The organism is Streptomyces sp. NPDC016640, assembly GCF_043076215.1.
In the GTDB taxonomy this organism is placed as follows: Bacteria; Actinomycetota; Actinomycetes; order Streptomycetales; family Streptomycetaceae; genus Streptomyces.
The window spans coordinates 55,545-113,215 of record NZ_JBIBRG010000015.1 but is presented as its reverse complement, the minus strand read 5'-3'; the positions used below and the strand labels follow the sequence as shown (position 1 = coordinate 113,215).

General features: G+C 73.9%; 41 protein-coding genes and 4 pseudogenes (2 of these 45 cut by a window edge). 17 read left to right on the top strand and 28 right to left on the bottom strand.

Annotation, left to right across the window (positions count from 1 at the left end):
• The 3 genes in view from ACF07S_RS27075 to ACF07S_RS27065 are tightly spaced (at most 30 nt apart) and all read left to right on the top strand, a layout consistent with a single transcriptional unit that may run on beyond the window.
• Positions 1-51, top strand: partial view of an amino acid adenylation domain-containing protein gene (locus ACF07S_RS27075; protein WP_391975349.1) — the end only. The gene continues 7,281 nt to the left of window position 1, outside the view; the window shows 51 of its 7,332 coding nt (coding positions 7,282-7,332); its start codon lies off the left edge, out of view; its stop codon occupies positions 49-51.
• Positions 48-1,277 (top strand): cytochrome P450, encoded by a 1,230-nt coding sequence (locus ACF07S_RS27070; RefSeq protein WP_391975348.1) that lies wholly within the window; start codon positions 48-50, stop codon positions 1,275-1,277. Before ACF07S_RS27075 ends, ACF07S_RS27070 begins: the two co-directional genes overlap by 4 nt.
• A 30-nt stretch (positions 1,278-1,307) precedes the next feature.
• Positions 1,308-2,558, top strand: coding sequence for an MFS transporter (locus ACF07S_RS27065; RefSeq protein WP_391966724.1), 1,251 nt, complete (start codon positions 1,308-1,310; stop codon positions 2,556-2,558).
• Between the two features lie 22 nt (positions 2,559-2,580).
• Here the strand turns inward: ACF07S_RS27065 and ACF07S_RS27060 are convergent, their stop codons facing one another.
• The 3 genes from ACF07S_RS27060 to lanM form a co-directional block, all read right to left on the bottom strand.
• Positions 2,581-5,493, bottom strand: a complete 2,913-nt coding sequence (locus ACF07S_RS27060; RefSeq protein WP_391975347.1) for an AAA family ATPase — start codon at positions 5,491-5,493, stop codon at positions 2,581-2,583.
• A gap of 194 nt (positions 5,494-5,687) precedes the next feature.
• Positions 5,688-5,882 carry a hypothetical protein gene (locus ACF07S_RS27055; protein WP_391966722.1) on the bottom strand — a complete coding sequence of 65 codons (195 nt, stop codon included), beginning with the start codon at positions 5,880-5,882 and terminating at the stop codon, positions 5,688-5,690.
• A 77-nt stretch (positions 5,883-5,959) separates the two neighbouring features.
• Entirely contained in the window at positions 5,960-9,076 is a 3,117-nt protein-coding gene (lanM, locus tag ACF07S_RS27050) for a type 2 lanthipeptide synthetase LanM (RefSeq protein ID WP_391975346.1), read from the bottom strand.
• A gap of 532 nt (positions 9,077-9,608) precedes the next feature.
• Here lanM and ACF07S_RS27045 point away from each other — a divergent pair.
• Both ACF07S_RS27045 and ACF07S_RS27040 read left to right on the top strand, forming a co-directional pair.
• Positions 9,609-10,220: a LuxR C-terminal-related transcriptional regulator gene (locus tag ACF07S_RS27045; protein ID WP_391966720.1), complete on the top strand. Its 612-nt coding sequence runs from the start codon at positions 9,609-9,611 to the stop codon at positions 10,218-10,220.
• Entirely contained in the window at positions 10,217-10,855 is a 639-nt protein-coding gene (locus ACF07S_RS27040; RefSeq protein WP_391975345.1) for a response regulator transcription factor, read from the top strand. Before ACF07S_RS27045 ends, ACF07S_RS27040 begins: the two co-directional genes overlap by 4 nt.
• A gap of 150 nt (positions 10,856-11,005) precedes the next feature.
• Here the strand turns inward: ACF07S_RS27040 and ACF07S_RS27035 are convergent, their stop codons facing one another.
• Together ACF07S_RS27035 and ACF07S_RS27030 are read right to left on the bottom strand one after the other, a co-directional pair.
• The gene (locus tag ACF07S_RS27035) at positions 11,006-11,746 is read right to left on the bottom strand and encodes a Type 1 glutamine amidotransferase-like domain-containing protein (RefSeq protein WP_391975344.1); all 741 of its coding nucleotides are present in this window, start codon (positions 11,744-11,746) and stop codon (positions 11,006-11,008) included.
• Positions 11,747-12,097: 351 nt separating this feature from the next.
• Positions 12,098-12,349 (bottom strand): MbtH family NRPS accessory protein, encoded by a 252-nt coding sequence (locus tag ACF07S_RS27030; RefSeq protein ID WP_184765747.1) that lies wholly within the window; start codon positions 12,347-12,349, stop codon positions 12,098-12,100.
• A 258-nt stretch (positions 12,350-12,607) separates the two neighbouring features.
• On the opposite strand from ACF07S_RS27030, the gene ACF07S_RS27025 reads away from it, so the two are divergent.
• The 5 genes from ACF07S_RS27025 to ACF07S_RS27005 all read left to right on the top strand — a co-directional run bounded on the left by ACF07S_RS27025 (position 12,608) and on the right by ACF07S_RS27005 (position 20,208).
• Positions 12,608-14,932, top strand: coding sequence for a lantibiotic dehydratase (locus tag ACF07S_RS27025; protein WP_391975343.1), 2,325 nt, complete (start codon positions 12,608-12,610; stop codon positions 14,930-14,932).
• Positions 14,932-16,425 carry an amino acid adenylation domain-containing protein gene (locus ACF07S_RS27020; protein ID WP_391975342.1) on the top strand — a complete coding sequence of 498 codons (1,494 nt, stop codon included), beginning with the start codon at positions 14,932-14,934 and terminating at the stop codon, positions 16,423-16,425. The genes ACF07S_RS27025 and ACF07S_RS27020 overlap by 1 nt, the downstream gene beginning before the upstream one ends.
• A complete protein-coding gene (locus ACF07S_RS27015) occupies positions 16,422-17,432 on the top strand; it encodes a threonine/serine dehydratase (RefSeq protein ID WP_391975341.1) in 1,011 nt (336 codons plus the stop codon). Before ACF07S_RS27020 ends, ACF07S_RS27015 begins: the two co-directional genes overlap by 4 nt.
• Positions 17,429-17,683 (top strand): acyl carrier protein, encoded by a 255-nt coding sequence (locus ACF07S_RS27010; RefSeq protein ID WP_391966714.1) that lies wholly within the window; start codon positions 17,429-17,431, stop codon positions 17,681-17,683. Before ACF07S_RS27015 ends, ACF07S_RS27010 begins: the two co-directional genes overlap by 4 nt.
• A 242-nt stretch (positions 17,684-17,925) precedes the next feature.
• Entirely contained in the window at positions 17,926-20,208 is a 2,283-nt protein-coding gene (locus tag ACF07S_RS27005; RefSeq protein ID WP_391975340.1) for a lantibiotic dehydratase, read from the top strand.
• Positions 20,209-20,469: 261 nt separating this feature from the next.
• Here ACF07S_RS27005 and ACF07S_RS27000 read toward each other — a convergent pair whose 3' ends face one another.
• From ACF07S_RS27000 to ACF07S_RS26990, 3 genes are all read right to left on the bottom strand, one after another.
• Positions 20,470-21,849: an APC family permease gene (locus ACF07S_RS27000; RefSeq protein ID WP_391975339.1), complete on the bottom strand. Its 1,380-nt coding sequence runs from the start codon at positions 21,847-21,849 to the stop codon at positions 20,470-20,472.
• 277 nt (positions 21,850-22,126) lie between these two features.
• The gene (locus tag ACF07S_RS26995) at positions 22,127-23,545 is read right to left on the bottom strand and encodes a DEAD/DEAH box helicase (RefSeq protein WP_391975338.1); all 1,419 of its coding nucleotides are present in this window, start codon (positions 23,543-23,545) and stop codon (positions 22,127-22,129) included.
• Between the two features lie 626 nt (positions 23,546-24,171).
• Positions 24,172-25,242, bottom strand: coding sequence for a LacI family DNA-binding transcriptional regulator (locus tag ACF07S_RS26990; protein ID WP_391975337.1), 1,071 nt, complete (start codon positions 25,240-25,242; stop codon positions 24,172-24,174).
• Positions 25,243-25,357: 115 nt separating this feature from the next.
• Here ACF07S_RS26990 and ACF07S_RS26985 point away from each other — a divergent pair, with 115 nt between their 5' ends.
• Entirely contained in the window at positions 25,358-26,209 is an 852-nt protein-coding gene (locus ACF07S_RS26985; RefSeq protein WP_391975336.1) for a phytanoyl-CoA dioxygenase family protein, read from the top strand.
• Positions 26,210-26,452: 243 nt separating this feature from the next.
• Here ACF07S_RS26985 and ACF07S_RS26980 read toward each other — a convergent pair whose 3' ends face one another.
• From ACF07S_RS26980 to ACF07S_RS26950, 7 genes and pseudogenes are all read right to left on the bottom strand, one after another.
• On the bottom strand, positions 26,453-26,791 hold the full coding sequence (locus ACF07S_RS26980; RefSeq protein ID WP_391975335.1) for a MerR family transcriptional regulator: 339 nt from the start codon (positions 26,789-26,791) through the stop codon (positions 26,453-26,455).
• A gap of 1,432 nt (positions 26,792-28,223) precedes the next feature.
• Positions 28,224-28,556: an SCO5918 family protein gene (locus ACF07S_RS26975; RefSeq protein WP_391967523.1), complete on the bottom strand. Its 333-nt coding sequence runs from the start codon at positions 28,554-28,556 to the stop codon at positions 28,224-28,226.
• A 200-nt stretch (positions 28,557-28,756) separates the two neighbouring features.
• Positions 28,757-28,939, bottom strand: a complete 183-nt coding sequence (locus ACF07S_RS26970) for a hypothetical protein (protein ID WP_391975334.1) — start codon at positions 28,937-28,939, stop codon at positions 28,757-28,759.
• A 69-nt stretch (positions 28,940-29,008) separates the two neighbouring features.
• Positions 29,009-29,401 (bottom strand): annotated as a pseudogene (locus ACF07S_RS26965) (ATP-dependent helicase); the annotation flags it as partial.
• 346 nt (positions 29,402-29,747) lie between these two features.
• Positions 29,748-29,951, bottom strand: coding sequence for a cold-shock protein (locus ACF07S_RS26960; protein WP_003973099.1), 204 nt, complete (start codon positions 29,949-29,951; stop codon positions 29,748-29,750).
• Between the two features lie 683 nt (positions 29,952-30,634).
• Positions 30,635-31,282: a response regulator gene (locus ACF07S_RS26955; RefSeq protein ID WP_391975333.1), complete on the bottom strand. Its 648-nt coding sequence runs from the start codon at positions 31,280-31,282 to the stop codon at positions 30,635-30,637.
• Entirely contained in the window at positions 31,279-32,460 is a 1,182-nt protein-coding gene (locus ACF07S_RS26950) for a sensor histidine kinase (protein WP_391975332.1), read from the bottom strand. Before ACF07S_RS26950 ends, ACF07S_RS26955 begins: the two co-directional genes overlap by 4 nt.
• Positions 32,461-32,617: 157 nt before the next feature.
• On the opposite strand from ACF07S_RS26950, the gene ACF07S_RS26945 reads away from it, so the two are divergent.
• Both ACF07S_RS26945 and ACF07S_RS26940 read left to right on the top strand, forming a co-directional pair.
• Positions 32,618-33,253 (top strand): VanZ family protein, encoded by a 636-nt coding sequence (locus ACF07S_RS26945; RefSeq protein ID WP_391975331.1) that lies wholly within the window; start codon positions 32,618-32,620, stop codon positions 33,251-33,253.
• Between the two features lie 376 nt (positions 33,254-33,629).
• Positions 33,630-33,813, top strand: a pseudogene (locus ACF07S_RS26940) (ISL3 family transposase); the annotation flags it as partial.
• Between the two features lie 159 nt (positions 33,814-33,972).
• On the opposite strand, the gene ACF07S_RS26935 reads toward ACF07S_RS26940, so the two are convergent.
• Both ACF07S_RS26935 and ACF07S_RS26930 read right to left on the bottom strand, forming a co-directional pair.
• Positions 33,973-34,998: an RICIN domain-containing protein gene (locus tag ACF07S_RS26935; RefSeq protein ID WP_391975330.1), complete on the bottom strand. Its 1,026-nt coding sequence runs from the start codon at positions 34,996-34,998 to the stop codon at positions 33,973-33,975.
• Between the two features lie 338 nt (positions 34,999-35,336).
• Positions 35,337-36,488 carry a glutathione-independent formaldehyde dehydrogenase gene (locus ACF07S_RS26930; RefSeq protein WP_391975329.1) on the bottom strand — a complete coding sequence of 384 codons (1,152 nt, stop codon included), beginning with the start codon at positions 36,486-36,488 and terminating at the stop codon, positions 35,337-35,339.
• Between the two features lie 203 nt (positions 36,489-36,691).
• Here ACF07S_RS26930 and ACF07S_RS26925 point away from each other — a divergent pair, with 203 nt between their 5' ends.
• Positions 36,692-36,883: a hypothetical protein gene (locus ACF07S_RS26925; protein WP_391966925.1), complete on the top strand. Its 192-nt coding sequence runs from the start codon at positions 36,692-36,694 to the stop codon at positions 36,881-36,883.
• A gap of 261 nt (positions 36,884-37,144) precedes the next feature.
• On the opposite strand, the pseudogene ACF07S_RS26920 reads toward ACF07S_RS26925, so the two are convergent.
• Positions 37,145-37,259: pseudogene (locus ACF07S_RS26920) on the bottom strand (antibiotic acetyltransferase); the annotation flags it as partial.
• Between the two features lie 57 nt (positions 37,260-37,316).
• Between ACF07S_RS26920 and ACF07S_RS26915 the strand changes: the two are divergent.
• Positions 37,317-37,811: an RNA polymerase sigma factor gene (locus ACF07S_RS26915; RefSeq protein ID WP_391975328.1), complete on the top strand. Its 495-nt coding sequence runs from the start codon at positions 37,317-37,319 to the stop codon at positions 37,809-37,811.
• Here ACF07S_RS26915 and ACF07S_RS26910 read toward each other — a convergent pair.
• Together ACF07S_RS26910 and ACF07S_RS26905 are read right to left on the bottom strand one after the other, a co-directional pair.
• Positions 37,717-37,959, bottom strand: a pseudogene (locus ACF07S_RS26910) (phosphotransferase); the annotation flags it as partial. The gene ACF07S_RS26915 and the pseudogene ACF07S_RS26910 overlap by 95 nt on opposite strands.
• A gap of 197 nt (positions 37,960-38,156) precedes the next feature.
• The gene (locus ACF07S_RS26905) at positions 38,157-39,671 is read right to left on the bottom strand and encodes an alpha/beta hydrolase (protein WP_391975327.1); all 1,515 of its coding nucleotides are present in this window, start codon (positions 39,669-39,671) and stop codon (positions 38,157-38,159) included.
• 119 nt (positions 39,672-39,790) lie between these two features.
• Between ACF07S_RS26905 and ACF07S_RS26900 the strand changes: the two genes are divergently transcribed.
• On the top strand, positions 39,791-40,735 hold the full coding sequence (locus ACF07S_RS26900; RefSeq protein WP_391966976.1) for a MerR family transcriptional regulator: 945 nt from the start codon (positions 39,791-39,793) through the stop codon (positions 40,733-40,735).
• A gap of 381 nt (positions 40,736-41,116) precedes the next feature.
• On the opposite strand, the gene ACF07S_RS26895 is transcribed toward ACF07S_RS26900, so the two are convergent.
• From ACF07S_RS26895 to ACF07S_RS26860, 8 genes are all read right to left on the bottom strand, one after another.
• Positions 41,117-41,833 (bottom strand): lysophospholipid acyltransferase family protein, encoded by a 717-nt coding sequence (locus ACF07S_RS26895; RefSeq protein WP_391975326.1) that lies wholly within the window; start codon positions 41,831-41,833, stop codon positions 41,117-41,119.
• Complete coding sequence (locus ACF07S_RS26890; protein WP_391966928.1) at positions 41,830-43,407, bottom strand: lactate racemase domain-containing protein; 1,578 nt, start codon at positions 43,405-43,407, stop codon at positions 41,830-41,832. The genes ACF07S_RS26895 and ACF07S_RS26890 overlap by 4 nt, the downstream gene beginning before the upstream one ends.
• The gene (locus tag ACF07S_RS26885; RefSeq protein WP_391966929.1) at positions 43,404-45,563 is read right to left on the bottom strand and encodes an HAD-IB family phosphatase; all 2,160 of its coding nucleotides are present in this window, start codon (positions 45,561-45,563) and stop codon (positions 43,404-43,406) included. The genes ACF07S_RS26890 and ACF07S_RS26885 overlap by 4 nt, the downstream gene beginning before the upstream one ends.
• A 52-nt stretch (positions 45,564-45,615) precedes the next feature.
• Positions 45,616-46,893 (bottom strand): nickel pincer cofactor biosynthesis protein LarC, encoded by a 1,278-nt coding sequence (larC, locus tag ACF07S_RS26880; protein ID WP_391975325.1) that lies wholly within the window; start codon positions 46,891-46,893, stop codon positions 45,616-45,618.
• Entirely contained in the window at positions 46,890-47,666 is a 777-nt protein-coding gene (gene larB, locus ACF07S_RS26875; protein ID WP_391966931.1) for a nickel pincer cofactor biosynthesis protein LarB, read from the bottom strand. The genes larC and larB overlap by 4 nt, the downstream gene beginning before the upstream one ends.
• Positions 47,663-48,532, bottom strand: coding sequence for a TIGR00268 family protein (locus ACF07S_RS26870; protein ID WP_391966932.1), 870 nt, complete (start codon positions 48,530-48,532; stop codon positions 47,663-47,665). The genes larB and ACF07S_RS26870 overlap by 4 nt, the downstream gene beginning before the upstream one ends.
• A 5-nt stretch (positions 48,533-48,537) precedes the next feature.
• Positions 48,538-55,944 carry an SDR family NAD(P)-dependent oxidoreductase gene (locus ACF07S_RS26865; RefSeq protein WP_391975324.1) on the bottom strand — a complete coding sequence of 2,469 codons (7,407 nt, stop codon included), beginning with the start codon at positions 55,942-55,944 and terminating at the stop codon, positions 48,538-48,540.
• Between the two features lie 68 nt (positions 55,945-56,012).
• On the bottom strand, positions 56,013-57,173 hold the full coding sequence (locus ACF07S_RS26860; RefSeq protein WP_391966934.1) for an SDR family oxidoreductase: 1,161 nt from the start codon (positions 57,171-57,173) through the stop codon (positions 56,013-56,015).
• A 277-nt stretch (positions 57,174-57,450) separates the two neighbouring features.
• On the opposite strand from ACF07S_RS26860, the gene ACF07S_RS26855 reads away from it, so the two are divergent.
• Positions 57,451-57,671: the beginning of an SDR family NAD(P)-dependent oxidoreductase gene (locus ACF07S_RS26855; RefSeq protein WP_391975323.1), read on the top strand. Its footprint extends 598 nt past the window's final position; the window shows 221 of its 819 coding nt (coding positions 1-221); its start codon is at positions 57,451-57,453; its stop codon lies beyond the right edge, outside the window.

The following is a 57,671-nucleotide window of genomic DNA, read 5'->3' as shown; positions in this document are numbered from 1 at the left end:
GCCGGGCCCGGCGCCACCACCGGGCTCACCGGGACGGGAGAGAGCCGATGACCACCCACGCCCCCGTCCTCACCGAGCGCTACCTGCTCTCCCCGGACATGATCGCCGACCCCTACGGCCACCTCGACGCCCTGCGCGACCGCGCGCCCGTCCACTGGAGCCCCCTGCACCACGCCTGGCTCGTCACCGGGTACGACCAGGTGATGCGCTGCCTGCGCGACCCCGCGGTCTCCGCGGACCGGGTACGGCCCCTGATGGACGCCGTCCCGCAGGGCGCCCGCGAGGACGCCGAGCGGGCCTTCGGGATCCTCTCGCGCTGGATGGTCTTCAACGATCCGCCCCAGCACCGCAGGCTCCGCCAGGTCTTCCAGGAGGCGTTCGCCGCCCGCGCCGTGGCCCGCTACCGCGCCTTCACCGAGAAGGCGACCCGGGCCGTCCTCGCCCGCAAGGCGACGCCCGGCCGCACCGGCGACCTCCTGGCCGACGTCGCCAAACCGCTGCCCGCCCTGGTGTTCGCCCGCTGGCTCGGCATCCCGCCCACCGACGGGCCCTCCTTCTGGTACTGGAACACCCGCGTCGCCGACCTCGTCCTGGGCACCGCCCAGGAGGAGAGCGAGTACCGGGCCTCCCTCCAGGCGCTGGTGAGCCTCGACGACTACCTCGGCGCCCTCGTCGCCCGGCGCCGCGCCGAACCGGGCGACGACCTGATCAGCCAGGTGCTCCGGGAGGGCCGGGTCGGTGACTCGGTCACCGAGGAGGAGTTCGTCGGGATGCTCACCCAGATGGCGTTCGCCGGCGGGGAGACCACCAGCAACCTCATCGCCAACACCGTCCTGGCCCTGCACACCCGCCCCGACCAGCTGGCCGCCGTCCGGGCCGAACCCGAGCTGGCCCAGGGGGCGGTGGAGGAGACCCTGCGCCTGGACGGCCCGTCCAAGATGTCCATCCGCACCGCCGCCCGCGACCTCGACCTCGACGGCCACACCCTGCGGGCCGGGGACCGCATCTTCCTCGTCACCGCCGCCGCCAACCGAGACCCGGCCCGCTTCCCCGACCCCGGCCGGTTCGACCTCCGCCGCTCCGGCGCCACTCATCTCGGATTCGGCTTCGGCGCCCACTTCTGCATCGGCGCCGCCCTGGCCCGGCTGGTGGCCGTGGCCGCCGTCCGCACGCTGGTGTGCGACCACCCCGGCCTGACCCTCGCCGACCCCGGCCGGCCGGCCTGGCAGCCCTCCCTGCTCAACCGCGGCCTCACCGCCCTGCCCGTCCACTACTGACCGGATCCCGCATCCGACGAAAGGCACCCCATGGCCACCACCCTCGCCGGCGCCGGCCCACGTCTGTGGGCCCCCGTCCGGCACCGGTCCTTCCGGCTCCTGTGGACGGGGCAGGCGCTGTCCCTGCTGGGCGACGGCTTCAGTGTCGTCGCGTTCTCCTGGATCACCCTCGACCTGACCGGCTCCACCCTCACCCTCGGCTACGTCCTGGCCTTCCAGGCCGTCACCCGTGCCCTGTTCACCCTGGTCGGCGGCAGCCTCGGCGACTCGATGTCCCCGCGCGCCCTCATGGTCGCCTCCAGCTGGACACGAGCCGTCCTGATGGCGGCCGTCGGACTGGCCGGGCTGAGCGGGAACCTGACGGTGTGGATGCTGTGCGCCGCGGCCGCCGCCTTCGGCACCGTCGACGCCTTCTTCCAGCCCGCGCGCGTCTCCATCCTGCCCTCGGTGGTCGACGACGAACTGCTCACCCCGGCCAACGCGCTGATGGGAGCCGGCGCGCGGACCGCCGCCGTCGTCGGCCCGGCCATCGGCGGCCTGGCCATCGCACTCACCCAGGCGCCTGTCGCCTTCCTCGTCGACGCCGTCTGCTTCGCCCTGTGCGGCCTGTGCGTGGCCCGCGTCCGCACCCGCCCCGGGGCGGCCCGCACCGGCACGGACGGCACGCCCGAGAAGCAGGCGTCCCTCGTCGCCCGCATCCGCGAGGGCATCACGTACACCGCCCGCGACCCGCGGCTGCGGACCATCGTCGCCCTCGACACGGCCGTCAACTTCTGCTACGCCGGGCCGTTCACGGTCGGCTTCGTCACCCTCGCCGACCAGGTGCTGCGCGGCGGCTCGGCCACGCTCGGCGTGCTCAACGGCTCCCTCGCCGCGGGGGCCGTGCTCGGCACGCTCGCCGGCGGCGCCCTCGGCGGGCGGCCCAGGGTCGGCCTGCTGGTGGCCGCCCTGGCCGGCTGGCTCGGCGCGGGAATGGCGGTCCTCGGCCTGGTGCACAGCACCCCGGTCGTCGTGGCGACCGTCCTCGCCATGGGCTTCGCCATCGGATTCCAGGGCGTGTTCGGGCTGAGCTGGATCCAGCGGAACATCCCGCAGGACGTGCTCGGCCGTGTCGTCTCCGTCGACATGGTCCTCGGTTACGCCGTCGCCCCGCTGTCGCTGATCGTGTGCGGGGCGCTGGCCGGCAGGGACGTCTCCGCCCTGTTCGGGGTGGCGGCCGCGGTGCTCGCCGCGACCGGCCTGGCGGTGCTGGCGTCCAGGGCGGTGCGCGAGATGCGGTAGACGGCTCCTCGCCGGCCGGGACCTACTCCCGGGAGGCGGCCGACCGCGCGCACAGGTCCGCGCGGTTGGCCGCCCCCGTCTTGGTGATCAGGCTCGCGATGTGCTTCTCCGCCGTGCGGGGCGAGATGAACAGCCGGTCGGCGATGTCCTTGTTGCTGAGCCGCTCCGCGAGCAGCCGGAACACGTCGAACTCCCGCACGGTCACACCCTGGGCGCGCAGCTCCCGCGGGATCGAGCGGGTGCCGGAGCGGTGCTGGTGCACCGGGGCGCCGAAGCGGCGCAGTGCCGCCCGGCAGGCGCCGGTGACGGCCGCGACGTCCCGCTCGTGGAAGTAGTGCTCGGCCTGCCGCAGCCAGCCCACCGCATCGCCCCAGCCGTCCTGGTGCGCCGCCTCCGCGATCAGCCGCAGCCCCAGGTGCCGGGCGAGCGGATACGGTTCCGCTGCCGCCAGTGCCGACTCCACCGCGGCGACCGCGCGCGGCCCCGCGCCTTCCCGGCCCAGCAGCACGGCGTCGGCGAGCAGGACGAACTGGCGGTTCCACCGCATCCGGGCCATCGCGGAGGCGGTGATCTCCTCGTGCCGGGTCCGGTCCGCGTCACCGGCGAGCACGTCCAGCAGCAGGACCAGGCCGTGGATGCCGCCGAGGTGGTACGTGGAGGGGTTGTCCGCCTCCAGCGCCTGCACCGCTCGCAGTTCGGCGCGCGCCAGGTCGCGGTCCTCCTCCAGCAGCGCGCAGAAGGCCCGGGCCAGACCGAGGCTCAGCGGCTCCTCCTGCGAACCCGCGCCGTCCCATTCGGTGAACGCCGCCAGCGCCGCCTCCATCGCCGCCCGGTCCGCGCGGTGCGCCTCCAGGGCGGCCCGCGCCATCAGGACGTACCGCACGACGGGCGCCAGGCGCAGCCGTCGCGCCACCGCCAGGCAGTCCGCCGCGGCCGACCGCGCGGTCTCGTGGTCACCGCGCAGTACCGCGTCCAGGACGAGGATGCCGTCCACCGTGTGCACGATGTTCACCGAGCCGAGCCGCAGCGCCTCCTCGCGGGCCGCCAGCAGGCCGGAGGTGTCGCCCTCGGCGAGCCAGGCGTTGCCGCTCATGCGGGTGGCCGCGTACATGCGCTGCAGGGGCAGCCGGTGCCGCTCCGCCGTCTCCAGGGCCTGCCGGAGCATGTCCGCGGACTCCTCGGGGTCCCGCTCGCGGGCGACGGTGGCCAGCAGCTCCCGCGCCTGGCAGGCGACGACCGGCAGGCCGTGCCGCTCGGCGGCGTCGGCCGCCGAGCGGGCCAGCTTCTCCGCGTGCTGGGTGCGGTCCGGACCGGGGGTGTCCAGGGCGAGGTAGGCGGCCGTGACGTCGACGGCGGCGGCCGTCGCCTCGTCCGGGGCCGTCGCCAGGACCTCGCGGGCCCGGGCGACCTGCCGGTTGCCGTCGCTCCACCGGCCCGCCGTGTGGGCCACCTTGGCCAGCCGGGTGTGCAGCGTGGCCAGCCGTACGGCGTTCAGCCCGGCCCCGCCCAGCGCGTGCAGGTCCTCGGCAAGGTCGAAGGCGCGGGCGAAGTCACCGGCCTCCGCGAGCGCCGGCAGCAGGTCCTCCAGCACCGAGGCCCGGGCCTGCGGATCACCGGCCTCGGCCAGCAGCTCCTCGGCCCGGCTGAGCAGTGTCACCGCCGAACCCAGGGCGCCCGCCGCCAGGGCCCGCCCGCCGGCGTCCGCGTAGAGCAGCCCCGCCTCCACCCGGTCCCCGGCCGCGCAGTGCAGCCCGGCCGCCAGCGCGCACCAGTCGCCGTCGAGACCCGGGTGCAGTTCCTCGACGGCCCGCGCGCCGCGCCGTGCCAGTTCCGCGCGCTGCCCCGGCGTCATCTGCGTGAACAGCGCCTCGACGGTGGGGGAGTGGCGGAAGGAGTACCAGTCGGGGGCGGGCTCGTCGGGAATGACCAGCCGGGCGGCGACGCCCGCGTGCAGATGGCTCAGCAGGGTCCGGTCCTCGACGCCGGTCATGTGCTGGAGCACGGTGAGCGAGAAGCGGCGGCCCAGCACCGCGGCGGCCGACAGCAGCGTCAGGCCCTGCGCGCCCAGCCGGTCGATGCGGCGCAGGATGCCCCGGGCCAGCGTGGAGGGGACGTCGCGCCGCAGATCGCCGACCGTGCGCCAGCCGTCGCCGCCCTGCACCAGGGTGCCCGCCCCGATCATGGACTGCAGCAGTTCCTCGACCAGGTAGGGACTGCCCGCGCTGTCCTCCCACAGGCGGTCCGGGACCGCCGGCGGCACCTCCCGCGGGCCGTCCACCCCCAGAAGCGCCGCAGTCATCTCCTCCACCTGGGGCCGGGTCAGCGGCGGGAGTTCGGCGAGGGTGGCGACGCCCCGGCGGCGGGCGGACTGCGCCAGGTCCAGCGCGTCGCTGAGATCGGTCCGCACGGTGGCCAGCAGCAGGACCGGCGTGTACTCCAGGTTGTCCACCAGGTACTCGAGGACGCCGAGGGTCTCGGGGTCGGCGTCGTGCAGGTCCTCCAGCAGCAACAGCTGTCCCTGCCCGCGTCCTGCGGCCAGCAGCAGCCGCAGCACCGCCTCGCCCAGGATCACCATGGAGCTGCTCTCGCGCTCGCCGGTGTCCCACTCGGGTATCAGCCGTCCCAGAACCGGCCGGTACGGGCCGAGGGCCGCGTCGTCCAGGGGATCACCGCCGCGGAACAGCGGCATCAGCGCCTCGGTCAGCGGACGGAACGGCACCGCGGGCCCGGTGGTGCTGCTGCGGCCGCGCAGCACCCGCATCCCGGAGCCGAGCGCGCCGCCCACGGCCTCCGCCGCGAGCCGCGACTTGCCCACCCCGGCCTCACCGACCAGGAAGACGACGCCGCCCCGTCCCTGTCGCGCCTCGGCCAAGGCGTTGTCGAGCAGGCTGAGTTGGGGGTTCCGCCCGACGAGGGAAGGCGCATGGGAACGCATGAACGCAGATGATAAATCAGGATGTCGGGATCCGGGGCGGTCCGCATCGGCGGGGCCACGCACCGTGAACCCGCCCGGCCCCGGCGCGAAGCGGCCGTACACCGGGGCGGGAACGGGAGGTCCTGCCGGACGCACCGCGGCGCGGGCCCGCCCGGCGGGCCCGCGCCATCACGCGAAGTGAGGACCGCGCGGGGTCAGTTCGGCACGGAGACCGAGGTGTCCACCGAGGTCAGCGTGATGACGATGCCGCTGGTCAGCACCATCCCGGCCAGGACGCGGGCGCGGGCGCAGGCACGGTTGCGGCCGGTGAGCGTGATCCCGCCCGCCGCGTCCTGCTCCCCGGCGGCGTTCGCGGCGGCGTCGGCGGCGCTGTTCAGGTGCTGGTCCATCGGTGATCCCCTTCTGATGTCCGTACGAGGGTACGGGGGTGGAGGTGGAAGTGCCTCGGTTCGACGTGACGTGCCGGTCAGTGACCGGGGTGGGACAGGAGCAGGACGGACGGGACGGTGCCGGGGTGGGCGAGGCGCAGCAGCCCGTACCCGATGCCGGACAGCCCGTCGAGCAGTCCGGGGGAGGGAACGTGGTCGGGGGTGGCGCAGCGGTGGTTCTGCGCCTCGACGAGGGCGAGCGCCCGGCCTGCGTGCCGGGCGAGCGTTCCGGCGGCGGCCGGGTCGCCCCGTCCGGCGCGTACGGCCAGGGCTTCCAGCACGCCGAGCGTGCCCTGCCCGAGGCTGAGGTCGGGGCCCACGTCGGGGTCCACCGGCCGGGCCGCGGCGGGCCGGCCGGGTACGGGGGGCAGGTGGGCGGCGACGGCCGCCGCCCCGGAGAGCCCGTGGGACCAGGACGCCTCCGAGGGGGCCGCCCCGGTGCCCCGCAGCGCGGTGTCCAGCAGCGTCCGGGCGGCGGCCGTGTGCGCGGCGGCCTCCCGGGGGCGGCGGCCGGCGTACCGCAGCAGGGCCCACGCGATGCCCGCGGCACCGTCGGCGAAACCGGCGGGGAGGCCGTTCGCGGCGGCGGTCCCCGACGCCGGGGCCCTTCCGGGGCCGGACACCGCGCCGAGCAGCCGGTCCGCCAGGGCGGTCGCCAGCCGCAGCGCCGCCGGGTCGCCGGTCGCCTCGTGCACGGCGACGGCGGCGGTCAGGGCTCCGGCCGTGCCGCCGGCGAACCCCGGACCGGGTGAGGCGGACGCGGCGTGTCCGAGGGCGGTGAGCGCGTCGGGCAGGCAGTCCGCCGGCTCCGGGCCCAGCAGCGCCGACAGCCGCAGCACCGCGTACACGATGCCGCCGAGACCGTCGTACGCGCCCGGCCCGGCCGCCGCGCTCAGCTCGGGATCGTCCGCCAGGGCCTTCAGCAGGGCCGGCAGCGGGCGGACCGCCTCCCGGGCGAGCGCGGCGTACCGGCCCGCCCCGGCCAGCGCGTCCGTGTGCGCCAGGAACAGCGCCACCCCGCAGTAGCCCTGCGCGAGTCCGGCGCCCATCGGCAGCACCGCCCAGTGCGGGCCGGACACCCGCTCCAGGCCGAGCCAGTTGGTCCGGCCCCCGTCCCGCACCGCGCGGGCGGCGATCTCGTCGGCGATCCCGCACGCGGCGGCGAGCAGCCGGGACGCGTCGGGCGCGACGGCCGGCACCGGCTCCACCGCCAGTTCGGACCGGGGCCGGTCCAGCGGGGACCCCGCACCCCGTGCCGCGATCGTGGCCGCGATGATCCACTCCTGGTCGTGGCAGTCGACCTCGTCCATCCGGGCGATCTTCTCCCGGACCGAGGCCAGGCCCGCGACCGGCAGCAGGCCGGGCAGCCACGTGCCGTCGTCGGCCCGCACCGCGGTCCCCGACGGCCGGTGCGTGAACAGCGGGACGTCACCGCGCCACAGCGCCGCCGTCTCGTGCTCGACCAGCCGACGGCGCGCCTCGTCGTGCTCGGACTCCGTCCACAGCACCGCGAAGACCCCCTCCCGGGCGAGCGCGTCGCCGAGCAGCGACGGGTGGGCGGACTCCTCGAGGAGTGTCGCGTACAGGCGGGTGGCGCGGGCGACGAGCCGGGCGGGACGGTCCGCGCCGGACACCAACGGGCCGTCCTCGCGGAGCAGTTCGTGCCCGTCGGCGGCGAGCGCCGTGTACGCGGCACGGAAGCCCTCCAGCAGCGCGGCCCGGTGGTCGGCGCCCTCCAGGAGACGGCCGGCGGGCAGCGGCTGGTTGTGCGCCGCGGGGCTGGGCAGCGGTCCGCGCACGGCCCGCATGGTGTCCAGACCGCTGTCCCGCCAGCGCAGGCCCTCGCTCGGGTAGGTGCCGTCGGTGGACCGGCCGAGCGCGGAGACGTCCAGCGCCCCGTGCTCGCCGATCAGCAGGTGCGGCAGCAGACAGGTGCGGTGCACGGATGCCTGCAGCGCGTCCGCCGCCGGATCGGCGCCCGCCGTCATGGACTGCGCGAGCCCGGTGTGCAGCAGCGTCTCGGCGTCCACCAGGACCGGCTGGTCGCCGCAGGCGATGACGTTCTCGTAGTGCATGTCGGCGCCGTCCACCGCGTACAGCAGGGCCAGCAGCGCGCCCTGGCGCCGGTAGAAGGCGTCGGTCTCGGTCACCGACCGGCACCAGCGGTGCTCGACGAACTCCAGCCAGCCGTACGCCTCGCGGCGCAGACTGCGCGGGGTGCGCAGGTCCAGCCCGGGTACCTTGGCGTTGAGCCAGCCCACCAGGTCGTCGAGGAGGGCGTGCTGGCCGAGCGGACGCGGCTTGTAGACCAGCCGCTCGCCGGCGAGGTGCAGGACCGCGACGGACCGGTTCCCCTCGTGGGCGTCCCCGCGGCCGAGATCCACGCCGGTGAGCTCGCCCGGGTCGCGTCCGCCGAGGAGCCCGGCGGTCAGGTCCTCCCGGTCGGCCGCGAAACGGGCCGCCAGCTCGGCGGTGGCCGCGGTCGCGTCCAGTGCGGTCTGCGCGAGCATCCGGGCCAGTACCGGGCGGGAGGCGAACAGCGCGCCGAGGCCCTGCCGGGTTCCCGTGGCGGCGGTGAAGGCGTCGAACCGCTCACGGGGGCCTGCCCCGGCCAGCCGTCCGCCGCGCCGTGCCGTGTCGAGTTCGTGGACCAGGGTCCGTGCCGCCTGACGGACCAGCTGGTGCGTCAGGCGGCACGCGAGCGCCTCCCGCCACACGGCCGGTTCGGCGTCCGCGGGCAGCAGTTCGGCCAGCCGCGCGGTGGCGGCGGCGACGAGCGGCCGTACGACCGGGGCGAAGGCGTCGGGCCCCTCGCCCCTCCGGCCGACCGGCTCCGCCGGCTCCCGGGAGGCGCCGGCCAGGACGGCTTCGGCATACCGCGCCCAGCCGGGCTTGACGGCGCGGGCGGCCAGCCGCTCGGCGGGCTCGGCGGCCAGCGCCGCGGCCGTGGCCCGGTCCACACCGAGGTGGGCCAGCCGCAGGGCGAAGCCCCCGGCGTCCCCGACGGCCCACGGGGCGGGGCCGGCGGCGGCTTCGGCGGGCGTCCCGGGAAGGCCGGGTGCGGCGAGCCGTTCCGTGAGGGACAGCGCCGGTGCCCACCACGAGGGCGGGAGGTCGGCGCTCCGGGGAGTCGGGAGGCTGGCGGTCTCGGTCACGTGAAAGAAGGTCGCAGACCCCTGCGCCCCCCACATGGGTAAGCGTCCCCCATATTCTGCGCGGCCCCCGCCGCACCCGGTGCGCCGACCCGCCACCGGTCCGCGGAAGCCGCAGGTCGGCGGCCTGGGTACCGGCTCGGTGCGCATGGGTGAGGGGACGCCGCGGGGAAACGCGGTTCTGCGTGTTCGGCCCTTGTGCCCGCCCCCGGCGGGTGCGTCGGCACCCCCCGCGCCCCCGCTCCTCGGGGTACGGACCCCCAGGGGCCGCTCCACCCGCTCCCGCACCGGCCCCCGGGCCCCCGCCCGCAGATCACCGCCGCCGCGCCGGCCCGCCGGCGGCCGCGGTGCGACGGGCGGCGCGGTGGTCGCGGGGGAGCCGGTACCGACGGGGGCGGTCCCGGTGGCCGGAAAGGTGGGGGCCGGTTACCGATGCCGACGCACCCCCGCCCACGGCACGGTGATGCGCAGTCCCCACCGCAGAACCGGCCCGGAGCGCGTACGACCGGGCGGACGAACTTCCTAGGAGTAGCAGATGGGAGCACCCGTGACCGTCGGCGTGGTCGCCCTCGACCCGGTGCTGGAGGCCGGAACGCGCACCACCCTGCTGGCCTGCCCGGACCTGACCGTGTGCGAGCCCGCGGACGCGCGGGTCGCCGTCCTCACCGTGGACCGTCCCGGACCGGCCGAACTCGACATGGTGCGCGCCACCCGCGCCCTGCGGCACAGCCCCGCCGTCGTCCTGGTGGCGGGCGCCCTCGCCTCCGGTGACGCCCTGCACGCCCTCGCCGCCGGTGCCCGTGGCCTGCTGCCGCGCCGGGACGCCGACGCGCCCCGCCTCGCCCACGCGGTGCTGGCCGCCTCCCGCGACGACTGCACCCTGCCACCCCGTCTGCTCGAACAGCTCCTGGACCGCCCGGCCGACGCCCGGCACGGTACCGGGGGATGGACCGACGGCATGCTGTCCGACCGGGAACGCTCGGTGCTGCGGCTGCTCGCCGACGGCCACGAGACGGCCGAGATCGCCCAGCGGCTCGCCTACTCGCCGCGCACCGTGACCACCGTGGTCCACGACATCACCCAGCGGTTCCGGCTGCGCAACCGCGCCCACGCGGTCGCCTACGCGCTCCGGGCGGGCCTGCTGTGACCGCGACCCTGACCGCCGCGCCCCCCGTGCCCGGTGCCGGCACGACGTCCGCGCCCCTCGTCCTGCGCATCACGCCCTCGCCCGGCGCGGACCGCGTCCGCTGCGTGGCCCGCCGCGCCGGGCTGGCCTGTGCGCCGCCGCCGGCGCCGCCCGGGACCGTCACCGTGGTCACCGTGGTCGCCGCCGCCGGCGCCGCCCGGGCCCTGCGCGACCGGCGGGACACCGGTCCACTGGTCCTCGTGTGCGACACCGCCGACCGGACGGACCTGCGGCTCGCGCTGCGGGCCGGGGCGGTCGTCCTGCGGGCCGCCGACCTCACCGAGGAGAACCTGGTGGCCGCGGTGCGCCGCGCGGCCCACCCGCACCCGAGCATCCCCTACCCGGACCTCTCCCACCTGCTGAGCAGTGGTCCACGCCCCGGGGACCCGGCCGGCGGCGGCCGGCCCGCCCTGACCGCGCGTCAGGCCTCGGTACTGCGCCTCATGGCCGAGGGCCACGGCAACGCGGACATCGCCCTGCTGCTGCGCTGTTCCGAACACACCGTCAAAAACGTCATCTACGAGATCATGGCCCGGCTGCAGGCCCGCAACAGGGCCCACGCCGTCGCCCACGCCGTGCGCCACGGCCTGGTGTGACCCGGTGGGACCCGAGGACCCGAGGACCCGAGGACCCGAGGAGGGGGACGCGCGAACGGCGGCGGAGGACGAGGGGCCGCACGGGCCGCAGGCGCGCTCCCGCCCCCGCGGCCGGCCGTCCGCGGTTCCCGGCGGTCGCCGGACCGGCCGTCAGCCGGGGGGCGCGGGCAGCAGCCGCGGCTCGATCCGCTCCTCCACGGCCCGGTCGCCGTCCCGGAACACCACGTAGGCGCCCTTGTCCCGCTGCTCCGCCACCGCCTCGACCAGCTCGGTGCCGCGGTAGATCAGCCCCACACCGTCGTCGGTGCAGTGCGCCGTCGCGAAGACGCCCTCGGCGACCAGCCGGTGGGTCAGCGGACGCCGGCCTGCGTCGCTGTCGTAGTGCACCCCGTTGCCGTACGGCAGCAGCCCCAGCCCGTTGGTGACCGGACGGAGTTCGGGACCGAAGGAGTCCGTGGTGCCGCCCTGGTACCAGCAGAGGGAACCCGCGCTCACCCCGGCGAGCACCACACCGGCGCGCCAGGCGCGCCGCAGGATCTCGTCCAGCCGGTGCGCCCGCCACACGGCGAGCAGGTTGACCACCGAGCCGCCCATCACCCAGACCACGTCGTGGCCGAGCACGGTGCCCTCGACGTCGTCCACGTTCGGCATCGGGAAGAGGTGGAGCGGGGTGAGGTCGAAGCCCGCCACCCGGGCGGCCTCGCCCACCCGTGCCGTGACGTGTTCGGCGTCGCCCACCGCCGTACCCAGGTAGAGGACGCGGGGGCGTCTGCCGTGCACACCGGAGAGATCGACCGCGTGGTGGACCAGGGCGTCGAAGAGGACCCGGGTGCGTGCGCCGACGCGATGACCTCCGGAGGTGGCGACGATGGTCGGTTCCGGAGCGGTCACGCCGACGATCGTAGCGTGCCAACTCCCTTGTGTCGGTGAGTCATTGGTGAAGGCATCGCGCCCCAGGGCCGCGCGGGGCCCCGGACGGCGCGGGGGCGCCGGACCGCGCGAGGACGCCGCGACACCACGGCGGGGACCGGCCCGGTGGACCGGTCCCCGCCGTGGTCGCCCGTACGCCACCGTCAGGGCGTCCGCAGCCGCCGCCGCGTACCCCGCCGGGACCGGGACGTCCCGCACGCCCCACCCCGGTGCCGCGGCCCGGACGGGTCCAGCACGTCCGCGGACGGCGGACCGGACGGCGCCGGCGCCGGGGCGTGCGCGGGTGGGGCCAGGAGCCGGCCCGCCCGTGGATCAGACATCCGCCCCGGCCAGCCGGCGGCGCAGGCTGAGCGGGCGCATGTCCGTCCAGACCACGTCGATGTGGTCCAGGCACTCCTGCCGGCTGCCCCGCGTGCCCTCCGGGTGCCAGCCGGCGGGCACCTCGCGGTCCGCCCGCCAGATCGAGTACTGCTCCTCGTCGTTGCGCACCACGAGGTACACCTCGTCGGTGTCCGGACGGGCCTCGTCGGCGCCCGCGCCGGTCGTGGAGTCGGGTTGCGTCATGCTGAACCTCCCGCAGGTGGTGGGGCCGGCCGCAGGTCGGGGCCGACGCCGACAGCGTGCCGGGCGTCCGCCCGCCCGGGGCAGGGACGAACGCGCCGAGCCCGCGGCGCGCGTTGCTGCCGGATCTTCTCTGGTGCCGCGCCGCCCCGGCGCGGGACGGTGCTGCCCTGCCGGGGAGCCCGGCGTCCCGGCGGCGGCCACCGCCCGGCCGAGCGCCGTGGGCCTCCCCGCGCACCCCCTTTCCGGAAGGAGCACGTGATGTCGGACGAGCACGCACCGGTCCTGCTGCCGGGCGGAGGCTGGCGGCTCTGGGAGGAGTTCGCGCTGCGCGGCCCCGGCTTCCCCGCCGACGGCGTGCTGCGCCTGGCCCCGCCCGGCCTGGCCGAGGCCGCCGACAAGTTCGGCCCCGGCACCGATCTGTCCGGACCCGAGTGGCAGGCCTTCGCCGGGGAGCTGTCGGCGGCAGCCGTGGACACCGCCCGCCACCTCCAGGAAATCGCCGGCCGGCCCCGCTTCCAGGCGGCCCTCGCCTGGCAGAACCCGGCCGTGCTGCGCACCGGCATCGCGCCGTTCCTGCGCTGGACGCCGGGTGTGGACAAGCGCAGCAGCATGCCCCGCCAGCGCGAGGAGCTGGTCGCCCACTACTGGCAGCGGTTCTGCGTGAAGAACGACACCATCGGCTTCTTCGGCCCCGTCGGCTGGGGCCGCTGGGACCCGTCCGCGCCGCACGCCGTCACCGTGGACGCCGGCCGTGGCTTCCTCGCCGCGCAGGAGGTCTACTTCTCCGGCTGGGCCGTCGACGCCCTGGCCAAGGTGCTCGCCGAGGACGAGGAGCTGATGCGGTGGATCCCGCCGCGCCGGATGTCCTTCGTGCGCTGCGAGGACGGCGCGGTACGCGTCCCGGGCCGGCCCGCCCAGCCCGTCGGGGAGCTCCAGCAGGCCGTGCTCCGGCACTGCGACGGCACCCGGCACACGGCCGCCATCGCCGCCGACCTGGACCTGGACCCCGACGAGGTCGCCGACACCGTGGAGGAACTGGTCCGCCGGCGCTGGGTGGCCCGGCGCCTGGAGGTGCCCGCCGCCACCCACCCCGACCTGGCCCTGCGCCGGATCCTCGAGCGCGTCCCCGACGAGGCCGCCCGCGACCGGGCCCTGGACAGGCTCGCCGTGCTGGAGCGCGGCCGGGACGCCGTACGCGCCGCCGGCACCGACGCCGCCGCGCTGACCGCCGCGATCGGCTCCCTGGAGGCAGACTTCGCCGCTCTCACCGACAGCGAGGCCCAGCGCGCCAAGGGCGCCCGCACCGCCCCCTGCCGCGGGCTGGTGTACTCCGACTCCCGGCGGTCCGCCACCGCCACGGCCGGCCCCGCCCTGCTGGAGCACCTGGAACCCCTCCAGCTGTGCCTGACGGCCGCCCGATGGATGACGAACCGCTTCGCCGACGCCGTCCGCGCCCGGCTGCGCACCGTCCACGCCCGCCTGAGCGCCGACGGCACCCCGGTGGACCTCGCCACCCTGTGGATGCACACCCTGCCCTCCCCGCACCCCGACGCCGGCGACCTGATCGACGCCGCCCAGGCCGAACTGCGCGCCAAGTGGGTCCGCATCCTCGACCTCCCGCCGGGCGCCCGCCGCGTCCGCCTGACCACGGCCGAGCTGGCCGACCGCGTGCGCCGCGAGTTCGACGAGCCCGGCGACGGCTGGTCCCTCGCCCGCTACATCAGCCCCGACGTCCTGGTCGTCGCCGAGGACGCGGACGCCCTCGCCCGTGGCGACGTCGACCTCGTCCTCGGCGAGATGCACTGCGCGCTGAACACCATGGGCGCCTCCCTCTTCGTCCACCAGCACCCCGACCGCGACCGGCTCGTCGCCGAGACCACCCGCGACTTCCCCGGCCCCCGCCTGCTGCCCACGCTGCCCAAGGAGCTCCCCCTGAAGTGGTCCACCCGCAGCCGGCCCTCCCTGGACCGGCCCGAGGACCACTACGTGACCCTGGTCGACCAGACCGGCGACCCGTACCGCCCGAACTCGGTGCCGGGCGCGGACGTCCGCGTCGAGGACCGGGACGGCCGCCTGACGGCCGTCCTGCCCGACGGCACCGTCCACGACGTCCTCGACGCCTACGCCAACACCCTCACCCAGCGCGTCATGGACCGCTTCACCCTCCGTCCCGAGGGCGAGCACACCCCGCGCATCACCATCGACCGCATGACCGTGGCCCGGGAGACCTGGCGACTGCCCGTCTCCGAAGCCGACTTCGCCGACGACAAGGACGAGGCCGCCCGGTTCGTCCGCGCCCGGCACTGGCAGCGCCGCCACGACCTGCCCCGCTTCGTGTTCGTCGTCTCCCCGGCCGAACCCCGCCCGTTCTACGTCGACTTCGACAGCCCCGTGTACGTCACCATCCTCGCCAAGGCGGCCCGGCGGCTCGCCCGCAAGGACCCCGGGGCCCGCCTGAAGGTCAGCGAGATGCTGCCCACCCCCGAACAGGCCTGGCTCACCGACGCCGACGGGCACCGCTACACCTCCGAACTCCGTTTCGTGGCCGTCGACCTGACCGTCGCCGGCACCCGGGAGGCGTGATGCGCACCGTCGCCGACGACCTTGCCGCGCACGGGGCCCGCCACCCGGCCCGCGTCGCGCTGGACACCCCCGCGGGGCAGGTCACCTACGGCCGCCTCGCCGCCCGTACCGACGAGCTGACCCGGCTGCTGCGCGCCCACGGCGTCCGGCCGGAGACGGTGTGCGCCGTCGCCGTCGAGCACGGCGCCGACGCGGTGGCCGCCATGGCCGCGGTCCTGCGCTGCGGAGCCGCCTTCCTCACCCTGGACGTGGCCCAGCCCCGCGACCGGCTCGCGGCCTTCGTCAAGAGCGCGGGCACCCGGCTGCTGCTGACCACCTCCGCACACATCCGCGCCCTGGACCCGGACCTGCCCACGATCCTGCTGGACGGCCCCGCCACCCCGCCGGAGAGGCCCGCGGCACCGCCCGCCCGGGTCGACCCGCGCGCCCTGGCCTACGTCAGCCACACCTCCGGCAGCACCGGCGAACCCAGCCCCGTCCTCGTCGAGCACCACGCGCTCGACGCCTACCTGCGCGACACCGCCCGCGCCTTCGGGCTCGGCCCGGACACCGTGGCCCTGCAGACGGCACCGCTCGGCTACGACGCCTCCATCCGGGACACCTTCGCCCCGCTGCTGGCCGGAGCCCGCCTGGTGATCGTGGAACGCTCCCGGCTGCTGCGGCCGGCCGACTTCGCCCGCACCGTACGCGAACACCGGGTGACCGCACTGCTCAGCACCACCCCGTCCTTCCTGGCCCACCTGGCCGGGCAACCGGATCTGCCCGACCCGCTGGACGGCGTCACCCTGGTCGCCTCCAGCGGCGAGTCCCTGCGCCCCTTCCTCGCCGCCGGCGGACGCCGGGCGGTCCCGGGCACGCTCGTCAACCAGTACGGCCCGACCGAGTGCACCATGACCACCACCCGCCACCGCGTCCCCGCCGAGCCCGACACGGCCACGGACGTGGTCGGAGTGCCCCGCCCCGGCACGGTCGTCCGGGTGCTCGACGCCGACCTCGCACCCGTTCCCGAGGGCACCGTGGGGGAGGTGTACATCGGCGGCGCGGGCGTCGCCCGGGGCTACGGCGGGCTCCCGGCCCGTACCGCCGAGCGCTTCGTGCCCGACCCCTGCGGTCCGCCGGGCGCCCGCCTCTATCGCACCGGCGACCTCGGACAATGGGGCCCGCAGGGCCTCGTCTACGCCGGGCGCACCGACCGGCAGGTCAAGATCCGCGGCTACCGCGTGGACCCCGCCGAGATAGAAGGGGCCCTGCTCGCCCATCCCCGCGTCAGCGGTGCCGTGGTCACCGCGCACACCGACGACCGGGGACGCACGTACCTGGTGGCCCACGTCACCGGCGGCCCGGCCGCCACGGACGCGGAACTGCGCGCCCACCTGGCCCGCTCGCTGCCGCCGCACCTGATGCCCCGGCACTTCCGGCGCCACGACGCGCTGCCCACCACCCGCGGCGGCAAGGCGGACCGCCGCCGGCTGGTCGCGGGGAGCGCCCCGTGACCGCCACCGGGCTGCGGCCGGTCACGGCCACCGCCCTGCCCGGCCCCGCCGACGTCGCCGCGGCCGCCGCCCGCATCGCCCCGCACGTCCGCCGCACGCCCCTGCTGAGCGGCCCGGTGCCGGCGCACGGCACGGAGCTGCTGCTGAAGGCCGAACACCTCCAGCACGGCGGCTCGTTCAAGACGCGCGGAGCCGCCAACGCCCTCCTGGCGCTCGGGGCCGAGCGGGTCGTCACCGGCTCGTCCGGCAACCACGGCATCGCCCTCGCCCGGCTCGCCCGCTCCCTCGGCATCCGCCTGACCGTCGTCCTCGCGGCGGGCGCGGACCCCGCCAAAACCGCCGCCATCCGCGCGCTGGGCGCCGAGACCGTCCGAGTGGGCGGGGGAGTGGCCGAGCGGGAGGAGCGGGCCGGCGCGCTCGCGCAGGAGACCGGCGCCACCCTCGTCCCCTCCTCGGACCACCGCCTGGTGGTCGCCGGGCAGGGCACGGTCGGCACCGAACTCCTCGCCGACGCCCCCGACACCGAGACGGTGTACGTCCCGACCGGCGGCGGCGGACTCCTCGCCGGCGTCTGCCTCGCCGCCGCGGGCCACCCGGTCCGGGTCGTCGGCGTCGAACCGGCCCGCGCACCCCGCTACGCCCGCTCCCTGGCCGCCGGGCGCCCGGTCCAGCTGCCGCCCTGCACCACCGTCGCCGACGGCCTGCGCGGCCAGCGGCCGGGACGTGTTCCCTACCCGATCATCCGTGACCGCGCCGACGACCTGATCGCCGTCGGCGACGCCGAGATCCTCGCCGCCGCCGCCCTGCTGCACCGCCTCGGCGTCGAGGCCGAACCCAGCGGAGCCGTCGCACTGGCCGGAGCCCTGCGGGCCGGCCGCCGCGAACGGGCGGTGGCCGTCGTCTCCGGCGGCAACACCCCCGCCCGCCTGCACACCCTGCACCAGGCAGGAACCTGCGACCCCACGGGAACGACCGTGGCAACCACCACCGAGGAGCACGCATCATGACCGAGAACGCCGCGACCGCCACCCGCACCGCCGACCTGCTCGTCGACATCTTCCGCGAGGTGCTCGGCCTGTCCGACGCGACCGAGGACACCGACTTCTACGAGGCGGGCGGCGACTCGCTCACCGCCTTCCAGATCACCGGCCGCCTCGAGGAGTTCCTCGGCGCGGAGGTGCCGGTCTCCCTGGTCTTCGCCTATCCCACACCGCGGGACCTGGCCGAGGTCGTCGACACCGACTACGGCCGCGCCTGACCCCGCGGCCACCACCGCGCACCCACCGTGCGCCCCGCCCCCACGAGGACGGCGGCCCGGTGCGGGCCGCCGCCCCTCCACACCCACCGCCGGACAGCCACCCCGTCCGCCCGTACGAGGTCTCCGCCCGCCCCCACCCCGCCCGCCCCCACCCCGCCCGCCCCCACCCCGCTCGCCGCCCACCCGGCGGGCCCGTGCCCCTCCGCCCGTCCGTCCCCCGCGCCCGCAAGGAGAGCCCTGCCATGACCGAAGACCTCCCACCGTCCCTCGGCCGCTGGCGCCTGTGGGAGCAGTTCGCGCTGCGCGGCCCCGGCTTCCCCGCCGACGGCGTGCTGCGCCTGGCCCCGCCCGGACTGGCCGAGGCCGCCGACAAGTTCGACGCGGACGCCCCCCTAGACGGCGCCCCCTGGGAGGATTTCGCCCGCCTCTTCGCCGAGGCCGCCGTGGAGAGCGCGCACACCCTCCAGGACATCGCCCGCCTGCCGTCCTTCCGGGAGGCCGTGGCCTGGCAGAACCGCCCGGTGCTCACCTCCGGCATCGCGCCGTTCCTGCGCTGGACGCCGGGTGTGGACAAGCGCAGCAGCATGCCCCGCCAGCGCGAGGAGCTGGTCGCCCACTACTGGCAGCGGTTCTGCGTGAAGAACGACACCATCGGCTTCTTCGGCCCCGTCGGCTGGGGCCGCTGGGACGCCGCGACGCCCGGTGCCGCCCTCGACACGGGGTCCGGACTGGTCGCCGAGTCCACCGTCTACTGGGCGAGCTGGGGCATCGACGCGCTTGCCAGGACACTGGACGCCGACCCCGGCCTGCGCGAGTGGATCGCCCCCCGCCGGGTGCCCTTCGTCACGGTGGACTGCGGCCGGGTCCGCGTGCCCGGCAGGCGGCCGGTGACGGTCCCCGCCGAGACCGCGGCCGTCCTCGCCCTCTGCGACGGTGTCCGCCCGGCACGGGCGATCGCCGCCGCGCTCCCGGACCACGACGTGCCCGCCGTCCTCACCGACCTGGTCGCCCGCCGCTGGGTGGCGTGGCGCCTGGAGGTCCCTGCGGGCACCCACCCGGACCGGGACCTGCGGACCTGGCTGGAGACCGTCGGCGCGCCCGGACCGCGCCGGCGCGGGCTCGCCGCGCTGGACCGGCTGGAGGAGGGGCGCGCGGCGGTGGCGGCCGCCCGCGACGTGGACGCGCTGGTCGGCGCGCTGACCGATCTGGAGCGGGACTTCACCGAGCTGACCGACACCGCCGCCGTACGGGAGAAGTCCGCGTCGACCGCGCCGTGCCGGGCGCTCGTGTACCACGACTCCCGCCGGTCCGCGACGGCTCGCCTCGGCCCCGAGGTGCTGGAGGCGCTGCGTCCGCTGCGGCTGCTGATGGACAGCGCCGGATGGCTCACCTCACGGCTCGCCGCCGCGCTGCGGACCGGTATGCGCCCGGTGTACGAACGCCTCGCCTCCGAGGGCCCGGTGGACCTGGCCGCCTTCTGGTTCGCGTGCCTGCCGGTGCTGCACGGCACCGTGCGCGCCACCGCCGGCGAACTCCAGGAGGAGTTCGCCGCCACCTGGCGGCGGATCCTCGCGGTCCCCCCGGGCGCCCGCCGCGTGGACGTCCGCTCCGCGGACATCGAGGCGGCGGTGCGGGAGGAGTTCCCCGGTTCCGGCGGCTGGACGGCTGCCCGCTACCTCAGTCCGGACATCATGATCGCCGCCGACGGCACCGAGGCGGTGGCCCGCGGCGACTTCACCCTCGTTCTCGGTGAACTCCACCTGGCCGCCAACACGCTGGGCGCCTCCCTCTTCACCCACCAGCACCCGGACGTCGGCGAGCTGGTCCGTCTCACCGACCGGGACCACCCCGGCCCGCGCCTGCTGCCGCTGCTCCCCAAGGAGCACCGCGCGCGCCTGTCCACCCGGGTCCGGCACACGCTGACACGGCCCCAGGACTACCAGGTCGCCCTGACCGACTTCACCGCGGACCCCACCCGTCCCCGGGCCGTGCGCAGCGCCGACGCCGTCGTCGAGGAGCACGAGGGCGACCTCGTCGTCCGGCTCCCGGACGGTGCGAGGTTCCCGGTGACGGACGTCTTCTCGCACGTCCTGACCACCCTGTCGATGGATCTCTTCCAGCTCCTGCCGCAGGACGGCCACACTCCGCGCGTCACCCTCGACCGGCTGGTGGTGGCCCGGGAGACCTGGCGACTGCCCGCGGCCGAAGCCGACTTCACCGACGACAAGGACGAGGCCCGCCGCTTCGTCCGCGCCCGCCGCTGGCGCGCCCGGCTCGGCCTGCCCCGTTACGTCTTCGTCGTCTCGCCGACCGAGTCCCGGCCGTTCTACGTCGACTTCGACAGCCCCGTCTACGTGACGATCCTCGCCAAGGCGCTGCGCCGACTGGGCCGCCGGGATCAGCAGGGCATGGTCACGTTCACGGAGATGCTGCCCACTCCGGAGCAGACCTGGCTCCGCGACGACGAGGGACGGAGGTACACCTCGGAACTGCGCTTCGTCGCGTTCGACACGGCAGCGGGCTGACCGCTGGCTGCCGTCCGGCGGCACGCTCCGCCGGCCTCCGCGACGAAGCTGTGCGGACGCCGGCTCACGGGCGGGCGCCTCACCCGAACGTGGCCGGCGGAGGCACGGCGGGCCCCGGACGGCGACGCGCCGTGTGCGTTCGTCGCGCACCCGAGTGGTTCGCGCGATCTCGGCTCGGTCTTCAGCCTCCGGTCGCCGGACGGGTCTCGTACGCGTTCGCCCGGAGCAGCGATCACGGCGTGTCGCAGCGGCCTTCGCCGGTCAGTGTTCTCCCGGAGCGGCCCCGCCGCTGTGTTCCGCCGGTTCCGGGCCGGCCTGGCGCCCGGCACGCCGTGCCGCCGCCACCGCGCCGAGGAGCGCGCCCACAGCGAGGACGACCAGCCCTCGTAGCCACACCCGGCCCTCGATCTGCGTGGCGAGCAGGACGCATGAGGCCGCGCCCAGCACCGGCAGCACGGTCGGGGCCCGGAAGTGCGCTTGCGCTCCGGGGTCGCGGCGCAGGACCAGCACGGCGATGTTGACCATGAGGAAGACCACGAGCAGCAGCAGGACCAGAGTGGACGCCAGGGCGGCGACGCTACCGGTCAGCGCGAGGAGCATGGCCGGCACGGTGGTGGCGGCGATGGCGGCCCAGGGCGTGCGACGGCCCGGCAGCACCTTGGCCAGGGGCGAGGGCAGCAGGCCGTCGCGGGCCATGCCGAAGGCGAGCCGGGAGGCCATGATGCCGGTGAGCAGGGCGCCGTTGGCGACGGCGACGAGCGCGATGGCGCTGAAGAGGAGCGGGGGCACCCCGCCCGCTTCCCTGACGACCTCCAGCAGCGGGCCGCTGGACGCGGCGAGCCGGTCCGTCGGCACGGCCGCCGAGGCGGCGATCCCCACCAGCACGTAGACGGCTCCGGCGGTGGCCAGGGCGCCGAACAGGGCGCGGGGGTAGGAACGGCGCGGGTCGCGGGTCTCCTCGGCGACGTTCACGGACGTCTCGAATCCGACGAAGGAGTAGTACGCGAGGACGGAGCCGCTGAGGACGGCGGCGGCCGCCCCCTCGTCCGCGGTGCCGAACCGGGTGAGCCGCCCGGGGTCGCCGTCGCCGCTCAGCAGCAGCCACGCGCCCAGGGCGACGATGATCAGCAGTCCGCCGACCTCGACGACGGTGGCGACGACGTTCGCGCGCATCGACTCCTTGATGCCGCGCGCGTTCAGCAGGGCCAGCAGGGCGAGGAACACCACGGCGACCAGACCGACGGGCAGGGTGACGAAGGCCGACAGGTAGTCGCCGCCGAAGCCGCGGGCCAGGGCGGCGACCGAGACGATGCCGGCGGCGAGCATGCAGAAGCCCGCGAGGAAACCGGCGAACGGGCCGAACGCCCTCGTGGTGTAGTGGGCGGCCCCGCCGGCCCGCTGGTACTTGGTGGCCAGCTCGGCGTAGGAGGCCGCGGTCAGCATGGCCAGCAGCAGGGCGACGGCGAGCGGCGCCCACACCGCTCCGCCCGCGTCGGCGGCGACCTGGCCGACCAGTACGTACACCCCGGCGCCCAGGACGTCCCCCAGGATGAAGAAGTACAGAAGAGGGGTGGTCAGGGCTTTCTTGAGGGCCGGGCCGTCCGGGACGGCCGCCGGCCGCTGCTTTCTCGCTGCTGGCATACCGACCCGTATCCCCCGCGACACAGGACTCACGCATGAGGCCCGCGGCAGCGGCCGACCGGGGTACGGCCACCGGTCCGTCGCCGACGAGCCGGCCCCTCTCCCGCGCGGTCCCGTCGTCCTCCGGTTGCCCGCCCCGGCGTTCCGCGGCCTGTTGCGGCGGCTTCCTCCCGGGCCGCGCCCGCTCCTTCCCGGGGTGACCGCGCACATCAGGAGCCTCCACCGATCCCGGAGCGGTTCAGCCCCCAGCGGACCGGTCCCGCCGCGTGCCCTCCTGTCAGCGTCCCTTGCGGACCCGAGCCGCCGCGCGGGCTTCCGCTGTCCTGCGAGCCTCGGCGGTTTTCCGGGACTCCTTCGCGGGGCGGCCCGGACGGGTGCCGAGGCCGCGGAAGGGGGCGTTGCCTCCGCTGCTTCTCGCCCCGGCCGGCGGGCGCTTCGCCCCGGTGATGGCGGTCAGCTTCTCCTCGCCGGAGCGGACCTGGGTGACAGCCGGCCGGATGCCGGCGTCGGACATCATCCGGTTCACATCGCGCCGCTGGTCGGGGGTGACCAGGGTCACCACGTTCCCGGACTCCCCGGCGCGCGCCGTGCGTCCGCCGCGGTGCAGGTAGTCCTTGGCGTCGGCCGGCGGGTCGACGTTGACGACGAGGTCGAGCGCGTCGATGTGGATGCCCCGTGCCGCGACGTTGGTGGCGACCAGCACGGTGACCTCACCGTCCTTGAACCTGGCGAGCGTGTGCGAGCGTTGCGGCTGCGACTTTCCGCTGTGCAGGGCGGCGGCCTGTACACCGCTGGCCCGCAGGTGACGGGTGAACTGGTCCACACCGGCCCTGGTGTCCAGGAACATGAGTACCCGGCCGTCCCGCGCGGCGATCTCGGTCGCGACCGCGTACTTGTCGGCGGCGTGGATGTTCAGTACATGGTGTTCCATCGTGGTGACCGAGTCCGCCCCCCGGTCGACCGAGGCGAGCACCGGGTCGTGCAGGTACCTCCGCACCAGCTGGTCGACGTCGCGGTCGAGCGTGGCCGAGAACAGCAGCCGCTGCCCGTCGGGGCGGACCCCGTCCAGGATTTCCGAGACCTGCGGCAGGAACCCCAAGTCGCACATCTGGTCCGCCTCGTCCAGCACCGTGATCCGCACCCGGTCCAGGTGACAGTCCCGACGCGACACGAGGTCTGCCAGCCGCCCCGGCGTCGCGATGACCACGTCGGTGCCGGCCCGCAGCAGCGCCGACTGCCGGTTGATCGACAACCCGCCGACCACCGTCGCCAGTCTCACATCCAGCACCTGCGCGTACGGCGCCAGCGCCTCGCCCACCTGCTGCGCGAGTTCCCGGGTCGGCACCAGGACCAGTGCGAGCGGCCGCTTGGACTCCGCTCGCAGGCCTGCCGTCCGCACGAGCAGCGCGAGCCCGAAAGCGAGCGTTTTGCCTGAGCCGGTCCGCGCGCGGCCCAGGACATCACGGCCGGCCAGCGCGTTGGGCAGGGTCGCCGCCTGAATCGGGAAGGGCTCCTTCACCCCCAGGCCGATCATCGTTCTCATCAGCTCCGGCGGAAGCCCGAGCGCGTCGAAGGACCCGGCAGGCGGCAGGCCCGGGACCACCGTCTGGAACGCCGAGGGTTCGCCCTGCGGCGCTGTCGCCCGCTGGGGCCTGCCGGTACGGGAAAGTCCAGGGTCCGGCGGCTTCGCGTTCATGGGGAACCTTCCTCGTCTGGCGCCTGGAGCGCGCCAGGGCCCGTACCCCTCGGTACGGGCCCTGGCGGTGTCGAAGCGTGCCCACACTTTACCAGCGCGCGCCCGGACGCCTGCCGGTCCGGTTCGTCCGGACACCGGACGACGGGACATGGCCGCCGTGCGGAGGGCAGGCGGCTGACCGTCCCGGCACACCGGCGGTCCGCCGACCGGAACCTGTGGCCGGTGCGCTTCGCGGCCTCCTGACCCACAGGGCGTGGAAGACGGCGGGCAGGACCGCCATCGGGGCACCGGCCGCTCCGGCGCCTTCGATCAGCGGCCGTGGTCGTGCGAACGTCTCGAGGACGGCGGGCGGCAGGCCGGGGCGGCCGGTGCCGCGAGGGTGGCGGCGGCGGGCCGGCCACTTCGGGTCGGCGGCGAGGATGCCGCCGAGGAGGGGGAGCCGCCGGTGGGTCCGGCCGACGTGCGCGCACCTCCTGCCGAGCACGCCGTGGCCGGCCGGCCGTTGACGGGCTCGGCCTCTCATGATCCGGCACCTGACCGATGGCGGCACCTACGACTTCCGCGACCGGCCCGGCTGCGGGTACCACGCCCGCAGCGTCACCGGCGGCCGTCCCGGGGGCGAACCTCTATGACGGGGCGCTCGAGGCACCCTGCCGATCCCGGCGCCCCGACTCCTTCGCGGCGCCGGCCGGAGCGGTGCTGCCGCGGACGACCAGGCGGTGGGGGATCGTCAGGTTCGACGGCGGCACCGTGTTGCTCGGACTGTAGATGCGGTCCGCCAGGCACTGCAGGGCCCGCTCGGCGATCTGGCGCTTGTCGGGGGAGACGGTGGTCAGCGAGGGCTGGCTGTAGCGGCCGTCCTCGACGTCGTCGAACCCGACCAGCGCCAGATCGTCCGGCACCCGCACCCCGCGGGAGTGCGCCACGTGCAGCGATCCCAGGGCGAGTTCGTCGCTGAAGGCGAACACCGCGTCCGGGGCGGCGCCCCCGTCGAGCAGGTGCGTCATGGCGCGGGCGCCGTCCTCCCGGTGCAGCGACATGACCTCCGCCTCCCACTCGGGCCGCGGTGCCAGACCGGCGCGGCGCAGTGCCCGGCGATAGCCCTCCGCGCGCTGCTGAGCGGTGCCGTTGGACAGGTGCGGCTGGAGGCCGATTGCGGCGATCCGGCGCCGTCCCAGCGCCAGCAGATGCGTGGTCGCCTCGTCCGCGGCGGCCACGTTGTCAACAGCGACCCGGTCCGCCACGCCCTGAGGACTGCGCTCGCCGAGCAGCACGACGGGCAGGGAGTTCGCGGCGGCCGCCAGTTCCGCGGGATCAAGCGCCCACGGGCTGATGAGGAGGCCGTCCATCACCCGGCCCCCGCCATGGGTCAGCAGACGGCGCTCCGCCTCGACGTCCCCCCGGGTCTGATCGATGATCACGGTCCATGAGCGGCGCTGCGCCTCGTCCACCAGCAGCCCGGCGAGTTCACCGAAGTACGGCGAGTGCAGTTCGGGGATGGCCAGCCCGATGATGCCGGTACGGCCCGCCCGCAGGTTGCGCGCGGCGAGATTGGGCCGGTAACCGAGTTCGTCGATCGCCTGCTGGACGCGTAGCCGCGTCTGCTCGGCGACCGCGGCGGAACCGTTGACCACGTTCGACACCGTCCGCACCGAGACACCGGCACGGGCGGCCACATCCTTCAGTCGGCTGCTCACCCGCACATCGTTGCACGCGGCTCCGGACGCCACCATGATCTCTCCGACGGGTATTGCAACGTTGCAGTCAACGATGCACCATGGCGCGGACACACCTGCTCGCCAGGAGGCGCGAATGAGCCCGCACGCCTGTCCCGGAACCGGCCCGGACGGACTCGGCATGGACGTCACAGCCGACGTCGACGCCTTGTACACCGATGGCATCACCGCCCGCAAGGGCGCCTTCACCCCGGAGTGGGCCGACCGGATCCGGGAGGACATCGAGGTGGCGTTCGAGGAGGCACTCGCCCGCCCCGGCGGCGCCGTGGGCCGCGGTCCCCACCGCTACTACGTCGAGATACACCCCGAGCAGCTGCGCGGTTTCGTCGACCTCGTCGACCACCCCTGGGTCCGCTCGGTGTGCACGGCCGTGCTGGGCCCCCGCTACCGGATCGTCGAACTGGGCTTCGACGTCCCCCTGGCAGGGGCCGTCGACCAACCCTGGCACCGGGATTTCCCCATGCCGGAGGAAACCCGCGCAGAGCGCCGGCTGACCTCCCTGGCCTTCAACGTCACCGCCGTCGACATGGAGGAGGACATGGGGCCGTTCGAGATCGCCCCCGGCACCCAGTGGGACGACGGCCCGCGGTTCGATCACGGCATGTTCCCGCCGCGCGCCGACCACCCGCGCTATGAGCAGCGCGCCGTGCGCAAGTACCCGCAGCGCGGCGACATCTCCGCGCGCACGGCGCTGACCATCCACCGGGGCACCGCCAACCATTCCGCCAGGCCCCGTCCCGTCCTCGTTCTCGGCGTCGACGGCCCCGAGGCCCGCAACGGCGAGCGGCACGACACGGCCGTCACCCGCGCCTACTGGGAGACACTGCCCGAGCGTGTCCGGCGTCACCTGGACTGCCCGATAGTCGATGTACTGCGGCCCATCACCCAGAAGCACACCATCGAGGGCCTGGTCATGGGCGATGCCTGAACTCACCGCACCCACGGCCGACGCGGCGTGGAAGCCGGCTGCGAGAAGGGCGTCCGGGACCGGGCCGGTCTCCATGGGGAGGCCGCGGCCGACGCGTGCCCGGCGGATCCGGCGGGGCAGGAACCCTGCGTGAGTGCCGGTCACCCCCGAACGGCCGCGCACTCCGTCGCAACGGCGTCGAGCGCGGTAACGAGCAGTACCCGTCTCGGCCCGCCGGCCGTGAAACCGGCGGGTCCGCTCACTTCAGGCCGCGGCCGACGGGGCGGCCGGTCCGCCGGCGCGGCGGTGCTCGGCGTTGATGCGCTGGGCTTCCTCGAGCTGGTCCTCGAGGATGATGATCCGGCACGCGGCCTCGATCGGGGTGCCCTGGTCGACGAGTTCACGCGCGCGTGCCGCGATGCGCAGCTGGTAGCGGGAGTAGCGGCGGTGTCCGCCCTTGGAGCGCAGTGGTGTGATCAGTCGTGCGTCGCCGATGGCGCGCAGGAAGCCGGGAGTGGTGCCGAGCAACTCGGCGGCCCGGCCCATGGTGTAGGCGGGGTAGTCGTCGTCGTCGAGACGGCCCAGCGACTGGTCTGCTGTCATCTCACCTCTCTGTGGAATGCGTGGAGGGGCCCTGGTGCCGTACGGCACCAGGGCCCCGAAGGAACTGCAACACCATCTGCCGACCCTAGTACTGCGTCGGCCTTCTGTTTCCGCAACGCCGTCCGATACGCCGACGGGGGTGCGGGGATCGCGGATGCGTGACCGGAGACCACCTGCCTATCGATGTCCTGCGGTACCCGGGCCCATGTTCACCGCCCGGGCGATCCTGATGGCGCTCGACTCCTCCGTTCCTCCCTCTGCCTCGATCACTTGCCAATACGGGAACTGCGTACTGCTTGTACTGCTGATACCGCGAACTGCCGGCGGCCTGAGACAGCGCCGCTCTCCGGCAGCAACCTCCTCGCCCGTTCTGTTCCGCTCCGGCTCGGGGTCCCACTGACAACCTCCCCGGCGCGCGCGTCCGCAGCCCGACGCCTTCACCGAGGGAACCGCTCGATACAGCACTGCTGGTACTGCAACCGCGACACCTCGCGGTCCTGCTCACGGCGGCCCCTCATCACCGCGGGCCACCCGGTCCGGCCGTCAGTCCCGTCGCCGTCCTGCGACACCTGGCTTCGAGACTCCACCACCGGACCGTGATGCGGGTACTACGGCCCGGCAGTTCGTGTCTGCCGGGCCTTGCTCGATCTTGACTACGAGAGAAACTGTACTCACATGGGCACCGAATGTCTACTCCGGCGGACATAGAATTCGAGGTGTTCGGCGATGAGGTATCCCCTTGGCCGGTCCGCGAACGCCCGGGATCCGCCGCACGCACGTCCGGCGGACAGGGTGAACCACCATCGCCCGCCGGGCTTCCCGTACAGCGTTGCCGTGCCGACGCACGCGATACTGACTTCGGCTCGCCGGGGCGAACTTCTGAAGTCCCTGACGAGTCCGGGGCGGTGGCTGTATTGCGTGGTGTGTGAGGTACGCGGATGAGGGCGGGCCGACCGCTGCGGGACGTCGGCGCCGGAAGGCGGTACGGATGCAGGCGGCCGGGTTGTTCGAGCGGCAGGCCAAGCCGCCGGAGGCGGCCCGGCGCCTGCGGGTGAGCCCGAAGCCGGCCCGTCAGCGGCGTCGACTGTGGCGGGAGGAGGGCGTGCGGGCGCCGGTCTCCCGGGGCCCGGGCGGATCGCGGTGCCAAGCGCGGTCTGACCGGCCCTCCTTCGCCGTCGTCCCCCTCGACCGGCTCGAGGCCCTCGTCCGCAACCGCCTCAAACGCCTTCAGCACCGGCCCGGCGCCCGCGACGGCTTCACGGCAGGCACCGGCCTCGCCCTCGGCACCCCACCTCACCCTGACGAGCCGAAGTCAGTAACGTACGAGCCCTTCTCGAAGACCTGGGATCGCCGGCCATTGCCAAGCGCACGGCACAGCAGTGAGGGCCCGACCGGCGTAGGCCGGTCGGGCCCTCACTGCTGTGCTCCGGTGTCAGCGCGCGCCTGTCGCGTCGGTCGAACGGACTGGGGGAGTGCCGAGCATCGCGGAAGCCCGCTGCAACGGGCTTTCGATGCGCGCGGATGCGGCCTCGGGGAGGGTGCGACAGGTGAAGCCGAGCCGGGCCATGGCCCGGAGGACCTCGCCGGCGCTGAAATCGCGACGGTCCTGGCGAGTGATGACCTGGCCGACCTGCTTGACGGGGTAGTGGCGTCGTCCGATGATCACGGTCTCGCCGGTGACCGGTTCGGGCTTGACGCCCTTCATCGATTCCAGCACGCCGCTCCTGGTCAGGTCGAACGGGAAGCGGGCGATGACACAGCGCATGATGCCTCACAGGAAGAAGGAGAGAAGAGACGGGGCCGACCGCCGTGAAGCGGTTCAGCGGGAGAGGGCGAGGACGCCCGGGGCGCTACCGTGTTCGTCGGCTACCGGCACGGACCCGAGCCGCCCGTAGGGCATCGCGTCCGCATGTCCGGAGCTGTCCCGGACGGCCGGTGAGCCGGACCTGGGGGACCCGGACCGGCTCACCGGCCGTCCTCGTCGCGTACGACCAGATGCTCCCTGCGGGCGGCGGCCGTCACGGACAGTGTCACTTCCACGGTCGCGTCCTGCCGGATCTGCGGTCCGGCCGCATCCATGGTGTTGGCCACCGTGCCGTGCACAGGGTGGGCACTCGCCGGGCGGAACCGCATCTGGGCCAGCGTCAAAGGGTGCCTCCTGCGGAGAGACGGGCCGGCTTCCTGGTCACGGAGGCCCTATGCCGCCGCGTTGGCGGTGGGCTGGCGGGCGGGTGCGCGGCGGGCCGCCGAGGCGGGACAACCGGTGCGCCCGCGGCCCAGGACGTCACGGCCCGCCAGGGAGTTCGGCAGCGTCGCGCCCTGGATCGGGAACGGCGCGGTCACACCCTGCCTGCCGAGTTCGGCCAGGAGCTGCCCGGGCAGCCGGTCGAGAGCGGCGAACGCCTCGACGGCGGGCAGCGCGGGGGTGATCGTCTTGGGCGGCGCGAACTCGCCCTGGACCGCGGCGGGCCGGCGGCCGTAACCGCCGGAACGGGCCGGCCCGCCGGAACGGCGCGGTGCCGGCGAGCCGAAGCGGCTGCCGCCCCTTCCGGCGTCGGTACCGCCGTTACGGGTGCGGGCATAGCGGTCGTTCGTACGCGTGCGGTTCATGCGGAACCTTCCTCGATGTGGCACATACCAAGGAATTCCCGCAGCGATGAGCGGCGCGGAGAATTGCAAGAATGAGCCGGTGGAACGCGGCAACGAATCCGGCCGACGGAAAACTCGCGCAGGCGCAGACGCTGAAATGAGTGGCGCGATGTGGACGCGACATTCGAAGCGTCCACTGCGAGATGGCTGTGTGAAGGGATGCGTCTGCATCCCTGAAGGAGGGTCCGTGCGCTGAGCCCACGGATTCCTGGCCGTCGTCCGCAGGCGAAACCGCTGCGGGAAATGCGAGCAGCTGGGGCCCGCACCCCGAAGGATGCGGGCCCCAGCTACACAGTGCGCGTCAGCGTCAGGCGGGAACGATGTTCTCGGCCGTCGGGCCCTTCTGACCCTGCGCGATGTCGAAGTTCACCTTCTGGCCTTCGAGCAGCTCACGGAAGCCCTGAGCGGCGATGTTCGAGTAGTGGGCGAACACGTCGGCGCCGCCACCGTCCTGCTCGATGAAGCCGAAGCCCTTTTCCGCGTTGAACCACTTCACGGTACCAGCAGCCATGTCAAATCTCCTTCGGGGCAGTGCATGCGGGATCCGCACAGCGCGGACACCGTGTCGCCGCGATGATCACCCCGCCCGGAAAATGACCGGAAATACAAAAGCGCTTCCGGTGGTACATGAGCCGACCGGAGAGCACTTGAAGTCTCGGGAACCACAACTGCAACTGAGATCGACAGTAGCACGCCGCAGCGGCCGGTGTGCGGTGAGGAATCGCGTTCTGCTCATTGCGGCAGAGAATCTGTCTGCATGCTCCGCTGAAACCTCGGCTCGCGGGCACAAATATGGAAACACCCGCGCCCGGCCTCTGCCGTACACCGGCACCCCACCACCGACTCCAGCGCCGGCAGGTGCCCCTTCTTGGCGGCCCACCCGCGTGCGGCGGCCGGGCCCTCCTCCCAGGCGACGTCGAAGTGCGGCCAGACCAGGCCCGGCTTCTCCGGCTGCTCGATGCGGTCCCCGTTCACGCCCCCGCGGGCGTGGAAGCGGTGAGCGTCGGCGGTCCACTGCCCCGGAGCTGCAGCGCATCCTCCTGGAGATGCTCAAGTTCCCGGGCTGAGGCCGTGTGACGAGCGGTGGGGACCCGGAACGGAGAGTCCCGAGGATCATCCGGGCTTGAGCTCTCCGGCTTCGGCGGCACCGGACGCACCGGTCCGGCGCTCCTCGTGTCGCCGGTTCTCACCAGGTCAGCGGGCGAGGCCGGACTCCCAGGCCCAGGCGGCTATCTCGACCCGGTTGCGGACACCGAGTTTGCCCTGGATGTTGGTGAGATGGGTCTTCACCGTGCCCGCGCTGATGTGCATGGCGGCGGCGATCTCCATGTTGGTGTGCCCCCGGGAGACGAGCGCGGCGACCTCGGTCTCGCGCTGGGACAGCGGCGAGGGACGGGCCGGGGCGGTGGCGGCGGAGTGGGCGAACTGCCGGAGCAGGCGGACGGTGATGGAGGGGCTGATGAGGGCCTCGCCGGAGGCGGCGGAGCGGACGGCCTCGGCCAGCAGGCGAGGACCCGCGTCCTTGAGGAGGAAGCCGCACGCTCCGTTGCGCAGGGCCTGGTGGACGTACTCGTCGTCGTCGAAGGTCGTCACCATGACGATCTTCGGGGTGTGCGGGGCCCCCGGACGGTGCAGGTGCCTCAGCGCCTCGATGCCGTTCAGCCGCGGCATACGGATGTCCATGAGGACGACGTCGGGGCGGTGCTGCTCGGCCTGCTGGATCGCGGCGACCCCGTCGGTGGCCTGGGCGACGACCTCGATGTCGTCCTCGGCCGCCAGGATCATGGCCATGCCGGTGCGGACGATCGGCTGGTCGTCCACGAGAAGGACACGGATGGTCATCGGGGTACCTGCCGTAGGGGGAGGGGGAGTTCGAGTTCAACGTGCCAGCCGGCCCCGGGGCCGGGTCCTGCGGTCAGCGTGCCCCCGGCGGCGTCGGTGACCTCGCGCAGCCCCCGCAGTCCGTAGCCGGCGCCGTCCGACGGGCGGGGGTGTCCGTCGTCGGTGATCCGCGCGGTCACCCGGCGGCGGGAGACGTCCAGGTGCACCTGCGCCGTGGTGCAGTCGCGGGCGTGCTTACGGATGTTCGTCAGTGCCTCCATGACCACGCGCTCCACGAGGTGAGCGGCGTTCGCGGGGAGGCCGCCGGCCGGGCCGGTCTCGGTGTAGCCGACCCGGGTCCCGGGCAGCCGGCAGTCGGCGACGAGGGCGCGGACGGCGTCCGTGCCCGGTGCCCGTGTGTGCGGGAGGGTGTCGTCGCGCAGGGCGCCGACCATCTTGCGCATGGCGGTCAGGGCCTCCGCTCCGGTGCTCTCGATCAGCTCGAGGGCATCACCCACGGCCTGGGGTTTCCTGGCTGCGACGGCACGGGCACCCTGTGCCTGGACCACGATGCCCGATATGTGGTGGGCGACGAAGTCGTGCAGGTCGCGGGCGAAACCGAGGCGCTGTTCCAGTCTGATCTGCTCCTCGCGCTGCCGACGGGAGACTGCGACCAGGCGGCCGGTGAGGCCGGAGGCCAGGGCGCCACCGGCCACCAGCGTCAGGATGAGCGCGACGATGCTGCTGGCCTCGTCCACCTCGATCACCAGCGGACGCAGGACGAGAGCGGTCATGAGCAGCGGCAGGGCGACGGCCGTGCCGACCGGGGAACCCCGCCGCGCCGTCACGTGCAGCAGCACCATCAGGGCGGCCGGCTCGAACAGGGTGTACGCGTCGGAGGCCTGCTCCAGCGCCGATTCGCCGCCCGCCACCACGCCCAGTCCGGCCGAGCAGGCCAGCGACACCACGGCCACGCCGCACGCCGCCCACGCCAGCGGCGCGGGGGGCAGCCTGATCCCCACGGCCGGGAAGGCACCGGCGGCCGCCGCGGCCGTCGACAGCAACAGCAGGACCCCGGTGCCCTGATGTTCGAGGGTGCCGGCGCCCAAGTCGATCAGCAGGGTCACGCCGAGGACGCAGAGCAGCAGGGCGCTGCCGACGAACCGGCCGACGGCCGCGGCACGCGGTGATCTGAGCATGGTGAGCACCCTAGCCGTGCTCGCCGACCGGGCCTCTCTGCCGAAAGTCGTAGCCGTCCGCCGGGGAATGGACCATTCGGGAGATCCGCCGGACCCGGTCCCGGAAGGAGGGTGAGGGACGTCAGCGCCGCTCACTCCGACCGAAGGACCACTCCTCATGGACATCCGCTTCCAGGTGGAATCCACGCCCGTTCTCGGCCCCCTGCTCGTCCTGTTCGCGGCGGGCACCGTCGTCCGGGTGTGGCGCGGTGCGTGGAACGGACGCCGCGCCCTGCTGCAGTTGGCCGCCGCCGTCTACGTCGCCGCTGTGCTGTCCCTGACGGTCTTCCCGCTGAACGTGACGTGGGGGGAGTACGCCAACCAGGCCCCTTGGATCGGCCAGGTCAACTTCATCCCGCTGCTCACCGCGGACATCACCATGGTCCCCAATGTCCTCATGATGGCGCCGGCCGGCTTCCTGCTGCCCCTGGTGTCCCGGTACGCCACCTCACCGTCGCGGGCGGCCCTCATGACGGCGGCGGCCAGCCTGTCCCTGGAAGCCACCCAGCTGCTGTCGTACATCGTCCTGAACAACGGCCGTTCCGTGGACGTCAACGATCTCCTCGCCAACACGCTCGGCGGACTCGCCGGCTACGCACTGGTGACCCTCGCCCTGCGCGCGCCGGCCCTGCGCGGACCCCTCCTGGCGGCCTCGCTGCCCCGCTCCGCCGCGCTGCAGGCCGACCGCCGGCGGACAGCGACAGCCGACGGAACCGAACCGGCCCCGATCGCGGCCCCCGTCGTCCGCCCCTGACCCGCGCGCTCCCGTACCCCTCCGCTTCACAGGGGAACGTGCGGCTCACCCGCCCGCCGCCGAACGCCCTCGACCGTTCATCGAGAAGGAGATCCCCATGGCGAGGCGCCGGTCCTCAGGACCGACCACCTGGAGAAGACGCCGTCCGGCCGCTGGGCCCTGATCCGCTGCAGGAGCAAGGACAAGAGCTCTCGGGTCGTCCCCGCCTCGCGAGCCGTGGTGGACGCGGTCCGCGAGCAGCGCGCCCGGGTCCGGGAACGGTTCGGGAACGCCTGCCGGTGGCTGTTCCCGAAGGCGAGCGGCGATCCGGACGGGAAGCACCCGACGGGTGTTGTCATGGTGCCGGATGTGTGACGGTCTGATGGTGCGTCGAGGCATGCGGGCTCGCGATCCGGGGCTGGGGTCAGGTTGCGGTGGGCCGGCCGACAAGGCCGGCCTGCCCCCGCCCTGCCACAACGGTCGTACCGAAGGCGTCAACACCCCGCGCGAAGAAGATCATGCGCCAGATGCACGGCCGCGCGGGCTTCGGCCTCCTCCGCCACCGCGTCCTTCTCCAGTGACGAACGCTCAAGTCACCACCGGCTACGGAACAGAGCCGAACGTCTTGCGGTCCCCCTCTCCGGAGCCCGGTTCTCGGGACCGCACGCCCCCTGCGGGCCGGAGGCCGGCCCGCAGGGGGCGAACTGCCGGGACCCGCACGATCGTGCGGGCCCCGGCAGTCAGTTGCCGCAGGTCGTGAACCGCGGGTCCGTCTTCGCCAGATAGATGCTGGCCTGACCTTCGTCATTGCTGGTCAGAGGCACGGTGACGGTGTCCTGTGTCTTCCAGGGGTAACCGTTCGCGTCGAAGGTCCACTCGCCGGTCACCTTCGTCGCCAGCTCGGACAGCGCCACCCATCCGTAGTGGTGCGACGGCACGGTGATCGTCAGGCTGTTACCGAGTGTCTGGCTCAGGCTGTAAGTGATCTTGCCGGAGGTGGTGATGGCGACCTTCGTCTGCACGGGGCTCGGCTGCCCCACGGTCAGCCCCGACTCGAAGGAGACGCTCATCTCGCTCGACCAGCCACTGGAGGTGGTCAGCGAGAACGTCCACGGCACCGGCGCGCCGGTGCCGTTGTACCAGACGGGGGAGACGCACTGTACGGGCAGCGGCTCGGCAGGTGCCTGGAAGCCCTTGGTCCACGAGCACGTCGCCGCGTCCTTCTGGCAGCGCCTGGACGCGTGGTCCACGGCGGCCTGGAAGGCGTCGCCGGTGGCCGAAGAGGGAATGGCCCAGCGCTGCGCCTTCGTGCCGTTGCAGTTGTGGGTCTGGGTCCACGCGTCGTTGTTCTGGGCGGCCAGGAAGACGTCAAGGCACTTGTTGTCACCGGCGTTACGGATCATGAACGTGTCGTCGGTGCCGTCGACGGGTTGGAAGTACCACCGTTGGCTCGCTGCCCCGGAACAGGACTGCTGCGTGAGCGGGAAGCCGGTCGCCATGCACTTACCGGTGTCGTCGTTGACGAGGGTGAACGACCCGTCGGTCTGCTGATTGACGCTCCACTCCTGATGGTAGCCCGGTGCGGAATTGGTGACGAGGAAGACGCCGTCCCCAGTGTTGCCGTTCTGCACGTCCAGGTTCCGGCCATTGCTGACCGAGGTGAACGTCAGACCGGTCAGGCCTGACGCGCCATCGGTTCGGGCTGTGCCGGCCTGCGCTGTGCCGGCCTGCGCGGTCAGTCCGAGGACGACGGCCAGCGTGGCCATCAGGACGGTGAACGCTCTGGGTAAGACGCCGACTGTGCGCGATTCCATACCGATTCCCCCTGCGCGACCGGTGTGCTTCTCCTGCGGTGGAGGGCGTCACGCTAGTGCCGCCCGTCACCCGCCGCAGGACACTGCCGTGTCTTTGGCCGACATGCGGAGGTATCTGGCCGGGCAGTCACCGGGCGTCCACATCCGACGACCGCCGTGCGGAGGCCTGCGCAGGCTGGAAGACGGTGGTGGACCACACCCCCGGCCGGGTCACGGTCCCATGACCCGAGGCGTCCGCGTGCCCGCACCCGACGGGTGCGGGCACACGGTGAGGGCTGACGCGCGATGCCTCAGGCCTGCGGGTGCAGCACCACCTTGGTGTAACCCTCGATCCGCTTGTCGAACTTCTCGTACGCCGTCGGCGCCTCGCCGAGGGGCAGTTCGTGAGACACCACGAAGCTGGGCCTCGCACGTCCCTCGATGATCATGTCCCGCAGCTGACGGTTGTAGCGCTTGACGTTGCACTGCCCGGTGCCCACGCGCAGTCCTTTTTCGAACATGCGCCCGATGGCGACGAGCAGCATCCCCTGCTTCGCCTGGTCGTCGGGTCCGCCGGGGTCGCGTGGCACGTACAGCCCCGGCACGCCGAGAGCACCCGTCGGCCGTACCGTCTCGACGAGCTGATTCAGCACGGTCGCCGGCTCCTCGCGGTTCTCGCCGTGCGCCTGTGCCTGTGCCTGTGCCTGGTAGCCGACCGCGTCGATGCCCTTGTCCGTCCCTTCCCCTCCGGTTCGCTGCTTGATCTGATCCACGGCGCTGCCCTCGGTGAAGTCGATCGGCACGGCACCGATCTCCTCCGCCTTCTGCAGCCGCTCCGCCACCCGGTCGACCACGAACACCTTGCTCGCGCCGCGCAGCATCGCCGAGTAGGCCGCCATCAGGCCGACGGGGCCGCCGCCGTAGACGGCGACGCTCTCACCCGGACGTACGTCGGCCAGCTCGTTGCCGTGGTAGCCGGTCGGGAAGATGTCGGCCAGCAGGACGTAGTCGGTCTCGTTCTCGTCGCCCTCCGGGAGTTTCAGGCAGTTGAAGTCGGCGTACGGCACGCGCACGTACTCGGCCTGCCCGCCCAGGAAGGGTCCCATCGCAACGTAACCGTAGGCGCCTCCCGCGAAGCCCGGGTTCACCGTCACGCAGTAGCCCGTGAGCCCGGCCGTGCAGTTCTTGCAGAACCCGCAGGCCACGTTGAAGGGCATGACGACCCGGTCGCCCCTGCTGAGCGAGGTCACGCCGTCGCCGGTCTCCTCGATGACGCCGAGGTTCTCGTGGCCGAAGACGATGCCCGGCTCGGCGGCGGTGCGACCCTCGTACATGTGCAGGTCCGAGCCGCAGATGGCGGTCGACGTGACGCGGACGATCACGTCGTTCGGGTGCTGGATCCGGGGATCCTCCACTTGTTCGATCGCTACTTCGAACGGTCCCTTGTACACGACGGCCTTCATCCTCGGGCACCTCCACTCGTGTGTTTGCCTGCTTGCTCTCGGTAGCGGCAGTGCTGGGCAGGGGCCGGCGCGAGGGGGAAGGGTCCCGGCCCGTGGCTCGACCGGTCCGGTGTGCTCTGCCTCATACTTCAGACTGGGGCATGATGAGAGGATTTGCACGAGGGGGACAATGCCCCCTTGTGTAACCGAAAGGGTTCAGAACCTTGTCACGACGTCTCGGCACCCTGCTCGTCCCGGTCTCCGGCCTGTCCGGCATCACGTATCCGGAAGGGACCCGCGTGGCCATCAACGGGACCGGCGGATCCGTCGACGGCTTCGTCGACGGTGACTGGCTGCCGCTCGCCTGGTGGGAGTTCGCCGACATCCGCCGGGAGGACGCCGCCGACGGCGCGTAGGCGGCACCGCGTCCGGGTGCCCGGCGCCGGGCCGCGGCCGGTGTGCCGGTCAAGCACTTGGTCCTGAGCGTGTGCACCGACTCGGCCCGTGGGCCGACGCACAGCCGTGCCGAGCGGGGGAGGCCTTCGCATCGCTGGCGAAACGGGCACGACACGCGGGTGTGCCGGCCCCTGTGCGGCTCACAGGAGACAGGGCGCGCGCACGAGGGCGCAGCCTCGGACCGAGTAGGAAGGGTCCCTAGGCCACCGGGTGTCCGCGCCGGCGGCTTCCAGGTCGGCGATGCTGCCCGACACGACGGTCCGCACATAGGTCCGTGATGTGTTCCGCGGACCAGTCCCACCAGGCCACCGCGAGCAGCCGGGCGATGTCCCGGTCTGCCGCTTCCGGAGCCGCGCCACGACTTCCTGCCCCGGGTGCCCCAGCACCGGGTCGGTGGACAGCACGACCCGCACCGGCTCGGGCCGGGCAGAGCCCTCGCACGGGCGAGCGCGGGCTGCGGGGAGGGGGCTCGGTCCAGCCGGGTGCCGTCTGCGGCGGAGAAGAAGTGGAACCGGTGCAGCTGTGCGGACACTTGTTGCTGTGGACTTCTTACTGCACGAACGGGCCCGGCCTGGCGATCGGACGGCGTTCGCCGAGATCTTCGACGAGCATGCGCGTGTCGTCTATGCCCATGCGATCAGGACGACAGGTGACTGGGCCCTCGCCGAGGACGTCATGTCACTCACCTTCCTGGAGGCCTGGCGTCTGCGCGACAAGCTGCGCGAGGAAGTCGGAAGTGTCCCGGGCGTGGCTTTTGGGCATCGCGGCCGACGTGATGCGCAACATCGCCCGCGGCCAGGCCGTCCGCGAGTTCTTCGTCGCCGTCGCGGATCGCGCAGAGGGCTTGCTGCAGGGCGGATGTGGCGCGGATCGCGGCGATGCGGGTGAGGAGTCCGTGGTGTGGCCGGCCGGCCGGGGCGAGCACCCGCTCCAAGACCTCGCGGCCGTAGCCGGCGCTGACGGCCGCGAGATCCTCGGCCGGGTCGCTGAGCGTGACATCGTCCCCGTCGAGTACTCCGGAGAGGTGCGGCAGGCCGTGCGTTCACTTCCAGCCAGTACGAGGAACGGCACCTCGTCGGTGCCGTGGGCGCTGATCGCCTCCGCCGTCGCGCTCTGCCCGATCCCCACCGGCGCAGTGGGGTCCGAACCGGCCCGAGCCGTGAACCGGACAACGGATGACCGTGACCATGGGGCTTCATCAGATGAGCAGGGGCAGGGGATGCGGCCCCGGTGTCATCTCCTCAAGTGGGTGATCACCGAGCGCATCGCGTGACGCAGGGCCGGGCCGGTCTCTTCGGGCGCGTCGAGGGTCTCGAAGTCGTGATGGCCGTTGGGGACGTCGACCAGTTCCAGCCGCGCCCCACTGTCGTCGGCCGCGGTGACGAACGCATCGACGGTGGCGGCGATCTCGGGTACCTCCAGCCCGGCGCGCAGGAGGACGACGGGCAGCGTACCCGCGTGGGTGATGGCCCGGACCGGGTGGAACCGGCTGTCGGCCGGCCCCCAGCCGGGCAGCGGCGCCAGGACGGGGTAGGAGGCGGCCAGGCAGCGCAGCCAGGCCGGGGGCTTGGCCAGCCAGTCCGCGGTGAGCAGGCCCCCGCCGGAGAAGAACCACAGGGCGACCCGGTCGGCATCCACCCGGGGATCGGCCCGCACCAGTTCCACCGCGGCGGTGATGTCTGCGGCGGCACGTTCGTAGTCGGCGATGTCGTGCAGGCGGTGATCGAGAGTCGCGCCGACCATGCCCTCGCCGGCTGCCAGGCGGGCGTGTCCCACCAGGGTCGGCCAGTCGCGGGGAGTGGGCCGGGCCCCGGCCGGCACCGGGCCGCCGTGCACGAAGACCACGGCCGGCCGCGGCTCATCGGAGTCGGGAACGTACAGGTCGACATGTCCCTTGCGGTCTCGGGACAGCTCGGGAACGTCCAGCGGAAAGGGGCGCAGATGGGCGGGAAGGGCGCCGGCGCCGACCGGTCGCAGACGGTGCCCCTCGCCGGCCGTCGCGCGCAGCAGGACGTCCGCCAGCTCGGCGGGGCAGGACAGCATCGGCCAGTGCCCGGTGGGCAGTTCGAAGAAGCTGAACCGAGGTTCGGCCAGGAACGCCATCGCAGGATCATCGAAATTGACGAGCCGTTGCACCCGGTCGATACTGGCGCCGTTCCGGGTGCACAGCACACCGGTGGCCGGGACCGCGGTCACCGCCCCGGTCAGCCGCAGCGGCTGCAACAGGGTGCCCAGCGGCTGCGGCACGGCGAGGGCGGTCAACCGGTCCAGTACCGTGTCGGAGACACCAGCGGTACTGCCCCAGCGCTCCCACTCGTCCCGAGCGGGCGGCGCCAGTTCACCCTCCTGCCCACTGCAGTGATCCAGCTCGGCCAGCCGCGTGCGCAGCGCCCGGTCCGGAACGGCGGCCAGCGCCGGAGCACCGTTCCGCGGCATCGCACAGTCCAGATACACGATGCGGGCGATGCGCCGTGCCCGCCGGTCGGCGGCTCCGACCGCGGGGTGGATGCCGTAATCGTGACCGACGAGCACGATCTCCCGGTCGGCGTCCACCGCGTCGATCGCCGCGATCACGTCTTCGACGTGCGTCTCCAGGTTGGTCCGGGCCGACGGGGCGGGCCTGGCCGCATCGACTCCCGTCAGCGTCACCGCGTGCACCTCACCGCCCGCCACGCCCAACCGCGCGGCCGTCTCCTGCCAGACATGGGCGCCGGTGAACACACCCGCCACCATGATGAACACCGTCATGGATCCCTCCTCCAGGTACGCGGGACGCCGCGCCGCTCGCGTACGCCACGGTCCGCCGGACCGGGGCGTGCGCCCGGCCCGTGCGGGTACCGTAGGAACTCCCCCGGAGGGAGATTCAACTGTCCACGGCAGAAGAGCCGTTATGGAGCATCGGCGAGCTCGCACAACGCGCGGGTGCCACCGTCAAGACCGTCCGCTTCTATTCCGACCGGGGGCTGTTGCCCGAGTCCGCCCGCAGCGGCGGCGGCCATCGCCGCTACGGCCCCCGGGCACTGGAGCAGTTGACGCTGATCCGCTCCCTGCGCGCACTCGGCCTGTCGCTGCCCGAGGTGCGCCGGGTCGTCGACGACGCAGACGTGGCGGGCCACGTACTGGAGGACGCCGTCGCAAGCCGCCTGCGCGAGCTGGGCAGTGAGTTGAGGGCCATGCGCTGGCGGGAGGCGGCGCTGCGGCTGGTGGGGGAGTGCCCGCCTGCGGAGCGGGCCGACCGCTTGCGGCTGCTCGGTGTGCTGAGCACCCCGCCGAGCACGGCACCGCTGGCCCGTTTCTGGCGCGCCTGGCTGCCGCCTCGGATGCCTGCCCGGGCGACAGCGGCGTTTCTGGAGGCGGCCGTTCCCCAGCCGCCCGACGAGCCGCACCCCACCCAGGTACTCGCCTTCGCCCAGTTGCACGCGATGACGACAGCTCCCTGCCCGGGCGGGCGGCAGCCACAGCCGGAAGTGCACCGAGTGGCTGGGGCCCGCGGAGCGGCCGTGCTGTACGCGGGACTCGCCGAGGCGTACGAGCTCACGGGTCCGCACCTGCGCCGAGCACGAGACCCGCACCCGGGTGAGGCACTGGACGCCTACGCCGCGGCGTACGCGAGCGCGTACGGCAGCCGGGACTCCCCGGAGTTCCGCCGCCGGCTGACCGCGCGGCTCGCGGCCGAGCCGCGTCTGGACCGGTACTGGGAGCTGACGGCCGTGGTGCTCACGCCACCGGCCGGTCATCCGGAACCGACCCCGGGCTCTGCGGACGACTGGCTGCGCGCGGCACTGGAGCAGGACAACGCCAGGACGGCGTGAACACCCGCTCTGCTCCGACGGTCTGTCCGCCCTCGTACCGACCGGGTAATCCCACAGCAGAGGCCGGTGGACACCGCCCGCCGCCGACACCGCCGCGATCATCTTCACCGGACCGCCAGGAGGAGTACCGGGCACGGGTGCGGCGGGCGGACGAGCAGCAGACAGCCGAGCGCGGCGCCCGCCGTCCCGTCCGCCCACTGAGGGGGAAGCTCACCGGCCGGCGCTGGGGGCGTTCCGGCCGACCGACTGGAACGCCCCCGAGGACATCGATCCGCACCGTCGCCAAGCGGATCCGGGGCTCGCCTCGCGCGGGTCCGTTCGGCCCTGCCGGCACCGGCGTCATGGAACCGGCTCGGCCACTGCCGCTGGGCGTTCCGCGGCTCAGGGGGAGCGCTGCAACGTGCGGACGCTTTCCCTCATCCGGTCACGGAAGTCCGGCGGCCCTTCACCGGGCACGGCCCGGATCGGCCGGCCGAACCGTACGGACACGGGCGGTGCGCCGCGGACCGGCACACGCGTTCCCCGTGGCAGCACGGCGTGGGTGCCCACCAGCGCGACGGGCACCGCCGACGCGCTGGTTTGCAGACACAGCCGGGCCGCGCCCGTACCGAACGCCCCGAGCCGGCCGTCCCGGGAACGGGTGCCCTCCGGAAACAGCAACACGTGCCACCCCTCCTCAAGGAGGCGCCGGGCCGCGCCCCGCACCGCGCGGCCCCGGCCGTCTCGCCCCGTGCGGCCCGGAGCGGCACCCCGCTGTACGGGAAAGGCGTTGAAGACAAGCGCTGTGGCCGCTCCGGTCAGCGGGGAGCCGAAGAAGTAGTCGGCGGCGGCTCCCACCACCAGCCGGGACGCGATGTGCGGCGGCAGGGCTCCGAAGAGCAACGGCGTGTCGAGGTGGCTGGAGTGATTCGCCACGAACACCACCGGGGCGGTGAGCGGGACGAGGTGTTCCGCACCCTCGACGGTCGGCCGGGTGCAGGCCCACACGTACGGCGTGAGAAGGGCTCGGTGCACGGCCGTCCGCAGCCCTCGCGCCGGTGCCGAGCGGGCCCAGGCGGTGGGGAGAGGCGGGGCCCGCGTGTCGTCGGGTGCCGTCATCGGACGTCCGCCATGGTGATGGGCGGGGTGTGCAGGCAGGTGATGCTCGGGGCGGTACCGACGGTGTCCGAAGCCATCTCCAGGGCGGCGGAGAGAGTCGGCGCAGCTCGGAACCCCATCCGGGCCGCGGCCTTCGGGTCGCCGCCCACGAAGATGACGTCGCCGAGGTGCTGCATCGCGTGGGCTCCCCAGTACCACATGTAGAACGGATGGACGCCGTGGAAGGCGTGGCCGGTTCGGTAGAGGTGGATGTACCAGGGGTCCTCCGCGAACCTCTTCTCGAACACCGACTCCATCCGTGCGGGATCGGTGGTCTCCGTGAGCACCTCCTCGTAGAAGTCGATGTAGCTGGGGTGGTGCACCGGGTGGAAGTCGGGCGTCAGCGGGTGGATGAAGATGCCGACGCCGCCCTGCCGCACGATCGGCTTGTTGAGGTAGAAGTTGAAGAGGTAGCCCAGGGCCATGCACATCGCCAGCACCGGGTTCATGATCGAATTCACGTTGTACGGACCGACGTAGGGCACCCCGAACACCCCGATGTCGGACTGCCCCTGGACAGGGGTGACCTGCTGGCGGTGCACGTTCGCCAACGTGATCGGATGGACCGCGCTCGGGGTGCCCGCCGTGACCCCCGTGACGCCGTACGGCGCCTTGAGGGAGTTCAGCAGGCGGCGGCGCAGCCTCGGTGGCAGGGCCCGGTTGCCGTGCCGGACGCCGAGGAAGCCGAGCCGGTCGGCGAGGCTCCACTCCCACTCGTGGGTGGTGAGGAAGCCCATGGACGGCGGGAAGGAGTCGCCGTTGACCGTGGTCTCGACCGTGAAGATCTTCAGCCGACCGCCGATCACGTCCAGCATGCGGTGGAAGGAGTGGTGCAGCGCGGAGTTGGGCGGATCGTTGAAGGAGCGTGAGTGCCGCAGAGTGTGCGTGTTGTGGTGGTGGCGCAGACTGCGGTAGCTCGCCAGGCCGACGGAAACGGACTTGGGGCCGCCGTTCAGCGCGATCAAGTTGACGTTGACGTATACGAGGAGGTCGCTTTCGGCCGCCCTGCGATTGATTTCGACGTCTTCGCCGGCACCGGTCATGCCCAGGTGGAGCAGGTTGTCCCGGTCCTCCGCGTCATGGTTGCGCAGGTGGTGGGGGAAGTAGGCGCGAAAGACGCGGTCGCCCACGACGTGCCGCAGTTCCGCGGCGGTCATCCGCCGGTGCAAGGCGTTCGCCGCGATGACCTCGATGTCCTCCACTCCCCGCCGGGCGGCGATCTCGAGGACGTGCTCGATGATCCGCCCGCGCACATCGGGACGCCGCATCGACGGCAGCGGCAGGGACACGTCGTCGAAGACCACGGTCAACCGCATGCCCGGTCGGAGGAGCTCGGGCAGGGGTTCGATGCCGTGCGGGTGCAGCAACGTGTCGCGGATGGCCGTGTCGAGGTCGCGGATACCGGGGAGCGAGGCCGGCGGGTAGATCACCCTGCTGCCCACCGGCAGGCGCTCGGCACGGATTCCCTCCCCCTCGAACAGCACCAGCGGCGGAGTGCGATCGTCGACGTCGAGTACGAACCCTGGTGTGCTCATGCTGTCTCCTCTTCCACGCCCGACAACCGGTGGTTTTCCGTCCGCACCTTTCGCGCGCCCGCTTGGCCGGCGGCTACGGTCAGTGCCTCCCACCGGGTGGCGGTGCGGGCGCCCCAGTGCAGTACGGGCCAACGCCTTCGCACGGCGTGCCGGAGGAGGCGCGCGTCGGGGTCGACGGCGTGCGGGTGGCCGACCGCGTCCAGCAGCGCCCGGTCCGAGTAGCTGTCCGCGTAGGCATAGGCCCGGGCGGGGTCCAGACCGTGCTCGGCCGTGTAGCGTCGCAGCCAGTCGGCTCGCGCCTCGCCGACGGGCGGTCGCGCGGTCACCCGCCCGGTCATGACGCCGTCGAGGGTGCGCATGCGGCAGGCCTCGATGTCGTCGAACAGAGGACGCAGCGGCTCGGCGAGCAGATCGAGGCCGCCGGTCACCAGCACGGTGCGGTGCCCCGCCGCCCGGTGCGCGCGGATGCGCCGGACCGCCTCGTGCCTGACCCGGTGCAGCAGTGCGTCGCCGACGGCGCCGCGCACCAGCTGCCGCAGGACGGCTTCGTCCGTACCCGCGTACCGGCGCAGGAAGACACGGATGAAGCGGGCCCGGTCGGCCCGTTCGGCGGACAGGAGGCGGGGCGCGTCGAGAATCAGGTCCAGGAGCTCGACCGGCCAGACACGGTGCGGCAGGCCGGCAAGACGTGTCCACACGTAGGACTCGACGAGGTCGGAGGCGACGACGGTGCCGTCCAGGTCGAAGACGGCCACGGCCGGCTCGTTCGCCACCGGGCGACGGGGCGCCGCGGTCGGGGCCGCCCTCGTGAGCGGTGTGCGCAGCCGTTCCGCGACGTCCGAGGCCTCCCGGGCCGCCAGGTGGCGCCGCCAGTCGATCGCGCCCGGATCGAAGTGGTACGTCCGCGGGAGGGGGAGCGCGTTCCTCAGGGCCGCCAACTCGGTGTCGTCATAACGGACCTCGGCCGGGTCGTACACGCCCGGCAACTCCGGCCGTCGCCGCGGCAGGCGTCGGCGGGGAGCGGGAAGGGGGGCCCGCAGCACGGGGATGTGCAGCACGGAGCGCAGTTCCCCCAGGGTCAGGGGGCGGGTCGTCGCCGTGCCGAGGTGGAAGTAGTGGGGTGAGCCCGGGGCGGGTCGCGCGGCGGCCGCGGCCAGGACGGCGTCGGCCACCAGGTCCGCGGGCACCGCGTCGAACACCGTCGTGACGGAGCCGGCCACCGTGTCGGCCAGGGTGATGACCGCGGCCGGCGGGACCGCCCTCGTCCTGCCCTCGGACCAGCCCGGGTAGGGGTGGTGCAGGGCGTGGCCCACCGGTGCCGGGCGCAGCACGGTCAGCGGGTACGGCCGCCACAGCTCCTCGGCGACGCGTTCCGCCAGCACGGCGGCCAGAGCCTCCGCGTCGGAGTGACCGAGGGCACGCGCACGGGCCCGCCCCTCCTCCACCAGCCGCCGCTCCACCCAGGCCCTGCGCGCCGCCTCCGCCTCCCGCGCCACGATCAGGGGCCCCGCGCCCCGGTGGGCGCGTTCGGCGGCACGCCGGGTCCGGCGCAGTCTGCCCGGGGTCCTCGAGAGACGCTCGGCGTCGCTCCTGAGGTCCTGTGCCAGGGCGAGTTCACGACGCCAGTCCAGGTCGTGCTCCAGCCGGGCCTCGCGGACGACCCCGCGCTCGGTGCCGGAGAAAGCGGCCTGGGACACATACACCAGGTGGGGCCGGAGCCGTTGGCGTGCCCCTCGCCCGCACAGGACGACGAGCGGCGTGAGCTGTTCGCCGTACACGGTGTCGAGCGGCCGGTCCGGCCCGCCGGTGGGGGCGCAGTGGACGACGACGTCGATTCCGGCGGGCAGCGGGACGTCTCCCGGAGATCCCGCGAGCACGCTCACATGGCGACGGGCCTCGGCCATCGCCGGTCCGGCTCCGGCCGCCTCCCGCCACGGTCCGAACGCCTTCCGGCTCAGCAGCAGGGCGAGCCCGTCGTCCCCCGCCGAGGAACCGCTGCGCCCGGCGGGCTCGTCCGGCGGCGGAACGACGCTGACGTACGTGTCCGGATGCGCTGTCACGAGGCGGTGCAGGACGGCGAGTTCGGCGCGCTCGGTGGATCCGGTCAGCAGGACGTGGGTCCCCGCGAGGTCTCGGACACGGTAGGCACGGGGCATGGGAGCACGGCTTCCTGGAAGGTCGCGGGGGATGTGGTTGCCGCTCGACCCGTCACCCATGCGGTGCGTCGGGTCCGGGGACGTCCGCCGTCCGGTGATCCCGGCGCCAGCGGTCCATGACGGCCTCGCACACCGTCCGCAGTGGCCACCCCAGGGACGTGGCGGCCCGTTCGACGTCGGACTGTTCGGGTTGAGCGGTCACCGTGCCGTCCGGACGCTCGGCCGTCTTCACCAGCACCCGCTCCGGCCGCTCCGCGGGTCCGATGGAGACGGTGGCACTGCGACGGGGCAGCGTCGTCCGCCGGCACGTCGTCCACCGCACCCCGAGTGTGGTGGTGTGCAGCAGCAACGCGTCGGCGATGGCGTGCCTGACCTCCTGCGAGCACAGCGCCGTGACGACTCTGCCCGGTCGGCCGTGCCGGCCGACGACACCGGTGGTCCAGCAGTCCCAGGCCCCGGCCGCGCGCAGCGCGTCCAGCACCGACGGCCAGTGCCGGGGGTCGAGGTCGTCGACGGTGCTCTCCAGCACCACGACGTCGCCCTCGGCCGGCCCGGGGGAGGCCGTCGTGGTTTCGCCCAGGACGACCCGGGTGACGTTGGGACGGTCCGGGGTGTCGCGGCGCCCGCCGCCTGTGCCCACGGCGCGCACGGTCATCGACGGCATCGGGCCCGGAACGGCCACGGCGGCGACGAGCGCCGCCCCCGTCGGCGTGGTGCGCTCACCCCGCAGGTCACCACGGGCCAGTTCGAGGCCGGCCTGCGCGGCGATGTGGAGGACGGCGGGTACGGGTACGGGCATCGTGCCGTGGGCGCAGCGGACCTCCCCACTGCCCGCGGCCAGCGCGGAGCAGGTGACCGACGCGTGCTCGGCGAGCAGCCCGAGGTCATCCAGCGCCGCGGCGCAGCCGACCACGTCGGCGAGGGCGTCGTACGCCCCCACCTCGTGGAAATGGACCCGGTCCGGAGTCGTCCCGTGCGCCCGGGCCTCGGCGGCGGCGAGGAGCTCGAAGGTGCGGCGGGCCGTGCGGACGGCGGCGGGTGCGACGCCGTCCGCCCCGGCGAGCAGTTCCAGGACGTCCGTCAGGTGCCGGGCGCGGTCGGGCGAGGCGGGCCGGGTGACCGTCACCCGCGCGCAGGCGAACCCGCCGCGCCGGGCGCGGCCGACCGAGACGTCGAGACCGGGTACCTTCAGGGAGCGCACCGCGTCGATGACGGTGCCGGTGCCGGCACCCGCGTCCACGAGCGCGCCGAGCAGCATGTCACCCGCCACGCCCGCGGTGCAGTCCAGGTGGGCCGCGGGGCCGCGCGGGGCAGGACCCGTCCCGTTCACCGGTCGCCGTCCACAGCCGTGGGGGCGGGGCGTGGACGACCGCCGTCGGGCGGTGTGCCGTGCACGGCTTCCACGATCTTGCCGGCGTGCGCGGCGGCGCCGAAGCCGTTGTCGATGTTGACCACGGTCAGGCCGGGGGCGCAGGAGGCGAGCATGGTGGCCGCGGCGGCGAGGCCGCCCGCGGCGACGCCGTATCCGACACTGGTGGGCACGCCGACCACCGGGGCCCTCAGCAGGCCGGCGACCACGCTCGGCAGGGCACCGTCCATACCCGCCACGACGAGGATGCAGTCGGCGTTCCGCAGCCGGGGTACATGGGGGAACAGCCGCCCGATGCCCGCCACCCCGACGTCGTCGACGAGCTCGGCTCCCGCCCCGAGCACGGCGAGGGTGGCCAGCGCCTCGCGGGCCACCGGGAGGTCCCCGGTACCCGCCGTGAGGACGGCCACCGTGCCGCGGGACGGCGGGAGTTCACCGACGGTGACGGTCCGGGCCACGCGGTCGACCAGCACGGGGTGCGCCGTGTCCGCGAAGTGGGCCGGCGCCGCGTCGAGCACTTCGTCCGGACACCGGGTCGCCAGAGCGGGCGAGCCGGGGTCGCGTCCTCGCAGAGCGGTGAGGAGCTGCAGCGTCTGCTCAGGTGTCTTCGACGGAGCGAACACCACCTCCGGCACGCCGGTGCGGCGCCGCCGTGAGGTGTCGAGACGGGCGAAGTCCCCGGCACGGTACGTCTCGCAGTCCAGCAGGTCCTCGAGGCCGGTGCTCCAGGTCATCGCGGACCTCCCTCCGGTGCCGCGGCCCCGCTCACGGAACCCGGCCGGTAGGGACCGAGGGTGCCGTTCGCGAGCCCGACCGTCCGGCCGACCCGGTCGAGCAACTCGGCCTCCTGCCCGGGCCGCCCGGCCAGCCACCGGTGGGCGGTCGCGTCGAGTTCCACGCGGAAGGCACCGACCAGGATCCTGACGCGCAGGTCACGCACGGGTACGCGCCGTTCGGCCAGGAAAAGCCGCACGGCCGTTTCCGCGCGCTCCACGAGTTCCAGCCGCAGCCGGGTCACGGGCACGCCGACCGCGATCCTGGACGCCAGACAGGGGGTGCCCGGTTTGTCGGCCACGGTGAGCCTCCACTCCCGTGCGACGGCCCGGACCTGTGCCTTGCCCAGGCCCGCGGACGCGAGGGGCTCGACGACTCCTCGCTCACGTGCGGCGCGCAGACCCGGCCGGTGCCCGGAGCGGTGGTCGTCCCGGTGGGTGCCGGTCGCCACGTGGGCGTAACCGCGGGCCGCCGCCAGGTCCGACACCGCGGCCAGCACGCTGCGTTTGCAGAAGTAGCAGCGGTCGCCGGTGTTGGCCCGGTACCCGGGCACGGCGAGCTCGTCCGTCGTGAGGACGACCAGTTCCACGCCCAGCTCCGCCGCCGTGCGCCGGGCGAGCAGGAACTCGTCCCGGGCCAGGGCGGGGGAGTCCGCGATCGCCGCCAGCGTACGGGAGGGGCCCAGGGCCCGCAGGGAGGCGGCGAGCACCAGTGCGGAATCGACGCCGCCGGAGTAGGCGACGACGACACTGTCCAGACGGCCCACCTCGATGAGCAGCGCGTTCGCGGCGCGGGACGCGGTCGGACCGGTCGAGGGCATCGGCATGCGGTTCATCCCTTCAACGCTCGGTGCAGGCGGTCCGTCAGACCGGCGACGCTGCCGGCGGCCATCAGCTCCATGACGGGGAGGTCGCAGCCGAACACCCGGTGCAGCCCGGCCTTGAGCTCCACTCCCATCAGGGAGTCCAGGCCGAGCTCCGCCAGTTCGGCGCGGCGGTTCACGCGTTCGGGGGGCATCTGGAGAACGGCGGCGGTGAGAGCGGTGAGCGTGTCGCCGATGACGGCTTTCTGCTCCCCCTCGCCGTCCGCCCTCGAGAACCGCTCCCTGAAGTCCGCCGAGGCCGTCCGGCCGGAGTCGGCCTGCGCCCTCCCCAGCCGATCGGCGAACCGTGGTGCCTTCAGCGCCGGCAGCATCCCGCCCATGCGGTCCCAGTCGACGTACCCGACCGCTGCGGAGACCTCGTCCCTGCTCTGGAGACGGCCGAGCGCCGCGCAGGCCGTGTCCGGCGGGAGGAGGCCGAGCCCGGAGCGCCGCATGGTGTCCGTGAGCCCGCTGCGTACGACGTAGCCGGTGTCCCCGATGCCGCCCCAGGCGAGGGCGAGACCGGGCAGTCCCCTCGCCCGGCGCGTGCGCACCAGGGACTCCAGGTGGAGGTTGGCGGCCGCGTAGGGCGCTTGGTGAAGGTTGCCCACGAGGGCGGCGAGGGAGGAGTACACGACGAAGAACCCGAGCGACCGGTTCCGGGTGAGCGCGTGCAGCACGTCACCGCCCTGCGCCTTCGCCGCGAGGACGGCGGCGAACCGTTCGGCCGTCATCTCGTGCAGAGGCGCGTCGTCGAGGTGCATGGCACCGTGCACGACGCCGCGCACCGGCCGGCCCGCGGCGTCGGCCTCGGCGAGGATCGCCTCGATCGCCCCGGCGTCGGTGACGTCGGCGGCGTACGCCCGGGCCCGCGCTCCCAGCTCGGCGAGTTCGTCGAGCAGGGCGGACGCTCCGGGCGAGGACTCGCCCCGGCGGCCGACGAGTGCCAGGGCACCCGCGCCGCAGTGGGCGAGGTACCGCGCGGTGGCCGCCCCGAGGCCGCTGAGGCCGCCGGTGACGAGATAGGTGGCGTCCGGGTCCAGGCGCAACGGCTCGTCGGGCTGTTCCACGGGCACCGGCTCGGCCGCGTCGAAGGTGATGACGACCTTGCCCAGGTGCCGGGAGTGCCGCAGCGTGCGCAGTGCCTCCTCGACGCCGGCGGCCGGGTGGGTCTGGTGCGGCAGCGGCCGGTACCTCCCCGCGGCCACCCTCCGCGTCACTTCCGCGAACGCCGCGGCCACTGCCCGTGGCGCGTCGGCGGCGAGCCGGGTGATGTCGACGGCGAAGTAGGAGAGGTTGTCGCGGAACGGGCCCAGCAGCATCGGCCGGTTGCCGTGGATGTCGCGCTTTCCGAGTTCGACGAAACGCCCGCCGGGCCGCAGGCACTCCAGTCCGTGTGCGATGGCCTCGCCCGCCAGGGAGTTGAGGACCACGTCGACGCCCCGGTCCTCCGTGACCTCCCTCACCCGGTCGGCGAAGGACAGGTCCCGGGAGTTCAGGACGTGGTCGGCGCCGAGCGCGCGCAGGAGGTCCCGTTTGGCCGGAGTGCCCGCCGTGGCGATCACCGAGGCACCCAGGTCGCGGGCGTACCGCAGCGCCGCGAGACCGACCCCGCCGGCTCCGCCGTGCACCAGCAACGTCTCCCCGGGCGCCAGCCGGGCCAGTTCCTCCAGGCTGTGCTGCACGGTGAGGTACACCGCCGGCAGGGTCGCGGCCTCGCTGTAGGTCATGCCGTTGGGGACGAGTCCGGTCTGCTCGGTCCGCACGCACACGTGGGAGGCGAGCGTGCCGTGGCCGAACGCGAAGACCCGGTCCCCGGGAACGAGTTCCGTCACCCCCGGTCCGACGGCGACGACGTCCCCGGCGCATTCGAGACCGAGCGCGGGCCCACCGGGCACCGGTGGTTCGGCGCCGGGGGGAAGCATCCCCGCGGTCAGCATCACATCGCGGTAGTTGAGCGCCGCGGCCCGCACCCGGATCACCACCTCGCCCCGGGCCGCCACCGACGGCTCGGCCGGCACCCACGCCAGCCGGTGCCCGATCCCCGGGTCGCGCAGCCGCAGGGCGTAGGGGCGGTCGGCGCCGCTCCCCTTCCGCGTGGGGGGCACGCAGTCGACCGACCGCGGCACGAACCGGCCCCGGCAGGTGAGGACCACCTCGTCGTCGTCGGCGGGGTCGAGCAGTTCCCGCACGATCCGACCGGCGTCCTGGGCCGGGTCGGCGGAGCGCTCCAGTGACAGCCGGCGGACCGCCAGTCCCGGTCGCTCGTTGGCGAGCACACGTCCGACCCCCCACACCGCGGCGTCCGCGGGACTCCCGGCCCCGGCCGGATCCGGGAACAGCCCGGTCTCCCCGGTCACCAGCCACAGCGCGCTCCCGCCTTCCGGCCTCGCGGTGCCGCAGGCGTCCGCCATGGCCCGGATCAGCCCGGCCCTGCGCACCGTGGCGGCCCGTGCCCCCTCCCCGGCCGGGGCGTCGAGGTGAAGGACCACACCGTCCAGCCGGCCCCTTCCCCGTGGCAGCCCGGCCCGCCACGGGTCGGGGAGGTCCGACACGTCCACGAGGTCGGCATCGGCACCGGAGGAGGACAGCAGCGAGGCGAGAGCCGGGCCGAGGGCGCCGTCCGGGCGTTCGGTCACCACGACCCAGCGACCCGGGGCCGAGGGCGGCGCCACCGTCTTCGGTACGGCTCCGGCGGGCCGGCGGCCGCGGCGGGCGCAGAACACGGAGTAGGCGTCCCCGCCGACGGCGTCCCCCGTCCGGACCACCTCGTCGAAGCCGCAGCGCTCGAGAAGCGGGACCCATCCGGTGTGCGGCAACAGGGGTGTGGCGCGCAGGTCGTGGTCGGTGAAGGCCCAGTAGCCGTCGAGGAGGCCGAAGCACGGACCGAGCAGTCCCTCGTCGTGGCTCTCCAGGGCGAGCAGGTGACCGCCGTCGGCGAGCAGAGTCGTCAGACGGCGTGCCGTGGCGTTCAGGGCGCTGGTCGCATGCAGGACGTTCGCTGCCACGACGAGATCGAAGCCCCCCTCCTCGAAGCCTTGTCGCACCGGGTCGCGCTCCAGGTCCAAGGTCCGGTACTCGACGAAGCCGTAGCCGTCGAAGCGGGCCCGCGCCCGGGGGAAGAAGCCCTCGGAGACGTCCGTGTAGACGTACCGGGTGAGGTGGGGCGGGAGTGCCGGGAGCAGCACCGCGGTCGTGCCGCCGGTGCCCGCGCCCACCTCCAGCACGCGCAGCGGACGGTCGGCCGGCCATGTCCGGAGCGCCTCGGCCAGCAGGGACCGGGCGCACTGGCCGAGGGCCCGCATGTCCGGCGTGTCGTTGTAGAGCGCTTCGACGAGATGCCGGTCGGCCTCGGCGAACAGCACCTCCCGGGGGTCGGTCTGTCCCTTGAGGATCTGCGGCAGGTGGGTGCCGCACCGGGTGTAGACGGCGATGGCCGAGATCCACTGGGGAAAGTCCGCCGCGCAGGACCGCACGAGTTCCAGTGGCCGGGCCGTGCCCGTGAAACGCCGGCGCTCGTGGCCCGGCGTACCCGTGCCCGTCCGTTCGAGCAGGCCGGCCCGCTCCGCCATGTCGGTCAGCAGGCGGACGTACCGGTCGTGCTGCGGCCGCACCCCTGCGGCCCGCAGGTCGTCCGGTGTGAATTCCCGCGCGCCGGGGAGCAGACGGGCGAAGGTGTGCGCGGCCCAGTGGCCGATCGCGGTCTTGACCCGCCGGGCGAAAGCGGAGCCCGCGGAACCGCGGGCGTCCTGCGGTGCCTCCTCCGTCCCCTGCCGGGTGGCCGCGCGGATCAGGTCCGCCGGCGGGGGGAACGGGACCGGCTCCCCCTGGTGGTCGCCCGCGCGGGGCGCGGCCCGCAGTACCTGCGTCAACTGCTGCGGTTCCCCGGGCCGGCCGGCCGCGACGCCCCTCAGCCGGCACCGTGTCAGCTCCACCACGACCCGGCCGGTCTCGTCCACCACGGTGAGATCGAGGACGGCGTCCTGCAGGCCGCGCGACACCCCTCGGACGTGAATCAGCCCGCGTTCCGGCAGCCGGTCCCACACCCGCGCGGCCGCGATGGCGGTCGGCACGTACATCCGGTCACCGGGCAGGGCCGCGAGCAGGGGGGAGGCCGCCTGGAGCGCGCCGTCGAGCACGGTGGGATGCGCCTCGTAGCCTTCGCCGGCCGCCGGGGGCTGCCAGGCGTACTCGGCCAGCACCTCGTCCCCGCCCGCCCACAGCCGGGTCAGCACGCGGAAGGACGGGCCGTACTCCAGCCCGGCCCGGGCGGCCTGCTCGTAGTGGCGCGCCGCGTCCACCGCGGCGCCGGTCCGGCCCAGCCGCTCCCGTACGGCGCCGAGGTCGACGGCGTCCGGCGGCCGGGAGGCCAGGCGGCGGACCCTGCCCCGGGCGTGCGTCCGCCAGGCGGCCGCGATGGCGACGCGTGAGGCGATACGGACCACGCCGTCCTCCTCCGACAGCGAGGTCTGCAGCACCACCTCATGGGTCTCGTCGTCACGGGGCATGACCAGCGCGCGCACGATGTCGAGGTCGGTGACCTCGGCCGCACTCGTGAAGGCGGCGCGCCCGGCGGCGAGGGCGGCCTCCAGGTACGCAGTGCCGGGCACGACCACGGCCCCGCCGACCCTGTGGTCCTCCAGCCAGGGCAGCCGAAGGCTGGTCAGGGTCTGGTGCCAGGCGGGCTCGGCGACGGCCGCGCGCCGGCCCAGCAGTGGATGGACGAGACCCGGGTCCTGCGGCACCCGGGCCCACCCGTCGGGCGTGCCGTTCCAGTGGCGTTCGCGCTGCCAGGGATACGAGGGAAGGGTGACGATCCTGCCGGGGCGCGGGAAGGGGACGTCACCGGCCCCCGCGGCGAGCAGGCGCGCGACCGTCCGGCGTACCGCCTCGGGGCCGGCCTGGTCCCGGCGGCAGGCCGGTACCACCGCCGTCGCCGTGGTCAGCCGCTTCAGGTAGGGAGCGAGCACGGCGTGCGGGCCGATCTCGACGAACAGGCCGCAGCCGGCTTCGGCGAGTGCCCCTACGGCGTCGGCGAACAGGACCGGTTCGCGCACATTGCGCCACCAGTGGTCCGCGTCGAGCTCCTCACCCTCGACGAGGCCACCCGTGACGGTGGAGGCGAAGGGGATGCGGGGGGCGCCGGACCGCAGCCGGGCGAGGGCCGCCTTCAACGGCTCCTCGATGCCGTCCATGGCCCTGCTGTGGAAGGCGTAGTCGAGGTCCAGTTCGCGGAACAGGACGCCACGGACATCCAGGTCCCGGCCCAGCTCCGCCAGCACGGTCGGATCCCCGGCGAGGGTGACGTCGGTGGGGGTGTTGACTCCGGCCACCTCCAAGCGGCCCGCCCGGGCGGTGATCTCCTTCCGGGCGTCCTCCCATGACAGGCCGACGGCCGCCATCCGGCCACGTCCCGCGGTCGGCGCCTGGGCGCGGCTGCGTTCGGAGACGACCAGGCAGGCGGCGGCCAGGTCGAGGGCTCCGCAGACGTGGGCGGCGGCGATCTCGCCGACGCTGTGACCCACGACGGCGTCCGGCCGGACGCCGTTCCCCTCCAGCAGCCGCACGAGACCGACCTGCACGGCGAACAGCAGCGGCTGGGCGACTTCGGTCAGGTGGAGCCGGGATTTTCCCGCGGTGAGTTCCTCGAGGACGGACCAGCCGAGCCGGGGGGCGAGTTCCGCGTCGACGGCCTCCACGGCCTGCCGGAAGGCCGGCTCGCCCCGCAGGAGTTGCACCCCCATGCCGTGCCACTGGGAGCCGTTGCCGGAGAAGACGAACGCGACCTTGCCCGACGCGGCCGGAACGCCGGGCACCGCACCGTCCGCCACTGCGCGGAACGCCTCCGCGGCCTCGACGGGGTCGTGTGCCAGCACGGCGGCGCGGTGCTCGTGGCGCGTGCGGCGCATGGTCGAGGTGTAGGACACGTCGTAGAACTCACCGTCGCGGGTGAGCTCCAGGTGCTGTGCCATCTGCTCCGCGGCGGCCCGCAGCGCCTCGGGGGTGCGGGCGGAGACCACGACCGGTAGTCGGCCGGCGGGCGTGGGAACCGGCTCCGCGGCCTGTTCGGGAGGCACGGTGAGAACGATGTGGGCGTTGGCTCCGCCGAAGCCGAAGGAGTTGACGCCCACGTACGGCCGTCCGCCGGTCCGCAGTTCCTCGAAGCCGGCCACGGGCCTGATGTTGTGGCCCGCGAAGTCGATGTGCGGGTTGAGCGGTTCGACGTGCGCAGTGGCCGGGATCCGGCCGTGACGCAGGACGAGAAGCGCCTTGAACACCCCGGGCATGCCCGAGGCGGCCTCGAGGTGGCCGATGTTGCTCTTCACCGAGCCGATGGGCAGGGCGCCGGTGGAGCGGCCGGTCCCCAGTGCGCGGCCGATGGCCGCGCACTCGACGGGATCGCCCACTGGCGTGCCGGTCCCGTGCGCCTCCAAGTACGCCAAGTCGTCGGGTGTCAGCCCGGCTTCGGCGTAGACCTCACGCAGCAGTGCTTCCTGGGCCTCCGCGCTGGGCAGGGCCAGTCCGGGCGTGCGGCCGTCGTTGTTGGTGCCGCCGGCGACGATCACGCCGTGGATCCGGTCGCCGGCGGCGAGCGCGTCGTCCAGCCGTTTCAGCAGGACGATGCCACCACCCTCGGACCGGACGAACCCGTCCGCCTCGGCGGAGAAGGCGCGGCACCGTCCGCTGGGGGAGAGCATCGATGCGCCCGAGAAGCCGGCGAAGCCCTGTGGGTTGATCAGGATGTTGACACCGCCGGCCAGCGCGGTCCGCGAGCGTCCGGAGCGCAGGTGTTCACACGCCTGGTGCAGGGCTGTCAGCGCCGACGAGCACGCCGTGTCCACGACGATGCTCTGTCCGCGCCAGTCCAGGAAGTGCGAGACACGGTTGGCCGTGTTGGAGACCGCCATGCCCGTGATGGTGTACGCGTTGCCGGTGTGCGGGACACAGGACTGCAGTTCGCCGTAGTCACGGCTGGAGCAGCCCACGAACACCGCGGTGTCGGAGCCCGCCGTGTGCCGGTGGTCGATTCCGGCGTCGTCGAGCGCTTCGACCGCCAGCTCCAGGACCAGCCGCTGCTGGGGGTCCATCCGTGACGCCTCGCGCGGGGAGATGCCGGCGAAGAAGGAGGTGTCGAAGCCCGTGATGTCGTCGAGGAAACCGCCCGCCGCCGTGTAGCTCACGCCGGGGCGCCGACGCCTTGCGTCGGTGAAGTCCGCGGCGTGGAAACGGTCTTCGGGAACGGTGGTCACCACGTCACGGCCGACGGTCAGCACCCCCCAGAGATCGTCCAGGTTCCGGATGCCGCCGGGAAGGCGGCAGGCGGCGCCGATGACGGCGACGGCGTGCGGAGGCAGTGGTTGCGCGGAACTGGACACGGGGCCCTCCGGGATGTCGCGTGTGGGGGAATGCGCGAGTGACGTGACAGGTGGTGACATGTCCTCGGTCATCCGGCGTGGGGCACCGCCCCGGTGAAGCCCATGGCCCGCGCCAGGTAGTCCCGGTCGATCGGAGCCGGATCGGGAAGTCCGTCCGTCCAGGCGAGGGCGGACCTGCGGCCGTAGGCGCGTCTGTGGTGGCAGTAGCTCAGGAATCCCGGTAGGTGACCCGCGACGAAGCTCTCGGCCGGCGTGGGGTCCGGCAGGTCACCGACGCATTCGAGGGTGAGGCCGACGTGGTGGGCCTCGATGGCTTCGACGATCAGCCGCATCGGCGTCTCTCCCGGATGTACGACGTGGAACGTCCGCACGCCGTGTCCGAGGTCCTCCGCCGCGTCATGGCCGATGCGCAGCATCGCCTCCGTGGCGTAGCCGTCCGGGACGATGTTGAACTCCGCGTCTGCCGGCACGCGCAGCCTCAGCCGCAGTCCCGGCCCGCCCCGGCGCAGCGACACCGCCGGGGGGATTCCCGGCGCACCGTTGCGGGCGATGGTGCCGATCATGTCGCCCAGGACTCGCAGCGGGTGGCCCGGCATTCCCTCCCGGTGCGCACGCCCGGAGGCGACGATGCCGGGACGCAGGACGGCGACCGGCCGGTCCAGCCGCCGCGCCCAGTCCCGCACCAACGTCTCCGCCCGGTACTTGGACTCGTCGTAGTGGGTCTCGAACCCGGACGTGTCGGTGAGGTCCTCTTCGGCGACCACGCCTGTCCGGCGGCCGCCCGCCACCGCCACGGTGCTCATGTGGACCAACCGGCAGCTCGGCGAGGTCGATTCGGCGAACTGCAGGATGCGCTCGGTGCCGTGCACATTGGCCCGGAACAGCCGCTCGCGCTCTCCCGTCAGCGCGATGTCCCCGGCGCAGTGCCACACCGCCTCGGCCTCCCGGGCCAGACGCCCGTAGACGGCGGGCGCCAGGCCGAGCCACGGCCGGGTGACGTCGCCGGCGACGCAGCGCAGCCGCGAACGGGCCCGCGCGCCGATCCCGCCTCCCGCGAGGTCCTCCAGGATCACAAGGACGCGGGAGCGCAGCTCGGAGACGGTTCCCCTGCCAAGTACGGTGACGTGCCGTCCGCGGGTGGTGAGCAGACCGAGCAGGAGCCTCGAGCCCAGGAATCCGGTGGCGCCGGTGAGCAGTGTGGTCACGCCGAGCAGCATGGACCGGCTCACGGGAGAACAGTAGTCACTCTTTGAAATTAACCGATTACTTTAGGATATAGTCAAGTTGTGTGTATGGTTCGTCCACTGGGATGCGATTCGCGCCCCGAGCCGGGCGAAAAGTTCCGGGGCGCCGCGGGTTCCCCGGCACCGGTGCCCGCCGCCTTCCCCCACCCGCCGCGCCGTCCCGGCGGGTGGAACCCGACGGCCTCACTCCCGTGCCCACGGTCGGTCCGCCCGTCCTTTCGTGTCGCGAAACCCGCGAGAGCCCGACTTCCAGGAGGCCGTCATGTCCCTCGCTCTCGTAACCGGCGCCACCTCGGGTGTCGGCCGGGCCTTCGCGCGGCACCTCGCCCGGGCACACCACGACCTGGTCGTCGTCGCACGCACGCGGCACCGGCTGGAGGAGCTCGCCGAGGACTTGCGACGGGAGTCGGGTGTCCGGGTGGAGGTCCTCACCGCGGACCTGTCCACGGCCGGCGGCTGCCGGTCCGTAGAGGACCGCCTGAC

Coding starts and splice junctions, on each gene's coding strand:
- ACF07S_RS26885 (WP_391966929.1), bottom strand. CDS start 45,563: ATGCCCCGTGCCTACCGTGTCCGAGACCTCGCGGGGACCCACGTCCTG.
- ACF07S_RS27020 (WP_391975342.1), top strand. CDS start 14,932: ATGCGCACCGTCGCCGACGACCTTGCCGCGCACGGGGCCCGCCACCCG.
- ACF07S_RS27000 (WP_391975339.1), bottom strand. CDS start 21,849: ATGCCAGCAGCGAGAAAGCAGCGGCCGGCGGCCGTCCCGGACGGCCCG.
- ACF07S_RS26995 (WP_391975338.1), bottom strand. CDS start 23,545: ATGAACGCGAAGCCGCCGGACCCTGGACTTTCCCGTACCGGCAGGCCC.
- ACF07S_RS26980 (WP_391975335.1), bottom strand. CDS start 26,791: ATGACAGCAGACCAGTCGCTGGGCCGTCTCGACGACGACGACTACCCC.
- ACF07S_RS27045 (WP_391966720.1), top strand. CDS start 9,609: ATGGGAGCACCCGTGACCGTCGGCGTGGTCGCCCTCGACCCGGTGCTG.
- ACF07S_RS26955 (WP_391975333.1), bottom strand. CDS start 31,282: ATGACCATCCGTGTCCTTCTCGTGGACGACCAGCCGATCGTCCGCACC.
- ACF07S_RS27070 (WP_391975348.1), top strand. CDS start 48: ATGACCACCCACGCCCCCGTCCTCACCGAGCGCTACCTGCTCTCCCCG.
- ACF07S_RS26935 (WP_391975330.1), bottom strand. CDS start 34,998: ATGGCCACGCTGGCCGTCGTCCTCGGACTGACCGCGCAGGCCGGCACA.
- ACF07S_RS26930 (WP_391975329.1), bottom strand. CDS start 36,488: ATGAAGGCCGTCGTGTACAAGGGACCGTTCGAAGTAGCGATCGAACAA.
- ACF07S_RS27030 (WP_184765747.1), bottom strand. CDS start 12,349: ATGACGCAACCCGACTCCACGACCGGCGCGGGCGCCGACGAGGCCCGT.
- ACF07S_RS26975 (WP_391967523.1), bottom strand. CDS start 28,556: ATGCGCTGTGTCATCGCCCGCTTCCCGTTCGACCTGACCAGGAGCGGC.
- ACF07S_RS27065 (WP_391966724.1), top strand. CDS start 1,308: ATGGCCACCACCCTCGCCGGCGCCGGCCCACGTCTGTGGGCCCCCGTC.
- ACF07S_RS26905 (WP_391975327.1), bottom strand. CDS start 39,671: ATGACGGTGTTCATCATGGTGGCGGGTGTGTTCACCGGCGCCCATGTC.
- ACF07S_RS26945 (WP_391975331.1), top strand. CDS start 32,618: ATGGACATCCGCTTCCAGGTGGAATCCACGCCCGTTCTCGGCCCCCTG.
- ACF07S_RS27025 (WP_391975343.1), top strand. CDS start 12,608: ATGTCGGACGAGCACGCACCGGTCCTGCTGCCGGGCGGAGGCTGGCGG.
- ACF07S_RS27005 (WP_391975340.1), top strand. CDS start 17,926: ATGACCGAAGACCTCCCACCGTCCCTCGGCCGCTGGCGCCTGTGGGAG.
- ACF07S_RS27055 (WP_391966722.1), bottom strand. CDS start 5,882: ATGGACCAGCACCTGAACAGCGCCGCCGACGCCGCCGCGAACGCCGCC.
- ACF07S_RS26985 (WP_391975336.1), top strand. CDS start 25,358: ATGAGCCCGCACGCCTGTCCCGGAACCGGCCCGGACGGACTCGGCATG.
- ACF07S_RS26870 (WP_391966932.1), bottom strand. CDS start 48,532: ATGCCGATGCCCTCGACCGGTCCGACCGCGTCCCGCGCCGCGAACGCG.
- ACF07S_RS26960 (WP_003973099.1), bottom strand. CDS start 29,951: ATGGCTGCTGGTACCGTGAAGTGGTTCAACGCGGAAAAGGGCTTCGGC.
- ACF07S_RS27060 (WP_391975347.1), bottom strand. CDS start 5,493: ATGCGTTCCCATGCGCCTTCCCTCGTCGGGCGGAACCCCCAACTCAGC.
- larB (WP_391966931.1), bottom strand. CDS start 47,666: ATGACCTGGAGCACCGGCCTCGAGGACCTGCTGGACTGCGAGACGTAC.
- ACF07S_RS26895 (WP_391975326.1), bottom strand. CDS start 41,833: ATGACGGCACCCGACGACACGCGGGCCCCGCCTCTCCCCACCGCCTGG.
- ACF07S_RS27010 (WP_391966714.1), top strand. CDS start 17,429: ATGACCGAGAACGCCGCGACCGCCACCCGCACCGCCGACCTGCTCGTC.
- ACF07S_RS26890 (WP_391966928.1), bottom strand. CDS start 43,407: ATGAGCACACCAGGGTTCGTACTCGACGTCGACGATCGCACTCCGCCG.
- ACF07S_RS26950 (WP_391975332.1), bottom strand. CDS start 32,460: ATGCTCAGATCACCGCGTGCCGCGGCCGTCGGCCGGTTCGTCGGCAGC.